56 protein-coding genes and 2 pseudogenes (1 of these 58 only partly in view) are annotated in these 55,811 nt (G+C 63.5%); 36 read left to right on the plus strand and 22 right to left on the minus strand.

Going from position 1 to position 55,811, the window contains the following annotated elements:
- Positions 1–2 precede the first annotated feature (2 nt).
- A complete protein-coding gene (locus tag FJ940_RS15995) occupies positions 3–215 on the minus strand; it encodes a cold-shock protein (RefSeq protein WP_010910991.1) in 213 nt (70 codons plus the stop codon).
- Between the two features lie 275 nt (positions 216–490).
- Between FJ940_RS15995 and FJ940_RS16000 the strand changes: the two genes are divergently transcribed.
- Entirely contained in the window at positions 491–820 is a 330-nt protein-coding gene (locus FJ940_RS16000) for a hypothetical protein (RefSeq protein WP_140495945.1), read from the plus strand.
- A 28-nt stretch (positions 821–848) separates the two neighbouring features.
- Here the strand turns inward: FJ940_RS16000 and FJ940_RS16005 are convergent, their stop codons facing one another.
- Positions 849–1,418: a methylated-DNA--[protein]-cysteine S-methyltransferase gene (locus tag FJ940_RS16005; protein ID WP_140524866.1), complete on the minus strand. Its 570-nt coding sequence runs from the start codon at positions 1,416–1,418 to the stop codon at positions 849–851.
- Between the two features lie 180 nt (positions 1,419–1,598).
- On the opposite strand from FJ940_RS16005, the gene FJ940_RS16010 reads away from it, so the two are divergent.
- From FJ940_RS16010 to FJ940_RS16060, 10 genes and pseudogenes are all read left to right on the plus strand, one after another.
- A complete protein-coding gene (locus tag FJ940_RS16010; RefSeq protein WP_140657111.1) occupies positions 1,599–2,510 on the plus strand; it encodes a lytic transglycosylase domain-containing protein in 912 nt (303 codons plus the stop codon).
- Positions 2,511–2,515: 5 nt separating this feature from the next.
- Positions 2,516–3,004: a GNAT family N-acetyltransferase gene (locus tag FJ940_RS16015; RefSeq protein WP_140516793.1), complete on the plus strand. Its 489-nt coding sequence runs from the start codon at positions 2,516–2,518 to the stop codon at positions 3,002–3,004.
- Positions 3,005–3,151: 147 nt separating this feature from the next.
- The gene (locus tag FJ940_RS16020) at positions 3,152–4,420 is read left to right on the plus strand and encodes an ABC transporter substrate-binding protein (protein ID WP_140631929.1); all 1,269 of its coding nucleotides are present in this window, start codon (positions 3,152–3,154) and stop codon (positions 4,418–4,420) included.
- Positions 4,421–4,518: 98 nt separating this feature from the next.
- Positions 4,519–5,433, plus strand: coding sequence for a sugar ABC transporter permease (locus FJ940_RS16025; RefSeq protein WP_181171778.1), 915 nt, complete (start codon positions 4,519–4,521; stop codon positions 5,431–5,433).
- 1 nt (position 5,434) lies between these two features.
- Complete coding sequence (locus FJ940_RS16030) at positions 5,435–6,259, plus strand: carbohydrate ABC transporter permease (protein WP_140582062.1); 825 nt, start codon at positions 5,435–5,437, stop codon at positions 6,257–6,259.
- 92 nt (positions 6,260–6,351) lie between these two features.
- Positions 6,352–7,095 (plus strand): DUF899 family protein, encoded by a 744-nt coding sequence (locus tag FJ940_RS16035; RefSeq protein ID WP_140657113.1) that lies wholly within the window; start codon positions 6,352–6,354, stop codon positions 7,093–7,095.
- 78 nt (positions 7,096–7,173) lie between these two features.
- Positions 7,174–7,725: a DUF4142 domain-containing protein gene (locus FJ940_RS16040; RefSeq protein ID WP_140495937.1), complete on the plus strand. Its 552-nt coding sequence runs from the start codon at positions 7,174–7,176 to the stop codon at positions 7,723–7,725.
- A 293-nt stretch (positions 7,726–8,018) separates the two neighbouring features.
- Positions 8,019–8,483 carry a cupin domain-containing protein gene (locus tag FJ940_RS16050; RefSeq protein ID WP_140547156.1) on the plus strand — a complete coding sequence of 155 codons (465 nt, stop codon included), beginning with the start codon at positions 8,019–8,021 and terminating at the stop codon, positions 8,481–8,483.
- Positions 8,484–8,557: 74 nt separating this feature from the next.
- Positions 8,558–8,949, plus strand: a pseudogene (locus FJ940_RS16055) (RidA family protein).
- Positions 8,950–9,146: 197 nt separating this feature from the next.
- On the plus strand, positions 9,147–11,714 hold the full coding sequence (locus tag FJ940_RS16060) for an SIR2 family protein (RefSeq protein WP_140657115.1): 2,568 nt from the start codon (positions 9,147–9,149) through the stop codon (positions 11,712–11,714).
- Here the strand turns inward: FJ940_RS16060 and carB are convergent, their stop codons facing one another.
- From carB to FJ940_RS16080, 4 genes are all read right to left on the minus strand, one after another.
- Positions 11,715–15,206 (minus strand): carbamoyl-phosphate synthase large subunit, encoded by a 3,492-nt coding sequence (carB, locus tag FJ940_RS16065; RefSeq protein ID WP_140657117.1) that lies wholly within the window; start codon positions 15,204–15,206, stop codon positions 11,715–11,717.
- 235 nt (positions 15,207–15,441) lie between these two features.
- Complete coding sequence (locus FJ940_RS16070; protein ID WP_246671074.1) at positions 15,442–16,260, minus strand: SH3 domain-containing protein; 819 nt, start codon at positions 16,258–16,260, stop codon at positions 15,442–15,444.
- 271 nt (positions 16,261–16,531) lie between these two features.
- Positions 16,532–17,290 carry a metallophosphoesterase family protein gene (locus tag FJ940_RS16075; RefSeq protein WP_140582048.1) on the minus strand — a complete coding sequence of 253 codons (759 nt, stop codon included), beginning with the start codon at positions 17,288–17,290 and terminating at the stop codon, positions 16,532–16,534.
- Positions 17,291–17,361: 71 nt separating this feature from the next.
- Positions 17,362–17,718, minus strand: coding sequence for a helix-turn-helix transcriptional regulator (locus FJ940_RS16080; protein WP_140495932.1), 357 nt, complete (start codon positions 17,716–17,718; stop codon positions 17,362–17,364).
- A gap of 194 nt (positions 17,719–17,912) precedes the next feature.
- On the opposite strand from FJ940_RS16080, the gene FJ940_RS16085 reads away from it, so the two are divergent.
- Positions 17,913–19,091 carry an MFS transporter gene (locus FJ940_RS16085; RefSeq protein WP_140516769.1) on the plus strand — a complete coding sequence of 393 codons (1,179 nt, stop codon included), beginning with the start codon at positions 17,913–17,915 and terminating at the stop codon, positions 19,089–19,091.
- A 41-nt stretch (positions 19,092–19,132) separates the two neighbouring features.
- Here the strand turns inward: FJ940_RS16085 and FJ940_RS16090 are convergent, their stop codons facing one another.
- Positions 19,133–19,597, minus strand: a complete 465-nt coding sequence (locus tag FJ940_RS16090) for a MarR family winged helix-turn-helix transcriptional regulator (RefSeq protein WP_140657119.1) — start codon at positions 19,595–19,597, stop codon at positions 19,133–19,135.
- 191 nt (positions 19,598–19,788) lie between these two features.
- Between FJ940_RS16090 and FJ940_RS16095 the strand changes: the two genes are divergently transcribed.
- Positions 19,789–20,583: an SDR family oxidoreductase gene (locus tag FJ940_RS16095; RefSeq protein WP_140657121.1), complete on the plus strand. Its 795-nt coding sequence runs from the start codon at positions 19,789–19,791 to the stop codon at positions 20,581–20,583.
- Positions 20,584–20,645: 62 nt separating this feature from the next.
- Here FJ940_RS16095 and FJ940_RS16100 read toward each other — a convergent pair whose 3' ends face one another.
- The gene (locus FJ940_RS16100; RefSeq protein ID WP_140495928.1) at positions 20,646–21,245 is read right to left on the minus strand and encodes a LysE family translocator; all 600 of its coding nucleotides are present in this window, start codon (positions 21,243–21,245) and stop codon (positions 20,646–20,648) included.
- Between the two features lie 96 nt (positions 21,246–21,341).
- Between FJ940_RS16100 and FJ940_RS16105 the strand changes: the two genes are divergently transcribed.
- Entirely contained in the window at positions 21,342–22,211 is an 870-nt protein-coding gene (locus tag FJ940_RS16105) for a LysR substrate-binding domain-containing protein (protein WP_140657170.1), read from the plus strand.
- Between the two features lie 60 nt (positions 22,212–22,271).
- Here the strand turns inward: FJ940_RS16105 and FJ940_RS16110 are convergent, their stop codons facing one another.
- The 3 genes from FJ940_RS16110 to FJ940_RS16120 form a co-directional block, all read right to left on the minus strand.
- The gene (locus tag FJ940_RS16110; protein WP_140657123.1) at positions 22,272–22,922 is read right to left on the minus strand and encodes a dihydrofolate reductase family protein; all 651 of its coding nucleotides are present in this window, start codon (positions 22,920–22,922) and stop codon (positions 22,272–22,274) included.
- A 102-nt stretch (positions 22,923–23,024) separates the two neighbouring features.
- Positions 23,025–23,867, minus strand: coding sequence for a protein-L-isoaspartate O-methyltransferase (locus tag FJ940_RS16115; protein WP_181171774.1), 843 nt, complete (start codon positions 23,865–23,867; stop codon positions 23,025–23,027).
- Positions 23,868–23,913: 46 nt separating this feature from the next.
- Positions 23,914–25,278: an Nramp family divalent metal transporter gene (locus FJ940_RS16120; RefSeq protein WP_140657125.1), complete on the minus strand. Its 1,365-nt coding sequence runs from the start codon at positions 25,276–25,278 to the stop codon at positions 23,914–23,916.
- A gap of 232 nt (positions 25,279–25,510) precedes the next feature.
- Here FJ940_RS16120 and mntR point away from each other — a divergent pair, with 232 nt between their 5' ends.
- From mntR to FJ940_RS16135, 3 genes are all read left to right on the plus strand, one after another.
- Positions 25,511–25,960, plus strand: coding sequence for a manganese-binding transcriptional regulator MntR (mntR, locus tag FJ940_RS16125; protein ID WP_181165236.1), 450 nt, complete (start codon positions 25,511–25,513; stop codon positions 25,958–25,960).
- Positions 25,961–26,164: 204 nt separating this feature from the next.
- Complete coding sequence (locus tag FJ940_RS16130; protein ID WP_140582029.1) at positions 26,165–27,097, plus strand: neutral zinc metallopeptidase; 933 nt, start codon at positions 26,165–26,167, stop codon at positions 27,095–27,097.
- Between the two features lie 121 nt (positions 27,098–27,218).
- Positions 27,219–28,520, plus strand: coding sequence for a TCR/Tet family MFS transporter (locus FJ940_RS16135; RefSeq protein WP_281405889.1), 1,302 nt, complete (start codon positions 27,219–27,221; stop codon positions 28,518–28,520).
- 13 nt (positions 28,521–28,533) lie between these two features.
- Here the strand turns inward: FJ940_RS16135 and carA are convergent, their stop codons facing one another.
- Positions 28,534–29,745 carry a glutamine-hydrolyzing carbamoyl-phosphate synthase small subunit gene (gene carA, locus FJ940_RS16140; RefSeq protein WP_140582026.1) on the minus strand — a complete coding sequence of 404 codons (1,212 nt, stop codon included), beginning with the start codon at positions 29,743–29,745 and terminating at the stop codon, positions 28,534–28,536.
- Between the two features lie 278 nt (positions 29,746–30,023).
- Between carA and FJ940_RS16145 the strand changes: the two genes are divergently transcribed.
- Positions 30,024–30,473, plus strand: coding sequence for a GatB/YqeY domain-containing protein (locus tag FJ940_RS16145; protein ID WP_140524847.1), 450 nt, complete (start codon positions 30,024–30,026; stop codon positions 30,471–30,473).
- Between the two features lie 36 nt (positions 30,474–30,509).
- Here FJ940_RS16145 and FJ940_RS16150 read toward each other — a convergent pair whose 3' ends face one another.
- Positions 30,510–31,436, minus strand: a complete 927-nt coding sequence (locus FJ940_RS16150; RefSeq protein ID WP_140560658.1) for a LysR family transcriptional regulator — start codon at positions 31,434–31,436, stop codon at positions 30,510–30,512.
- A 100-nt stretch (positions 31,437–31,536) separates the two neighbouring features.
- Between FJ940_RS16150 and pcaD the strand changes: the two genes are divergently transcribed.
- Positions 31,537–32,328, plus strand: a complete 792-nt coding sequence (gene pcaD / locus FJ940_RS16155; RefSeq protein ID WP_140582023.1) for a 3-oxoadipate enol-lactonase — start codon at positions 31,537–31,539, stop codon at positions 32,326–32,328.
- Positions 32,329–32,374: 46 nt separating this feature from the next.
- On the opposite strand, the gene FJ940_RS16160 is transcribed toward pcaD, so the two are convergent.
- Positions 32,375–33,364 carry a hypothetical protein gene (locus FJ940_RS16160; RefSeq protein WP_140582264.1) on the minus strand — a complete coding sequence of 330 codons (990 nt, stop codon included), beginning with the start codon at positions 33,362–33,364 and terminating at the stop codon, positions 32,375–32,377.
- Positions 33,365–33,654: 290 nt separating this feature from the next.
- On the opposite strand from FJ940_RS16160, the gene FJ940_RS16165 reads away from it, so the two are divergent.
- Positions 33,655–34,359 (plus strand): DNA helicase, encoded by a 705-nt coding sequence (locus tag FJ940_RS16165; RefSeq protein ID WP_140582020.1) that lies wholly within the window; start codon positions 33,655–33,657, stop codon positions 34,357–34,359.
- A gap of 52 nt (positions 34,360–34,411) precedes the next feature.
- The gene (locus FJ940_RS16170) at positions 34,412–34,969 is read left to right on the plus strand and encodes a GNAT family N-acetyltransferase (RefSeq protein ID WP_140657129.1); all 558 of its coding nucleotides are present in this window, start codon (positions 34,412–34,414) and stop codon (positions 34,967–34,969) included.
- A 114-nt stretch (positions 34,970–35,083) separates the two neighbouring features.
- On the opposite strand, the gene FJ940_RS16175 is transcribed toward FJ940_RS16170, so the two are convergent.
- The 3 genes from FJ940_RS16175 to FJ940_RS16185 form a co-directional block, all read right to left on the minus strand.
- Positions 35,084–36,268: an MFS transporter gene (locus FJ940_RS16175; protein WP_140582014.1), complete on the minus strand. Its 1,185-nt coding sequence runs from the start codon at positions 36,266–36,268 to the stop codon at positions 35,084–35,086.
- A gap of 122 nt (positions 36,269–36,390) precedes the next feature.
- Positions 36,391–36,600, minus strand: coding sequence for a DUF2061 domain-containing protein (locus FJ940_RS16180; protein WP_140495915.1), 210 nt, complete (start codon positions 36,598–36,600; stop codon positions 36,391–36,393).
- 219 nt (positions 36,601–36,819) lie between these two features.
- The gene (locus tag FJ940_RS16185; protein ID WP_140495914.1) at positions 36,820–38,481 is read right to left on the minus strand and encodes a Na/Pi cotransporter family protein; all 1,662 of its coding nucleotides are present in this window, start codon (positions 38,479–38,481) and stop codon (positions 36,820–36,822) included.
- Between the two features lie 390 nt (positions 38,482–38,871).
- Here FJ940_RS16185 and FJ940_RS16190 point away from each other — a divergent pair, with 390 nt between their 5' ends.
- The 8 genes from FJ940_RS16190 (at position 38,872) to FJ940_RS16225 (ending at position 46,407) form a co-directional block, all read left to right on the plus strand.
- Complete coding sequence (locus FJ940_RS16190) at positions 38,872–39,267, plus strand: RcnB family protein (RefSeq protein ID WP_140495913.1); 396 nt, start codon at positions 38,872–38,874, stop codon at positions 39,265–39,267.
- A 141-nt stretch (positions 39,268–39,408) separates the two neighbouring features.
- Entirely contained in the window at positions 39,409–41,343 is a 1,935-nt protein-coding gene (dnaG, locus tag FJ940_RS16195) for a DNA primase (RefSeq protein ID WP_140582011.1), read from the plus strand.
- Positions 41,344–41,864: 521 nt separating this feature from the next.
- A complete protein-coding gene (rpoD, locus tag FJ940_RS16200) occupies positions 41,865–43,889 on the plus strand; it encodes an RNA polymerase sigma factor RpoD (RefSeq protein ID WP_140495911.1) in 2,025 nt (674 codons plus the stop codon).
- 209 nt (positions 43,890–44,098) lie between these two features.
- Positions 44,099–44,392, plus strand: a complete 294-nt coding sequence (locus FJ940_RS16205) for a GYD domain-containing protein (RefSeq protein WP_140495910.1) — start codon at positions 44,099–44,101, stop codon at positions 44,390–44,392.
- Between the two features lie 106 nt (positions 44,393–44,498).
- A complete protein-coding gene (locus tag FJ940_RS16210; RefSeq protein ID WP_140495909.1) occupies positions 44,499–44,768 on the plus strand; it encodes a DUF333 domain-containing protein in 270 nt (89 codons plus the stop codon).
- A 20-nt stretch (positions 44,769–44,788) separates the two neighbouring features.
- Positions 44,789–45,157 carry a DCC1-like thiol-disulfide oxidoreductase family protein gene (locus tag FJ940_RS16215; RefSeq protein WP_140657174.1) on the plus strand — a complete coding sequence of 123 codons (369 nt, stop codon included), beginning with the start codon at positions 44,789–44,791 and terminating at the stop codon, positions 45,155–45,157.
- A gap of 168 nt (positions 45,158–45,325) precedes the next feature.
- A complete protein-coding gene (locus tag FJ940_RS16220) occupies positions 45,326–46,000 on the plus strand; it encodes a PadR family transcriptional regulator (protein ID WP_140582008.1) in 675 nt (224 codons plus the stop codon).
- 113 nt (positions 46,001–46,113) lie between these two features.
- The gene (locus FJ940_RS16225; protein ID WP_140495907.1) at positions 46,114–46,407 is read left to right on the plus strand and encodes an HlyU family transcriptional regulator; all 294 of its coding nucleotides are present in this window, start codon (positions 46,114–46,116) and stop codon (positions 46,405–46,407) included.
- Positions 46,408–46,484: 77 nt separating this feature from the next.
- On the opposite strand, the gene FJ940_RS16230 is transcribed toward FJ940_RS16225, so the two are convergent.
- Positions 46,485–47,684, minus strand: a complete 1,200-nt coding sequence (locus FJ940_RS16230; RefSeq protein WP_140657131.1) for an MFS transporter — start codon at positions 47,682–47,684, stop codon at positions 46,485–46,487.
- 147 nt (positions 47,685–47,831) lie between these two features.
- Positions 47,832–48,290 (minus strand): Lrp/AsnC family transcriptional regulator, encoded by a 459-nt coding sequence (locus FJ940_RS16235; RefSeq protein ID WP_140524836.1) that lies wholly within the window; start codon positions 48,288–48,290, stop codon positions 47,832–47,834.
- Between the two features lie 171 nt (positions 48,291–48,461).
- Between FJ940_RS16235 and FJ940_RS16240 the strand changes: the two genes are divergently transcribed.
- Together FJ940_RS16240 and FJ940_RS16245 are read left to right on the plus strand one after the other, a co-directional pair.
- Positions 48,462–49,199 (plus strand): AzlC family ABC transporter permease, encoded by a 738-nt coding sequence (locus FJ940_RS16240; protein ID WP_140657133.1) that lies wholly within the window; start codon positions 48,462–48,464, stop codon positions 49,197–49,199.
- Entirely contained in the window at positions 49,196–49,495 is a 300-nt protein-coding gene (locus tag FJ940_RS16245; protein ID WP_140495903.1) for an AzlD family protein, read from the plus strand. Before FJ940_RS16240 ends, FJ940_RS16245 begins: the two co-directional genes overlap by 4 nt.
- Positions 49,496–49,550: 55 nt before the next feature.
- On the opposite strand, the gene FJ940_RS16250 is transcribed toward FJ940_RS16245, so the two are convergent.
- Positions 49,551–50,186 (minus strand): FMN-dependent NADH-azoreductase, encoded by a 636-nt coding sequence (locus FJ940_RS16250; RefSeq protein WP_140495902.1) that lies wholly within the window; start codon positions 50,184–50,186, stop codon positions 49,551–49,553.
- Between the two features lie 108 nt (positions 50,187–50,294).
- On the opposite strand from FJ940_RS16250, the gene FJ940_RS16255 reads away from it, so the two are divergent.
- Entirely contained in the window at positions 50,295–51,248 is a 954-nt protein-coding gene (locus FJ940_RS16255; protein WP_140581999.1) for a LysR family transcriptional regulator, read from the plus strand.
- Between the two features lie 42 nt (positions 51,249–51,290).
- On the opposite strand, the gene FJ940_RS16260 is transcribed toward FJ940_RS16255, so the two are convergent.
- Positions 51,291–51,884 carry a TetR/AcrR family transcriptional regulator gene (locus FJ940_RS16260; protein WP_140555972.1) on the minus strand — a complete coding sequence of 198 codons (594 nt, stop codon included), beginning with the start codon at positions 51,882–51,884 and terminating at the stop codon, positions 51,291–51,293.
- 66 nt (positions 51,885–51,950) lie between these two features.
- On the opposite strand from FJ940_RS16260, the pseudogene FJ940_RS16265 reads away from it, so the two are divergent.
- Positions 51,951–52,377 (plus strand): annotated as a pseudogene (locus FJ940_RS16265) (VOC family protein).
- 10 nt (positions 52,378–52,387) lie between these two features.
- On the opposite strand, the gene FJ940_RS16270 reads toward FJ940_RS16265, so the two are convergent.
- Positions 52,388–53,338 carry a trypsin-like peptidase domain-containing protein gene (locus FJ940_RS16270; RefSeq protein WP_140581996.1) on the minus strand — a complete coding sequence of 317 codons (951 nt, stop codon included), beginning with the start codon at positions 53,336–53,338 and terminating at the stop codon, positions 52,388–52,390.
- 168 nt (positions 53,339–53,506) lie between these two features.
- Here FJ940_RS16270 and FJ940_RS16275 point away from each other — a divergent pair, with 168 nt between their 5' ends.
- From FJ940_RS16275 to FJ940_RS16285, 3 genes are all read left to right on the plus strand, one after another.
- On the plus strand, positions 53,507–54,379 hold the full coding sequence (locus tag FJ940_RS16275) for a S1C family serine protease (protein WP_140555967.1): 873 nt from the start codon (positions 53,507–53,509) through the stop codon (positions 54,377–54,379).
- A gap of 8 nt (positions 54,380–54,387) precedes the next feature.
- On the plus strand, positions 54,388–55,068 hold the full coding sequence (locus FJ940_RS16280) for a helix-turn-helix transcriptional regulator (protein ID WP_140581993.1): 681 nt from the start codon (positions 54,388–54,390) through the stop codon (positions 55,066–55,068).
- Between the two features lie 186 nt (positions 55,069–55,254).
- A protein-coding gene (locus FJ940_RS16285; RefSeq protein WP_140495895.1) for an NAD(P)-dependent oxidoreductase crosses the window boundary here: on the plus strand, positions 55,255–55,811 show its 5' portion. 310 nt of this gene lie beyond the right edge of the window; only the first 557 of its 867 coding nucleotides appear in the window; it begins with the start codon at positions 55,255–55,257; its stop codon lies beyond the right edge, outside the window.

Here is a 55,811-nt window from a genome sequence, read left to right on the forward strand (position 1 = left end):
AATCAGGCTGCCTTGCTCAGAGATCCAGCGGACGACTTGCCAGTGCGGCGGTCCTGCTCGATCTCGAAGTTGATCTTCTGGCCTTCGACCAGGGTCGACAGTCCAGCGCGCTCGACAGCGGAGATGTGGACGAAAACGTCCGCGCCGCCCGCGTCAGGCTGGATGAAGCCGAAGCCCTTGGTGGCGTTGAACCACTTGACCGTTCCAGTTGCCATAAAAATAGTCCTTCACATTTGCTTTGGTTTGACTGAACCGAGGTCCAGCCGGTGTGCATCGAGATTTTGGAGATAGACGTCAGCAAACGCGAAGATCGCGAGGCCCGGATCGATCGGCCGAAATATCAATGGGGCTGATATAGGCTGCTTTCGCACGAAATACAAGACTGCGTGAGAAAGCCGTGATCGAGGGACCGCCCAATGGCCGCCCCAATCCGGTGAAACCGTTGCGTCAGATGGCGCTGTCCGTGAGCCGCGCATCAGGGGAGAGGACCATGAAGACCATTCTGCTGGCAGCATGCCTGACGCTGATTGCCGCCGAGGCGCAGGCGATCTCGCGCTACGATCCGACGCGGATGGAGTGTGGCCGCGTACAGGCGACGATCGCGCGGCAGGGCGCCGTCATCCTGCGTTACCAGTCGAGGCGGGTACCGGGACTGCCACTCTACGACCGCTACGTGCAGAGCCAGCAATTCTGCACCATGGGCGAGGTGAGGACACGCGCCTATGTGCCGAGCGCCGATACGAAATCCTGCCCGGTCTACAATTGCAAGCGACCGGACAACGACCGGCGTTTCCGCCGGCGGTTTTTTCATAACGACTAGGCCATAGCCTGGCGCGGCTGTTATCGCGTCAAAATCCGAACGAGACCTGCGCTGGCGGCGGCGGGCCGACGCGCACGCCTTCCATGGCCAGCATCTTTTCCTTGGTGGTCGAGCCGCCGGGCGCGGAGAAGCCGCCGATCTTGCCGCCGGCGGCGACGATGCGGTGACACGGAATGACCAGAGGCACCGGATTGGCGCCAAGCGCGGCACCCGTTTCGCGCGGCAGGCCGGCATGGCCGGCGCGCTTGGCCAGTTCGCCATAGGTGGTGGTTTCACCATAGGCTAGCTTTCGCGCCGCGCCATAGATGGCGAGGCGGAAATCGTCGATGCCGTCGAGATCGACCGGCACGGAGGAGAAATCGACGTCCTCGCCTGCCGCATAGGCCTTGATCGAGGCGATCAGTTCGACCACCCACGGCGGCTGCACGGTAGCGGCCGAAACGCCGGCATGGCGCAGCAGCCGCCGTTCCACTGCCTCGCGGCTGCGTTCGGGCAGGCAGAGCCGGATCAGGCCCTTTTCGCTCCAGGCAATCCCCATGAAGCCGATCACTGTTTCTAACACTGCGTGGCCGGCTGTGATCTGCGACGGCGTTTGCATGGCGTGCTCCTTTCGCAAAATGGCCAGAAACCGGCATTCATGCCGGTACATATCAGGAACAATATGGCATTTCGGCCCGAGTCTCGCCACCCGAAAACCACCTGAGCGCCCCGATTGCTCGCCAGGAATCGCTGGTGTAAGGGATTTCTTAACATCCGACGAACCGGACCCGAACGCGGCTTGCCAGCAAAACAAACCCTTATCGCGCTCGGCGTGATCGCGGCCATGGCCTGCGTCAGCGGTTGCACGTCGACATCGCAGATGAAATCCGCGTCTTCCCTCACCGAAACAGCGACCGTCGCCGGCACCGATGCCGGCTTCACCATGCCGTTGCCGGAGACGGTTTCGGTGCTGCCGGAATCGTCGGGGATTACGCCCGTTCAAACCGCTGAGTTGTCCGCCGGCCCGACCACACAGGCGGCCGCGGCAACCGCGGCCTTTGCCGGAGCGACCCCAACCGCACCGGCCGTGCCGGCGGTGATGACCGCCAATGCCTGGCAGGCGCCGCCGCCGGCTGGCGCCGGCGCACCAATCAAGGCGGCAGCCACCTACGCCACCGCCGGGCTCATCGTGCCGGCGATCGCCAGGAACGATCAGAAAGCCATGCCCGGCGTGCAGCAGGCGGCCTATGTTGTGCCGCAGAATCCGGCTGCCCTCGTCCAGTTTCCTGCCGCTCCGGTGCAGGAAGAGCATGCGACCGGCGTGCGCGGCGATATCGACCGGCTGATCGTAAAATACGCCGCGTTTTATCAGGTGCCGGTCGACCTTGTGCGCCATGTCGTCAACCGCGAAAGCACCTTCAATCCCAAAGCCTACAACAACGGCCATTGGGGGCTGATGCAGATCAATCACGCGACGGCGCGCGGCATGGGCTATGACGGACCGGCCAGGGGCCTGTTCGATGCCGAAACCAACCTGAAATACGCCGTCAAATACCTGCGTGGCGCCTGGCTGGTGTCGGACGGCAACGCCAAGCGCGCCGACTGGCTCTACCAGACCGGCTACTATTTCGACGCCAAGCGCAAGGGCCTGCTCGAGGCGACCGGCCTCGGCGTCGACCGCAAGCGGCGCCGCCTGCTGCCCGACGCCTGAGCGAAATGCCCGAACCGCGCCCGCCGGCTCCGAACGACATCCGGCTGCGCAAGATCCTCGACGAGACGCTGGTTCCCGCGCACTGGTCGGATGGCTTTGTCATGCGCACCCTCGAGCCCGGCGATGCGCCGGCCTTGCATGCGCTGCTGACCGAAGTGTTCGACGATGGCGCCGACGGCCCGTTCGACGAATGGTGGCCACGCATCTCAGGCGACCCCGAATTCGATTCTGCGCTCTGTTTCCTCGTCATCGACGCCAAGGGCCTGCTGGTGGCGGCGGCGCTGTGCTGGACGAGCGCCTTCGTCAGGGATCTCGCCGTGCATCCGCAGGCGCGCGGCAGGGGCATCGGCGAGGCGCTGATGTGGCACGCCTTCGCCGTCTTTCGCGAACGCGGCGCAGACCATGTCGACCTCAAGACCAACACGGTGGAAAACGCCGCCGCTGTCAGGCTCTATCAGCGGCTTGGGATGAGCCCTGTCGCCTGGGAAGGCTGAAGCCGCGGCCCGGCCCACCGCCGCTCGCGGGCATCGCTCGGGAACCCAGAGCGCCGCTCCGCATTCAAAGAATGGTGGAGGGGTCCGACGAGCTTCCGGAGCCTCGAAGGCTTGCGTCGCCGTTCCGAAAGGAGATCCTCCGCCGCCATGAGGCTCTTTCACGCATTTGCCACGTTGGTCGCTGCCGCGATGATTGCGGCTGTGCCTGCGCGAGCCGTCGAATTGTCGATCGTATCGGGCGACACAGGAATCGGCATCAAGGTGCTGCGTGAAATCCTCGACCGCTATGAGAAGGACAGCGGCAACAAGGTCAGCATCGTCGTCATGCCGGCATCCGGGACCGACCAGTTCGGCCAGTACAGGCTGTGGCTTGCCGCCGGCAATAGCGATATCGACGTCTACCAGACCGATGTGATCTGGGCGCCGCAGCTCGCCAGCCAGCTCGTCGACCTGACCGCGGCGACCAAGGATGTCGTCGGCGCCCATTTCCCCTCGATCATCCAGTCGCAGACCGTCAACGGGAGGCTGGTGGCGCTGCCGATCTTCACCGATGCGCCGGCGCTCTACTACCGCAAGGACCTGCTCGACAAATACGGCGCCAAGGTGCCTGCCACCTGGAAGGAGCTGGCCGACACCGCCAGGCTGGTCATGGACAAGGAACGGGCTGCCGGCAACAAGGACATCTGGGGCTTCGTCTTCCAGGGCAATGCCTATGAGGGGCTGACCTGCGACGCGCTGGAATGGGTGATGTCGAACGGCGGCGGCCAGATCATCGAGCCGGACGGCACCATCTCGATCAACAATCCAAAAGCGGCGGCAGCGCTCGACACGGCCAAAGGCTGGGTCGGAACCATCGCGCCACCCGGCGTGCTGGCCTATCAGGAAGAGGAATCGCGCGGCGTGTGGCAGACCGGCAATGCGGTCTTCATGCGCAACTGGCCCTACGCCTATGCACTAGGCAATTCCGAAGGCTCGCCGATCAAGGGCAAGTTCGACGTAGCGCCGCTGCCGGCCGGCACCGGCGAAGGCGCGCGTCCGGCGGCGGTGCTGGGTGGCTGGAATCTTGCCGTGTCCAAATATTCCAGGCACCCGGACGCTGCGATCGGGCTCGTCAAATTCATCGCCTCGCCCGCGATGCAGAAATACCGCGCGCTGAGGAACTCCAGCCTGCCGACCATCCAGGCGCTCTATGACGATACCGACATCGCCAGACAACAGCCGATCGTTCCGCGCTGGAAGCAGATCTTCCTCAATGCGGTGCCGCGTCCCTCGGCCGCGGCCAGGATCAAGTACAACGAGGCGTCGAGCCAATTCTGGAACGCCGTCCACAAGACGCTGTCGGGCGATGGCACCGCGGGCGACAATCTGGCCGACCTCGAAGCCATGCTGACCAGGCTGAAGGGGCGTGGCTGGTGACGCCACAACGCGCCTCCATGTCCCGCCCGGCGCGAGGGATGACAGAAGCGGAGCCGAGGACTGAAGCCGTCGCGACCCACCGCCCGCGCTCGCGGCTGATGCGCCAGCGCGTGCGTTCGGCCTGGCTGTTCCTGGCGCCGATGCTCCTGGTGCTCGCCGCCGCTGCCGGCTGGCCGCTCGCCCGCACGGTCTATTTCAGTTTCACCGACGCTTCGCTGGCCGATCTTGACGCCCGCCAGTGGGCAGGCTTCGCCAATTACTTCTCGGTGCTGCGCATGCCGAGCGGCCGGGTGCTCTACGATGGCGTGCTGGCCGACCCGGTGTGGTGGAGCGCCGTCTGGAACACGGTGCGTTTCGCGGCCCTTTCGGTTACCTGCGAGACGATCCTCGGCATGGTCGTCGCGCTGGTGCTCAATGCCGAATTCCCGGGCCGCGGCATCGTCAGGGCGGCGATCCTCATCCCCTGGGCGATCCCGACCATCGTCTCGGCCAAGATGTGGCAGTGGATGCTCAACGACCAGTTCGGCATCATCAATGTGGTTCTGCTCAATCTCGGCCTGATCGACACCAAGATCGCCTGGACGGCCAACGCGGACACGGCGATGGCCGCCGTGCTGGTCGTCGACATCTGGAAGACGACGCCGTTCATGGCGCTGCTCATCCTTGCCGCGCTGCAGATGCTGCCGCGCGAGATCATCGAGGTCGCCAGGCTCGACGGCGCCAATCCGTGGCAGATCTTCTGGCGGGTGACCTTGCCGCTGATCCGGCCTGCGGTGATGGTGGCGGTGATCTTCCGCGCGCTCGATGCGCTGCGCATCTTCGACCTGATCTATGTGCTGACGCCCAACAACGTGCACACCAAGTCGATGTCGGTGTTCGCGCGCGAGAACCTGTTCGAGTTCGACAAATTCGCCTACGGCTCGGCCGCTTCGACGCTGCTGTTCCTCATTCTTGCGCTTCTCACCATGGCCTATATCCGGATCGGCGGGGTCAGCCTCGAGGGCGGGCGCTGAGATGTGGATCCTGAAGCGGACGGCTTTCTACCTGCTGGTCGCGGCCATCGTGCTGGTCGCGGTATTCCCCTTCTATTACGCCATCGTCACCAGCCTGAAATCGGGCACCGAACTGTTCCAGGCCGACCTCTGGCCGAAGACGTTCAGCCTCGGCAATTATCGCAACGTGCTGACCGAAGGCGCCTTCGCACGCAACCTGATCAACTCACTGGTGGTCTCCGGCGCGGTCGTCGCGCTCTCGCTGTTCCTCGGCGTCACCGCGGCCTACGCGCTGGCGCGCATCCGTTTTCGCGGCCGCTCAGCGCTACTATTCGCCATCCTGTCGGTATCGATGTTCCCGCAGGTGGCGGTGCTGGCCGGACTGTTCGAACTGGTGCGGATGTTCGGCCTCTACAATTCGCTTCTCGCGCTGATCTTCTCCTACATGATCTTCACCTTGCCGTTCACCGTCTGGGTGCTCACCGCCTTCGTGCGCGACCTGCCGGTCGAGGTCGAGGAGGCGGCGATCCTTGACGGCGCGACGCCGTGGATCATCATCACGCGCATCTTCCTGCCGCTGATGTGGCCGGCGCTGGCGACCACCGGGCTGCTCGCCTTTATCGGCGCGTGGAACGAGTTCCTGTTTGCGCTGACATTCACCTCCAACAACGCCCAGCGGACCGTGCCGGTGGCGATCGCGCTGCTTTCGGGCAATTCGCAGTTCGAGATCCCGTGGGGCAACATCATGGCCGCATCGGTGATCGTCACCGTGCCGCTGGTGCTGCTGGTGCTGATCTTCCAGCGCAAGATCGTCTCCGGCCTCACCGCCGGCGGCGTGAAGGGGTGAGGAGAAAATGTCGGAACCGGCCGCAGCGGCGCGTCCTTAGGTCTTAGAGCAACCGCGCCGGGACGCCGGCGCTGTGACCCAAGGAGCCGATCATGATCACCTTCCCCAACGAATCCGCCAGATACCGCGCCGCCCGCGAAAAGCTGCTGAAGAAGGAAATCGCGCTGCGCCGCGCCATGGAGGATGTGGCCGTGGCGCGCCGCGCGTTGCCGCCGGGCGGGCTGGTGCCACAGGATTACGTGTTCGAGGGGCTGGATGCCGAGGGCAGGGCGGCCGAGATAAAGCTGTCGGAACTGTTCGCACCCGGCAAGGACACGCTGATCCTCTACCAGATGATGTTCCCGCGCCATCCGCAGGAGACGCGCGACGTGGCAATAACGGGCGGCACGGCGAAGCTGGCGCGGCCGGACCAGCCATGCCCGTCCTGCACGGCGCTGCTCGACCAGTTCGACGGCGCCGTCGGCCATCTCCAGGCGGCCGGCTTCAACTTTGCCGTGGTGGCGAAAACCGCGCTCGAAAACCTCGTCACGCTCGGCCGCGACCGTGGTTGGCAGAACATGCGGCTGGTGTCGTCGGCCAACAACAGCTTCAAGCGCGACTACAATGCCGAGGATGCCGACGGCGCGCAGATCCCGCTGCTCTCGGTGTTCCACCGCGACGCTGACGGCATCAGGCATTTCTGGTCGTCCGAACTCGGCTTCGCGCCGCCCGAACCCGGCCAGGACCCGCGCGCCATCGGCACCTGCGAGATCCTGTGGAACCTGATGGATTTCACCCCGGAGGGCCGGCCGAACTGGCACGAGCAGCTGCAATATGGCGAGGCATGCTGCCATTGACGGCAAGGCGCCCGGCGCAACTTCCGTGCATCTGCGGCGTTGGAATCCCGAGGGAACCATTCCGACCGGAGATTGCAGATGAAAACGCTTCTGACCATGACCGCCGCGGCCTTGCTCGCCGCCGCGCCCGCCGCGCTTGCCCAATCCACCGCCCAAACGACGCCGCTGGCGGCCGACAGCAAGGTCGACACGCAGACCTTCATCAAGACGGTGCCCGGCGCCAACGAGTTCGAGATCCAGTCGAGCAAGCTCGCCGAGCAGAAATCGGCGTCGGCCGACGTCAAGGCCTTCGCCAAACAGATGATCAAGGACCACACCAAGGCCGGCGAGGACTTCAAGGCGGCGCTCGCGCAGGGCCAGACCACCGCCTCGACCAAGCCGGCCGGCCCGGCGCTTCAGCCGAAAGAACAGGGCCAGCTCGACGAACTCAAGGCCGCCAGCGGCAAGGACTTCGACACCAAATACATCATGATGCAGACAGCAGCTCACAAGGACGCCGTCGCGCTCTTCAGCACCTACGCCCAATCGGGCGACGATCCGGCGATGAAGGAATTCGCCAAGAAGACGCTGCCGACGCTGAAGATGCACGAGAAGCACGTGAAGGAACTGGGGGCCGCGCATCAGGGGTGAGGGCGGTCGAGAGGGAGCTGAACCGCAGACGACAGCACTCTACGGCGCCCCCTCTGTCCTGCCGGACATCTCCCCCACAGGTGGGGAGATTGGCTGTCGCGAATGCTTTCGCTAATCTTCAGCGCTGGAAGAAAGAGCGCCGTCGCCGAAGCTGCCAATCTCCCCCCTCGTGGGGGAGATGTCCGGCAGGACAGAGGGGGGCGCCGTAGGGCGCGACGGCTCACATCTCGCAACAGGGTTCTTCCCATGCCTGCGTGGGACTACAGTGCCGCACCACCACCCTGAGAGCACCCATGCCCAAACTCGACCTCGCATCCCTGCCCCTCCGCAAGGGCTCGGGCTATCCCGCGCCCTTCGATGGCCCTTGCGCCGGCCGCACGCGCCGCCGGCTTGGCGATGCCGGCGGGCTCACCGATTTCGGCGTCAACCTGATGACGCTGCCGCCCGGCGGCTGGTCAAGCCAGCGTCACTGGCACAGCCATGAGGACGAGTTCGTCTATGTGCTGGAAGGCGAGCTAACGCTGGTCGAGGATGGCGGTGAGACGCTGCTGAGCGCCGGCGACTGCGCCACCTTCGCCAAGAACAGCGGCAACGGCCACCATCTCATCAACCGCTCGTCCACGACGGCGCTCTACCTCGAGGTCGGCTCGCGCAACCCGGACGATGTCATCACCTGCTCCGACATCGACATGATGAGCCCGAGTTCGGACGGCCGGTTCCTGCACAAGGACGGCACGCCTTATCCGGGGCAAGGGTGAAGGCTGGACAACGCGTCGGCGCTGGCGTTCCCCGGCCGGCACTATAAGCTCCCCCAAACCCAGGGAGCATCACCATGAAAAAAGAAATCATCGAAGTGCCCGTCATGTCGGACAAGGTGCGGGCGCTCGGCCTGCCCTGTTCGACGGCGGTGAAGGCCAACGGATTCGTGTTCATCTCGGCGACGCCGCCGGTGGACATGGTGACCGGCGAGATGGTGCGCGGCGACATCGAGGTGCAGACCGAGGCATCGCTGAAGGCGCTGAAACACTGCCTGGAAGCGGCCGGCACCTCGCTGGAAACGTGGTGATGGTGCGCATCTACGCCGTCAATTCGGGATTCTACAACGCGATCAACCGGGTCTATGCGAAGTATTTCAGCGTGAACCCGCCGGCGCGGAGTTTCGTGCCTGTGGCGTCCTGGCCGATGGAGTTTGATATTGAGATTGAGTGTGTGGCGGTGGCGTGAAGAACTCTTGCAAAAGCCAGTCTTGAGCACACCTTCTCCCTCAACCATGCAACTTCTCAACATTTGCGCATAGAAACTGGAAACCCCACCCCATTCCATTGGTCCGAAAACTGCCAAGCGCACCTAGCACCGTCTTGAGTTGGGGCATTGATTGAGTCACGAAAAAAAGCAATATCGAATAAACTTCAGGGGGATCCATGGAACTCGATTCTGGCGATGAAGCCTTTCTAATAAAAACCATTATGCAGGGGGATGCCCTTCTAATTATTGGCGCCGGTGCATCGGCTTCAAGTAAAAATTCCTACGGCCATCCCGTTAAAACGGGAGGAGCTCTGGCCAAGCTGTTCGCCGAACGTGCTGGTCTTCCCTATGATTCTGAAACTTTAACAGAAGTGATGTCCGCAGTGCGCGGTCAATATCTGAGCGATGTTCAGATCAATTCAATTCTTATTAGAGAGTATAAAGGCGTATCTCCATCCGATGAAATCGTATCACTTTTACAAGTATGTTGGAAGAGAATATATACGTTCAACTACGATGACTCTATTGAAAATATTCAGAAAAGAACTGCGCAGGTCCGCCGGTACTACAACGGAATGATTGACTCTGCGGCTGAATTTGAGGGTCCTCGTTTTCTCCATGTTATTCACCTTCATGGAGATATAAGCAAGCCAGAGCACGGATTTGTACTTTCAGATACGGAGTACGCGAGGCATATTCTAAGTAATAAAAACTATTGGTACGAAAGATGCGGTCAGGATTACATCTCTTCATGTCCAATATTTATTGGTACGTCGATAGATGAGCCCATCTTATTAGCAGAAATCGAAAGGGCTAAAATCAACGGAAAACTCTCTTCCGGGCGCGGCTATGTGATCACGCCGGATAGGTTGTCTCCTATTAAAAAAGAAGGGTTAAAGTCAAAGGGATTGGTGCACGTTGAGGGCACTCTCAAAGATTTTGCGGCTTGGGTCAAATCCGCATTTCCAAGCGGAAATGACGCCCGCGAGGTAGTGGCTAAAGCTAACGAGTTTGGTGCTGCGGCGCTTAACTTGGTTACAGCCTCTGACATAGATGTTGCCCACTCCCTTTACCCTATTTCATTTAAAGTGCTCGCTGAGCGCCTGAAACGGATGCGCCCGAGTGAAGAAGCGCTAATGGGACGGCAGTTTCTTCAAGGCTTTCCTCCGAGTTGGACCCTTGCGGCATCCAAGATCCCTGTTCGACTTGAGGCGTTTGAAAGTTTAAAAAAAGAGCTCTTTGAGTCGATTGGACGAGGTGATCGGCTTTTCGTCACCACAGGGCAGGCCGGCAGTGGTAAGACAACTGCTACAATGATGGCAATGCTTGACTACGCCAAAGATAACCCGGAAGTACCCATTTATGAAATGAGCAGAGACGTGGTGTCGCCTATGAAGGCACTTTCTTTGCTAAGTAGATTGCATGGAGATCGGTGCATAGTTTTTGCCGGAGATCTTTTTATTTTGGGTGACGGATTCTCTGACTCTCTTCTCTCAATAAAGGCAGGTAATATAACAGTCGTCTCTTCATCTCGCACTGGTGAGTGGAACGAGCACCTTTCTCGATATCTAGGTGAATTTGCGCGTCCGGCATCGTTCGAGCGATTTGTCAGGCGGGATTATGATCCTTTGATCGATCGTCTTGTTGAATACGTACCTGCGCCTCGCTTCCGAAAGATGACTCGGTTGCAGCAGCATGCAGAGCTAGCGAAATCGAAAAGCCAACTACTAATCGCCCTTCGAGAAGCTACAGATTCGGAAAATTTTGATAACATTATTACCAATGAGTTTGAGAAACTCCCGGACGCAGACACAAGGCGTCTTTTGTTAATCGTTGGCGTTGCAACCTTGGCCAGAATTGGTGTGAGCGCTGATGTGGCCCGAGAGGCTTATTCTAAACTGAAGCCTACGAGGACGTTTGATAAAGCGTTGGAAGCTCTTGACGGCATAGTGTCATACACGGAAAGCAAAAGGCTAATCGCCAGGCATGACTTATATGTAAGGCATATATTTGATGAGGTTGCGGCCTTCGAGGATATACGTGACGCCCTGAGAGAGATTCTTAGAACTTATGTGAAATACAATATGCCTATCGTTAGGCATGTTCACAGGCAAGATGCGCAGTTGTTCAGATTCTTGCTAAATCACACATTTATTAGTGAGATTTCTCGGCGCAAGGGCCGACATGAGGATGGCTCTGTTGTTTATGCTGATTTTGAGACTGACTTTCAACTTGATGGACATTATTGGCTTCAATATGGTCTTTATTTAGCTGAGCAAGGTAATCTTCCGGAGGCTGTATCTATGATGCAGCGATCGATAAGCGCTTATTCCGGCAACCCGTACGCAGTCCACGCGCTTGCTGATCTGCAGTTGCGCTCCGCGCGACAACGAACTCAATACGACGCGGTAACGCGGGATCTCATTGATGTTGCTGTTAAAACTCTTAGAGTGATGGATTCGCAGCAATCTCTGAAAATTGATCAATATCCGATTGTCACACTATCACTGGGGCATGTTGGAGCGTTAGTGAAGCACTCGCAGGCGGATGCGGCTAAGAGTTTCGCAAAAGAGTATTACGAGCGGATAAAATTCTTATCGAGAAATATTCACTCTGCGATGCTTGACAGGGCAGAGGAGAGACTTTTCCGATACATAACGCTAGGTGATTGGGGAGAAGCGCAGAGCGCGGCGAAATCTAAGCACGGACCACGTCGGGCAAGGTATCGACGTCAGTCCAAGTAATTAGCCAAAATACTCCTGCAGCGGCCTCACTTCCAGGCTCCCCGCCTTCAGCGCCGCGATCGCCTCCGCCACAGCCGCCGCGCCTGACAGCGTCGTATAATACGGCACCTTCTGCATCAGGGTCGCGCGGCGCAGCGACTTGGAGTCCGACACCGCTTTCTGGCCATCCGTCGTGTTGAAGACGATCTGCACCTGGCGGTTGCGGATGGCGTCTTCGATGTGGGGGCGACCCTCCAGGACCTTGTTGATCTTCTCGGCGACGACGCCGTTTTCGGCGAGGAAGCGGGCGGTGCCTGAGGTGGCCATCACCTTGAAGCCGAGGCCGGCGAGGCGCTTGACCGCCGGTAGGATGCCTTTCTTGTCCTCGTCGCGCACCGAGACGAACAGCGTGCCGGAGCGGGGCAGATCAACACCCGCCCCGAGCTGGCTCTTGGCGAAGGCCAGGGCAAAATCACGGTCGAGGCCCATGACCTCGCCGGTCGAGCGCATTTCCGGACCGAGCAGGATGTCGACTCCGGGGAAGCGGGCGAAGGGGAAGACGGCTTCCTTGACCGCGATGTGGCCAGGATTGCGCGGGTCGGGCATGGCGCCATAATGGGCGAAGGCGTCTTCCAGGCTCTCGCCGGCCATGATGCGGGCGGCGATTTTCGCTATGGGACGTCCGATGGTCTTGGCGACGAAGGGCACGGTGCGCGACGCGCGCGGGTTGACCTCCAGCACATAGACCGTGCCGTCCTTGATCGCGTATTGCACGTTCATCAGACCGCCGACATTGAGCGCGCTGGCAAGGGCCGCCGTCTGCCGCTCCAACTCGTCGACCAGCTCCGAAGGCAGCGAGTGAACGGGGAGCGAACAGGCCGAGTCGCCCGAATGGATGCCGGCCTCCTCGATATGCTCGAGAATGCCAGAGACAAAGGTCGCCTTGCCGTCGCAGAGGCAGTCGACATCGACCTCGATGGCGCCACTGAGATAGGTGTCGAACAGCAGCGGGTTCTTGCCCAGCAGCGTGTTGATCTGGCCGGTCTTGTCGTTGGGGTATTTCTGCTTGATGTCCTCCGGCACCAGGCCGGGCACGGTGTCGAGCAGATAGGATTGCAGCATGCCCTCGTCATGGATGATCTGCATGGCGCGGCCGCCCAGCACATAGGAGGGGCGCACCACCAGGGGGAAGCCGAGCTCGCCGGCGACGAGGCGGGCCTGCTCGACCGAATAGGCGATGCCGTTCTTCGGCTGGCTGAGGTTGAGCTTGTGCAGCAGCTTCTGAAAGCGGTCGCGGTCCTCCGCCAGGTCGATCATGTCGGGCGAGGTGCCGAGGATCGGGATGCCGGCCTTCTCCAGTGCGTCGGCGAGCTTCAGCGGCGTCTGGCCGCCGAACTGGACGATGACGCCGACCAGCTCGCCCGACGCCTGCTCGGCGCGCAGGATCTCCAGCACGTCCTCCGCCGTCAGCGGATCGAAATAGAGCCGGTCCGAGGTGTCGTAGTCGGTCGACACGGTCTCGGGGTTGCAGTTGATCATGATCGCTTCATAGCCGGCGTCGCGCAGCGCAAAGGCCGCGTGGCAGCAGCAGTAGTCGAATTCGATGCCTTGGCCGATGCGGTTCGGGCCGCCGCCGAGGATGACCACCTTCTTGCGCGACGACACCTGCGCCTCGTTGGCGAGCGCGCCGGCGAAGGGCACTTCATAAGTGGAGTACATGTAGGCGGTCGGCGACGCGAACTCGGCCGCGCAGGTGTCGATGCGCTTATAAACCGGATGAACGTCGAGCTTTTCACGAATCTTCTGAACGACTTCCACGTCGCTCTTCGTCAATGAGGCGAGGCGGGCGTCCGAAAAACCCATGGCCTTCAGCATGCGCAGATTGGCGGCGTCCTCAGGCAGGCCGTGCTCCCGGATGCGGGCTTCCATGGCGAGGATCCCGGCGATCTGCTCGAGGAACCACGGATCGATCTTGCACATAGCGTGCACGTCTTCCAGCGAGGTGCCCATGCGGATCGCCTGCGCCACCATGCGCAGCCGGTCGGGCGTCGGCGTGCCCAAGGCGGCGCGGATCGCGTTGCGGTCGTCGGCGCTGTTGGCGGAGCCAAGGCCGGGGATCTCGATCTCGTCGAGACCGGTGAGGCCGGTCTCCAATCCACGCAAAGCCTTCTGCAGGGATTCCTGGAAGGTGCGGCCGATGGCCATCACTTCGCCCACCGACTTCATCGCGGTGGTCAGCACCGGCTCGGCGCCGGGGAATTTTTCGAAGGCAAAGCGCGGGATTTTCGTCACCACGTAATCGATGCTCGGTTCGAACGAGGCGGGTGTCGCGCCGCCGGTGATGTCATTCTCCAACTCGTCCAGCGTGTAGCCGACGGCTAGCTTGGCCGCGATCTTGGCGATGGGGAAGCCGGTCGCCTTGGAGGCCAGCGCCGAGGAGCGGGAGACGCGCGGGTTCATCTCGATGACGACGAGACGGCCATCGGCCGGATTGACGGCGAACTGCACGTTGGAGCCGCCGGTCTCGACGCCGATCTCGCGCAGCACCGCGATCGAGGCGTTGCGCATCATCTGGTATTCCTTGTCGGTCAAGGTCAGCGCCGGCGCGACGGTGATCGAATCGCCCGTGTGCACGCCCATCGGATCGATGTTCTCGATGGAGCAGACGATGATGCAATTGTCCGCTCTGTCGCGGACGACCTCCATCTCGTATTCCTTCCAGCCGAGCACGCTCTCCTCGATCAGCACTTCGGTGGTCGGCGAGGCGTCGAGGCCGGACTGGACGATGTCGAAGAATTCGGCCCTGTTGTAGGCGATGCCGCCGCCGGTGCCGCCCATGGTAAAGGAGGGGCGGATGATGGCGGGCAGGCCGACATGGTCGAGCGCCTGGGCGGCGATCGCCATGGCGTGGCTGATGTAGCGCTGCTTGCGGTCGCCTTCGCCCAGGTTCCAGCTTGTTTCCAGCGCATCGAGCGCGGCGTCGAGATTGTCGGGCTTTTCGGCCTTCAGCGCCGCGCGCTCGGCCTCATGCGTCTTGCGGTCGGCATTCTTGACGTCGGTGGCGTTGGCCAGCATCGACTTCGGCGTTTCCAGGCCGATCTTCTTCATCGCCTCGCGGAACAGCGCCCGGTCCTCGGCCTTGTCGATGGCCGTGGCGTCGGCGCCGATCATCTCGACATTATAGCGCTCCAGCACGCCCATGCGGCGCAGCGACAGCGCGGTGTTGAGCGCGGTCTGGCCGCCCATGGTCGGCAGCAGCGCGTCGGGCCGCTCCTTGGCGATGATCTTGGCCACGACTTCGGGGGTGATCGGCTCGATATAGGTGGCGTCGGCCAGTTCCGGGTCGGTCATGATGGTGGCCGGGTTGGAATTGACCAGGATGACGCGGAAACCCTCTTCCTTCAGCGCCTTGCAGGCCTGCGTGCCGGAATAGTCGAACTCGCAGGCCTGGCCGATGACGATGGGGCCGGCCCCGATGATCAGGATCGACTTGATGTCGGTGCGTCTTGGCATCTTTATGAATTCCGTTCGGCGAGCGGCTTGCACGAAAAACCGGGACGGGAGACCCGGCCGGTTGTGCTTGCGATTCTGGTATCAGGCTAGGAGGGCCTTATAGGGAAGAGTTTTGCCTGATGTAACCCCGAAAATGAGGGCAGTAGGGGCAGTAGGGGCAGTAGGGGCAGTAGGGCAGTCACTCCAGGCACTTCACATATTGCCTTACTGCCCTACTGCCCTGTTGCCTTCCAAACTAATGCCCAAACGCCACCGCGTCCGTAATCTCGAATCGCTCCGAGACGCCGACGCGGATCATGCTGAGGCCGCCTTCGCGGGTGAAGCGGAAATCGCTGTCGCCATCGGAGCCGGCGGGCAGTCCGCCGTAGAAGGAGATGACGCGGCTGCCGCCGTCGGGCCAGGTCACGGTGACGTCGGCCTTGTCGCTGCCCTTGTGCTCGACGCTTGCCGCGCAAAGGGTCATCGGCTGGCCGACATTGCGCGCGCAGGGAATTTCAATGGCTGCACCTCCGGCGGTGGCCTCCGCCTGAGGCGGATTCTCCCCAGTGGGCAGCGGTTCATTCGCCACCAGCGCCAGGCCGTAAGCATCCTGCATGGCAACTGCCGCCGCGGATTTCGGCGTGGTTGCAGCCGCGTTGTCGGCTCCGCCCAGCCTCGCCGTCAGGTCGGGCGGCAACGCGGGCGGCGGAGCGGCCGTCGGGCCGGCCGTTGCGTCGAGCGCCTGGCCTCCATCCGCCTGATCCGGATTGGGCAGGGATGCCGGATTGACGGGGTTGAGGTAACGCGCGGGGGTCCAGCCGCTGATTTTCGGGTTCTCGGCCTCGACCTTGCACCATTGGCGGCCATCGACATCGATGCAGCCGAGATTGTTCACGCTGGCGCCGTTGGCCAGACGCGCCTCGGTCTTGCCGATCGGCGATGGCTGGGCGCGGACGTTGAGGAGATCGTCGGGCGCGAGGCCGGTGACGATGGAGATGAACGGCCCATCCTCGGCATGGGCCACCGTCAGAAGCAAAGGAGCGGCGATCAGCGCGAAGAGCGTCGTTCGGAGCATAGACCGGCGCTTCATCGCTTCGCCGTGGCCGATAGATTGCATTACCAAAGGCACCGCCAGATACGAAAACGCCGCCACACGCGAAGCCGATTTTATAGGCGACGACGCTGCGCCATGTCCAGAAGCGAGATTTTCTTCCGGCAGGGACGGAGCTGCGTGAGGGCGATGATCGGAGAGCGGGGAGAGAGCTCAGCCGGGCGGCATGAATGCAAGCGCATTCAGCCGGGAATGCAAAGAGCATTCAGCCTGGCGGCATGAATGCAAAAAGCATTCAGCCGGGCATGAAGCCGGTTCGCAGCGCATGGGCCCATTCGGGCCGTCCCGCCTGTTCGGCTTGGCTGGCGGCCGCCTCGTGATCGTAGTCGACGGCGATGGCCTCGAAACGGTCGGGCCGGCCGGGCTCGCCTGAAGTGACGATGCCATAGCGCGCATGCGGCGCGCCCTGCTCGGAGGAATGCGCCGGCGGCGTCGAGTCTTCATAGGCGGGACAGCCGACGCTGCCCGGGTTGAAGATCACCGGACCGCCGGGCAAGCGGATCAGTTCGGCCCGGTGGCTATGGCCGCACAGGGCCAGGCGGCAGGCCGGATCGAGCGCCTTCAACCGCCGCCGGATCGCCGCCAGCGGCGCACGCACCAGCCGGCCATCGGTGATCGCATCGAGCAGGTATTTCTCGTCATGATCGGGCCTGGCATGGAAAGCGATCACGCCGGGCGCGATCTCCAGCGTCAGAGGCTGGGCGAACAGCACCTCGCGCTGCGCCCCGGTCAGCCGTTCCCGCGCGTAGATGTCGGAGGCCCACATGGTCTCATCGGCCGGATCGGCGGCGACGCGGCGGTCATGATTGCCGCGCACGGTCCGCAGGTCCAGCGCTTCCAGCCGCGCAAACGTCTCGCGCGGCCAGAGCGGACCCGAAACGCTGTCGCCGAGATTGACCGTGATATCCGCGCCGCCGCGCCGCTCGAGGTCGGCGAGCACGGCGTCAAGCGCCAGCACATTGCCATGGATATCGGCGAGGACAGCGATGCGCATGGGGAGCTCCGGTTGTGAGGCAGCGTTTCCTCTCCCCACTTCCGTGGGGGCGAGAACCCAGATCCCGCGAGTCAGGCCGTCACTTCGATATCATGGCCGCCGACCGCCGGCAGCGCCGGATCGTCGCCTGCGGCGGCAATAATGCTGTCGAGCAGGCCGGGGAAGCGGGCATCGAGATCGGCGCGGCGCAGCGTGATCATGCGGTTGGTGCCGGCCACTTCTGCGCGAGTCACGCCGGCCTCGCGCAGCTTTGCCAGGTGGTAGCTCAGATTGGTCTTCGAGGCGAGATCGAGGAATTTGCTGCAGTTCAGCGGCACGCCTTCCTTGCTGGCGAGATAACGCACGATCGCCAGCCGCGTCGGGTCGCCGAGCACGGCGAGCACGATCGGCAGGCTGATCTGGTCCGTATTGGGATGTGGCAGGCTCATGGCTGCAACCTAAGCACAGTTCCGGCCGATTTCAACGCACCCGCTCCGCGTCTGCCGTGCACCCCGCTCTCCCTTTCACGACCGTGCTGACACAGGGCTGTCAGGATGGTTGTGCTATTTTTCCCTGGCTTCATTGACATCCTGCCGGGCTATGTCCAATTGTTCAATAACTTTTGAACTAAGGACACATCGCCATGGACAAGCGGATTTTCTGGCTTGCGCTCGGATCGTTTGCGATCTCGACCGAAGGCTTCGTCATCTCCAGCCTTCTGCCCGACATCGCCAGGGATGCCGGCATCTCCGTTCCGCTCGCCGGCACGCTGATCACCGCCTTCGCGCTCGCCTATGCGGTCGGCACGCCGATCCTGGCGACGCTGACCGGCGAATGGGACCGGCGCCGCGTCATCCTGTGGACGCTGGTGTTCTTCGTCATTGGCAACGTTGCCGCGGCCTTGAGCTCCTCCTTCGAAGTGCTGCTCGCCGCGCGCATCATCATGGCGCTGTCGTCTGGCCTGTTCGCGGCGACCGCGCAAGGCACGGCGGTGGCGCTGGTCGATGACCATCACCGGGCCCGCGCCATTGCCGTCGTCGTCGGCGGCACCACGGTGGCGGTAGCGGTGGGCGCCCCGCTCGGCGCGCTGGTCGCGGCGATAGCCGGCTGGCGCGGCACGTTCTATGCCATTGCAGGCCTCGGCGCGCTCGCCGGCGCCATCCTCTGGTATCGGCTGCCGCGCGGCATCATCGGCACCAAGCTGCCGCTGAAGCGCCGGCTGGCGGCGGCAATGCGTCCCGGCGTGATGCCGATCCTGGTGACGACCACACTTGCCCTCATCGGCGCCTTCACCGTGTTCAGCTTCATCGCGCCGCTGGCCATCGAAGCCAGCGGGCTCTCCCCGATAGCGCTGCCCGGCATGCTGCTCGCCTTCGGCGTCGGCGCCGTCATCGGCAACATCGCCGGCGGCCAGGCCGCAGACCGCTTCGGCGCTACGCGCACCGTCGGCTGGTCGCTGGCGCTGAGCGCTGCCATGCTCGTCACCTTCTCGCTGATCCCGGCCTTTCTGCCGCATCATCTCGCCGGGCCGGCGCTGATGGGCATGATGGTGCCATGGGGCATCGTCGGCTGGGCCTTCCCGCCGGCGCAGGCGAGCCGCATCATCAAGCTCGCCCCGGACGCTGCCCCGATCGTGCTGTCGCTCAACGCCTCCGCGCTCTATCTCGGCGTGGCGCTCGGCGCGGTGGTTGGCGGCGCCGTGCTGCGCTATGGCGGGCCGGCCGATCTCGGCCTCATCGCGGCCGTCTTCCCCGTCGTCGGGCTCGGCATCGTGCTGGCCGGCCGGATGCTGGCGCGGCCGGTCGCCATGCCGGCGGAGTAGAGGGCGCCGAGCTTTTCGTCACTGGTTCTTTCGCGGCCGCTTCAGCTGGAGGGAGCGGCCGCCCGCGTTTCGAGGTCCAGAGAGGCCACAGCATCCAGCGTCGCACGCAGCTTCGCGGCTTGCTCCGCGCCGATCATCTCCTCGAAGCGCTGCTGTGCGACACTCCACAGCTTGATCGCCTCTTCGAGCTTGGCCTGGCCGTGCGGCGTCAGCCGGACGCGCTTGACGCGGCGATCGTCCTTGTCGGGGAAGGTTTCGACATAGCCGTCGCGGACCAGCGGCTTCAGCGTATGGCCGAGCGCCGAGAGATCCATGATCAGCGCCTCGGCAACGGTCCCCATCGCCGGTTCGCTGCTGGCACTGATCTGAAAGAGCAGGCCAAATTGCGTGCCTTTCAGCCCGGAAGGCGCAAGCGCGTCGTCGTAGAAGCGGCCGAGCCTGCGCGCGGTGCGCCGCAAGGTGGCATTGTTGCACCGGCTGAATCCCGGTTGCTGAAGATCGGTCATGTCAACTCCTCGCTGGCAAAGCCTGTGCCAGCCTGCCGCAGAAATAGTTTTCGCGGCCGCCGTTGACAAGATAGTGGCATATACCTACTTCGCCGAAAGTGGCATATGCCACCAATTGACGATCGAGAAGCTCGGCAGCCGGCGCATCCGTCGAAGCCGACTAGAGCGAAGAGCGCGAAAGGAACAGGACAATGAACAAGAATGAGAACAAGGGCACCGCCGTCATCACCGGCGCTTCCTCCGGCATCGGCGCTGTCTATGCCGACCGGCTGGCGGGGCAGGGCTATGACCTGGTGCTGGTGGCGCGCCGCGCGGACCGGCTCGAGGAATTGGCTGAAAGGCTGCGCTATGCCTATAGCCGCAAGGTCAGCGTGATCAGTGCCGATCTGGCCGACGACGATGATGTGCGGCGGGTGGAGCGGGCGGTATCGACGGATGACAGCGTCACGCTGTTGGTCAACAATGCCGGGCTTGGCGGTGCGCAGGTGGTTGCGACGGCGGACGCCGATGCGGCTGAACGCATGATCAAGGTCAATGTGATCGCCCTGACGCGGTTGACGCGTGCTGTGCTGCCGGGATTTCTCGCGCGCAACCGCGGCGCTATCGTCAACATCGCCTCGGTGCTGGCCTTCGACACCTCGTTCGGCGGCATCTACAGCGGCACCAAGGCCTATGTCGTCAACTTCACCGAAGCCCTGCAGCGCGAGGTCGCCGGCACCGACGTCCAGGCGCAGGTGGTGCTGCCGGGGGCGACCCGGACCGATTTCTGGGAAGTCGCGGGAAGCGATATCGACCAGCTTCCGAAGGAAATCATCATGACCGCCGACGATATGGTCGATGCTGCCCTTGTCGGCCTGGCCAGGGGCGAAGCCGTCACCGTGCCCGCGCTTGCCGATACGGCCAAGCTGGACGCCTTCCTTGGCGCCCGGCAGACCTTCTACGGCAGCCTGCACGCCGACAAGCCAGCCGCACGCTACGCGGCTTGACAGGATTCGGGTTCCTCGCCTCGCCTTGCGGGGGCGAGGAACCCAGGTTCTGCAGGCCCATCTTACGCCTGCCGCCACATCGGAATGATCGATGCCGCCAGCACCAGGCCGAGCAGGATATTGAGCGCGCGCCATTGCTGCTCGGTCTTCAGCAGCCGGGCGAGCAGCATGCCGGCCACACACCATAGCGACAGCGAGAAGGCGGCGGTGAGGCCGAAGGTGGAGCCGAGCAGCAGGGCCAGCCGCGCCGGCCCGTCGGCGAGTGCGGCGAAGGATGCCGCGGCTCCAAGCCCCATCGCCCAGCCCTTGGGGTTCAGCCACTGAATGCCGGCACCGCCGAGAAAACTGTTCGGTTTGATCATCGTCACATCGAGCTTGGGCGCCCCCGCACGGCCGATCTTGAGCGCCAGCCAGACGAGGTAGAGCGAGCCGGCGATCTTCATGGCAAGCTGCAAGGACGGCATGGCGAGAAGCAGGCCGGCCAGCCCGGCGGCCGCCGCCCCGGTGACTGTGGCTAGGCCGGCCGCGCTGCCGACCACCAGCGGGATGGAGCGGCGAAAGCCGAACTGCGCGCCCGACGCCGTCGACAAGGTGGTGGCGATGCCGGGCGTGCTGGTCGCCACCAGGGCGAACAGGATCAGCGGGATGACGGGTTGGAGCATGCGGCGTCCTCTGTCGAAGGCCCCATGTTAAATGCAGCCGCATATCAGTAAATGCAATGTTTACGATGACAGGCATTAGTATCTATAATGCAGGACATGATCCGCAACCTCGATACGACGCTCATGCGCACCTTCGTCACCGTCGCCGACAAGGCCAGCATGACGGCGGCGGCCAATGCGCTGCACCTGACGCAAGGCGCCGTCAGCCAGCAAGTCCGGCGGCTGGAGGAGGCGCTCGGCCGCAGCCTGTTCGAGCGCGACCGGCGCGGCTTGCGGCTGACCTCTTCCGGCGAGCGGCTGTTCGGCAAGGCAAAGCGGCTGCTCAGCCTCAACGACGAGATCTGGGCCGAAATGGCTGCCAATGTCGTGGCCGGCCAGGTGCGGTTCGGCGTGCCTTACGACCTCGTCGGCACGACGCTGGCGCCGGTGCTGAAAGGCTATGCGCAAACCTATCCGCAGGTCGAGATATCGCTGGTCTGCGCCTCCTCGCCGGAACTGGCCGCGGCGCTCGCGGCCGGCACCATCGACCTGGCGGTCATCGAGGAACGGGTGGGGGCATCGGATGGCGAGTGCCTCGCCATCGATCGGCTGGTGTGGGTCGGCGCCAAGGGCGGTGTCGCGCGCGCCAAGCGCCCCCTACCGGTCTCGATGGTCGCCGACAGCTGCGCCTTCCGGCCGGTTGTGCTTTCGGCGCTCCACGAGCATGGGCTGGAATGGCGCACCGTGTTCGAGAACGGCAATATCGACGCGACGACCGCGACGGTGCGCTCCGACCTGGCCGTCACCATTTGGCTGGCCTCCACGGTGCCGGCCGATCTCGACATATTGCCGTCCGGGTCCGGCCTGCCGCCGCTGCCGAATTTCTCGATCAACCTGCATCTGCCGAGGCACGGCGTCGGCCCGGCGGCGCAAGCGTTCGCACGGCACATACGCGACGGGCTGGCGCGCCGGCCGCAGGCGGCTTGAGGGACTTCTCAGAACCTGGTTTCTCTCCTCCACGTTCGTGGAGGAGAGGAAAAGAAGCGTTTACTTCCAGGTCCTGCGCCGCTCGAGCTCGGCGTCGGATGGCTCCCCCGTGACAAAGGAACCGGTCCTGATTTCGCCGGCGCGCTCGTAGATCGCCATGATGACGCCGGTGCTGGAAGTCTGCGAGCGGGTCAGCTTGAAGGCAGCCGGCATCGCGTCATCGCCGAACAGCCGCTTGCCCTTGCCCAGCAACAGCGGGAAGATCATCAGCCGAATCTCGTCGATCAGCCCGTTGGCGAGCAAGGTCTGGATCAGATTGGCCGATCCCTGGATGAGCAGGTCAGGTCCATCTTCCTGTTTGAGGCGGCGCAACGCCGGGACGATATCAGGCCCAAGCGATTGCGTGTTCTGCCAGGTGAGCGAATCCGGACGATGCGTCGCCACATATTTGTTCGCAGGGTTGAAGGCATCCGCGATCGGATCTTTCTGATACGGCCAGTACGCGGCGAATATGTCGTAGGTTCTGCGGCCGAGCAAGAGGGCGAAGGGCTTGGAGAATAGTTCATCCATCGCCGCGCCCGCCACTTCGTCAAAATAGTGGAACGTCCAGCCGCCGAACTTGAAGCCGCCGACGGGATCCTCCTCCGGGCCGCCCGGCGCCTGCATGACGCCGTCGAGGCTGACGAATGTCGCCGCTATGATCTTTCTCATGGGATGCTCCTCCTGTTTCGATCCATGCCGTCAGGGCCGGACTTCAGTCCAAGGACGGATGACTGGCTGGCCGTCCGACAGGCCCTGCCGAATTTCGGTTCGTCAGCCCCGAGGCCGCGCATCGAGGCTGCGTGACGAAAACCAGACATGCTCAAAGATCGCGGTGGCGGTGCGGTCCGGCAACTTGTCCGCCGTCAGCCAGATCGAGCGGCTGCGCGCGGCCTGGTCGCGCGTCGGGATTTTTGCCGCGGGGCTTGCAATCGACGCGCCGGAGCAAGGGATGAACCAGGAGCGCATGAAAGGGTCGCAGGCAAAACCTTTTTCGGTGCGGGTCACCAGAACGGCCAGGGGAACGCGCTCGGCCGGGCGCCACGGGAAGATCATGCGGCCGTCCGGCTTCAGCGCCTTGAGCCAGCCGGGCGGAGGTGCCGCGACGCCGGCATTGACATAGATGGCCTCCGATGGCGGCAAGTCCGATGTGACGGCATCGCCAGGAATGACAGTGACATTCTCGTAGGCCGCAAGGTTTGCCTTTGCCCGCGAGGCAAGATCGGCGTCCAGTTCGAAGGCGGCAACGGTGCCACCAGGTGAAACCAACTTGGCCAGCAAAGCGGTGTAGTAGCCGGTGCCGGCGCCGATGTGAGTGACAGCCTCGCCGGGCCTGGGCGCGAGTTTCCCGATCCACATGGCGTGCAGGAACGGCTCGCCATTGTTGATGCCCTTGTCGGCATCGAGCACCACCAGCACGTTCTGGTAGATGAAGCGCGGGTCGGCGCTCGGCGTCTCGATAACGCCTTTGCCGGCGACGATCGTCCATGGGCCGGGACCGAGAAACGCCTCGCGCGGCACGGCCGCGAACACCTCTTCAAGACGCGGATCGGCGGAATGCGCCTGGGCAGCCATCAGCTTGGCATAGAAGCTTCGGGATTGGGCTATCGTCGTCATGACAGACCGAAAAATAGCGCGGGTCGCGTCTTTGTCGCGGCCGATCTCAGCCGATCCCGAATAGCGTGTCGTAGAGCAGCTTGAAGTTGAGCAGCAGGATGATGGCGGCGACCACCCAGGCGAGCGCCGCAACGGCGCGCGGAATGGCGAGATTGCCCATCGTCTTCCTGTCGGAGACGAACTGCACCAGCGGGATCACCGCGAAGGGCAGCTGCATCGACAGGATCACCTGGCTGAACACCAGCAACTGGCCAGTGCCCTTTTCACCATAGAGCGCGGTGACGACCACGACGGGGATGATGGCGAGGCCGCGCGTCAGCAGGCGCCGCGCCCATTGCGGGATGCGCAGGCGCAGGAAGCCTTCCATGACGATCTGGCCGGCAAGCGTGGCGGTCACCGTCGAGTTCAGGCCGGAGGCGAGCAGCGCCACGGCAAACAGGATCGAGGCGATGCTCAGGCCGAGCAGCGGCGACAGCAGTTCGAAAGCCTGGCCGATCTCGGCGACGTCCTGATGGCCGGTGTTGTGGAAGGCGACCGCCGACACGATCAGGATCGAGGCGTTGACGAACAGGGCCAGCATCAGGGCGATGGTCGAGTCCGTCGTTGCCCATTTGATGGCGTCGCGCTTGCCCTCGTCGGTGCGTTCATAGGCGCGGGTCTGCACGATTGAGGAGTGCAGATAGAGATTGTGCGGCATGACGGTGGCGCCGATGATGCCGATGGCGATGTAGAGCATCGCCGGATTGGTGACGATTTCGGATGACGGCACGAACATCGAATGCAGGATCGTGCCGGCCGGCGGCGCGGCGACGAAGATCTGGATGGCAAAGCAGCTGAAGATGATGATCAGAAGCGCGATGACGAAGGCTTCGAGATAGCGGAAGCCCTTGTTCATCAACAAAAGCACCAGGAAGGCGTCGAGCGCGGTGAGCATGGCGCCGCCGATCAGCGGAATGCCGAACAGGAGCTGCAGCGCGATCGCGGTGCCGATCACTTCGGCGAGGTCGCAGGCGATGATGGCGAGCTCGCAGGCGATCCACAGCACGAAGTTCACCGGACGCGGGTAGTAGGCGCGGCAGGCCTGGGCGAGGTCGCGGTCAGTGGCGATGCCGAGACGCGCGGCCAGCGCCTGCAGCAGGATCGCCATCAGGTTGGACAGCATGATGATGAACAGCAGCGTGTAGCCGAACTGGGCGCCGCCGGCGAGGTCTGTCGCCCAGTTGCCCGGGTCCATATAGCCGACCGAGACCATGTAGCCCGGCCCCATGAAGGCAAACAGGCGACGGAACCAGACGCCCGAATTCGGCACGGCGATCGAGGAATTGACCTCGCGCAGACTCGGCTGCTCGTCGCCTGGCCTGTCGAACCGCCACGCGGGTCTGGCTATGGCGGTGGCGTCGGTCTCGGACATGGCGAATTCCGCTTGATGCAATGGATGATGTCTCCTATCTATGTCGCGGCTCAACATTATGCAATATGCTATATTTCATTGATCATGCTTTTGTGATGTGATCGATCGTGCTCCGACGCGGCGGCGATGCGGTTGCGCCTGGGCCCGAATGCAAATAAACGCCAGGATTGTGGGGGCCCGTGCTATGAATGCGGGCCGATTCAATCTTCGGGCAGCCAAGGAGGAGCGCATATTGGCGCTGAAGAACAGACCGGTCCCGCGTGAGCCGCTGCCCGATGCCGATGTCCATTCGGAAGGGTTCCGGCAGACGCGCGAAGCGCGCCGCAGCGCGCTGGTCGAGGACTATGTCGAGTTGATCGCCGACCTGATCGAGGACGGCAACGAGGCTCGCCAGGTCGACATCGCGGCCAGGCTGGGGGTCGCCCAACCGACAGTGGCCAAGATGCTGACCAGGCTGTGTGCCGACGGGCTGGTCTCCAGAAAGCCTTATCGCGGCGTGTTCTTGACCGAAGCAGGTCGCAAGGTCGCGGAAGAGAGCCGCATTCGCCACCAGACGGTGGAGGCTTTTTTGCGTTCGCTCGGCGTCAGCGCCGAGACGGCGCGCATCGATGCCGAGGGCATAGAGCACCATGTCAGTGCCGAGACACTGGAAGCGTTCCGCAAGGCGATGACGGCGGGCTAGGGACTTTGCCAAGCCGTTGGCTCGTTTCGCCGGCGATGCCATAGACATTCCACAGTCGCGGCCAGAGCAGCGGAGCCAACATGCCAGCACGGCCACGGCTGCGAAAAATGCTGTGACTTGGCGCAACCATTGAGATAATTGTTTATGAGGTGGAGCCGGCCTCACGCCGGATCGATCAATAAATTCGCAGCGCGGGGAGTTGCCATGCTCTGGAGAGGCCGTCGTCAGAGTGACAATGTCGAGGACCAGCGCAGCAGCGGCGGCGGCGGATTTGGTGGCGGCGGACCCGGCCAGTTCCGCATTCCGATCGGCGGCAGCAGCGGCCGCGGCATGTCGCTCTCAACCATCATCATCCTCGTCGTGCTCTATTTCGGCCTGAAAGCCTTCGGCATCGATCCGATCCAGGTGCTGAGCGGCGGCGGTGGAGGCCTGCTGCCTGGCGGCGGCGAGATAACCGACAACAGCGGCAGCCAGGACGGCGGCGCCGGCGCGCCGGCTTCCGACGAGATGAAGCAGTTCGTGGCAACCGTGCTGGCCGAGACCGAGGACACATGGACCGGCATTTTCAAGGCCAATGGACTGACCTATGAGGACCCCAAGCTGGTGCTGTTCAGCGGGCAGATCCGCTCGGCCTGCGGCTTCGCCTCGTCGGCGGCCGGACCGTTCTATTGTCCCGGCGACCACAAGGTCTATCTCGACATGACATTCTTCCAGCAGCTGGACCAGCAGTTCGGCGCCTCGGGCGAGTTCGCGCGGGCCTATGTGATCGCGCATGAGGTCGGCCATCACGTGCAGAATCTGACCGGCATCATGTCCAAATTCAACCAGATGCGGCAAAGCATGGGCGAGGCCGAAGCCAATCAAATGTCGGTGCGCGTCGAGCTTCAGGCCGACTGCTTCGCCGGCGTCTGGGCGCATTACACGGCGCAGAAGGGCATATTGGAGCAAGGCGATATGGAAAGCGCGCTCAATGCCGCCAGGCAGATCGGCGACGATACGCTGCAGAAGAAGATGCAGGGCTACGTAGTGCCGGAAAGCTTCAACCACGGCACGTCGGCGCAGCGGCAGACCTGGCTGGCGCGCGGCTACAAGAGCGGCAAGCTTTCCGACTGCGATACGTTCAACAACCCGATCTGAGCATCCGGTTCTTTCACGGGTGACCTGACGGCAAGGATGTCGTCAGGGGGTGTCAGGATGCGAACGTCCTGCTTGTTCCCTCATTGTTCCTGACGGCCTGCTCGCCTATAAGTGCCTCCGCCTGCGCGCCAGGCGCCGGGAAGGAGCAGACGAAACCATGATCGATCCCAAAACCGCCAAGCGGGGGCTTGCGCTCGTCTTCACGACGCTGCTCCTCGACATCATCGGATTCGGCATCATCATGCCGGTGCTGCCGGCCTACCTGCAAGAATTGACCGGCGTCGGCGTCTCGGAGGCGGCGATCGAGGGCGGATGGCTGTTCTTCGTCTATGCGGCCATGCAGTTCTTCTTCGCGCCCGTCATGGGCGGGTTGAGCGACCGGTTCGGCCGGCGGCCGATCCTTCTCGCCTCCGTGCTGACGTTTTCCATCGACAATCTGATCTGCGCCATAGCCTGGTCCTACCCGATGCTGTTCATCGGGCGCGTGCTGGCCGGCATTTCGGGCGCCAGCTATTCGACCACATCAGCCTTCATCGCCGACATCTCGAACGATGAGAACCGGGCCAAGAATTTCGGCCTGCTCGGCATCGCCTTCGGCGTCGGCTTCGTCATCGGGCCCGTCCTTGGCGGACTGCTCGGCACCTTCGGGCCGCGCGTGCCGTTCTATTTCGCCGCCGGACTTGCCTTGGTGAACTTCCTGATCGCGCTGTTCCTGCTGCCCGAAACGCTCGATGAAAAGCACCGCCGCCGCTTCGAGTGGAAGCGCGCCAACCCAGTCGGCACGCTTCTGCAGATGCGCCAATATCAAGGCATTGGCTGGATCGGGCTCGTCTTCTTCCTGATGACGCTCGGCCACATGATGTATCCGGCGGTCTGGTCGTTCGTCTCCAACTATCGCTATGGCTGGAACGAGCAGCAGATCGGTTTTTCGCTCGGCGCTTTCGGCCTGTGCGGAGCCATCGTCATGGCAACGGTGCTGCCACGCATCATTCCCAGGCTTGGCGAGTGGAGGACGGCGGTGATCGGTCTGGCGTTCACGGCGCTCAGTGCTTTCGGCTACGCCTTCGCGACGCAGGGTTGGATGATTTATGCGGTGATCGTCGTCGGCTGCCTGGAAGCGCTGGCCGACCCGCCGCTCAGGAGCCTCGCCGCCGCCAAGGTGCCGCGTTCGGCGCAGGGTGAACTACAAGGCGCGATGACGTCGATCTTCTCGATCACATCGATCGTCACGCCGCTGCTCTATACCGCGATCTTTTCCTGGTTCACCGGGCCAAGCGCGCCAGTGACCTTCGGCGGTGCGCCTTACCTGGTTGGCGCGGTTTTCCTAGTGCTGGCGCTCGTTGTCTTCGTTACGAAAGTGGCGAGGCCTGCGGCACTCGGAACCGTCACCAAAGGCGTCGCGGAAGATGGGGCACGAATATGAGGATCTGTCGGAACTAAGCCCGTTCGGCCAGCAGTTCCTCGCCGCGCTTTTCGCGGATCAGGTTGACGAAGCGGCGGAACAGATAATGCGAATCCTGCGGGCCGGGCGAGGCCTCGGGGTGGTGCTGGACCGAGAATACCGGCCGGCCTGTCAGCGCGATGCCGCAATTCGAGCCGTCGAACAGCGAGACATGGGTTTCCTCGACGCCTGACGGCAGCGAGTCGGCGTCGACGGCAAAGCCGTGGTTCATCGAGACGATCTCGACCTTGCCTGTAGTGTGGTCCTTGACCGGATGGTTGGCGCCGTGATGGCCCTGATGCATCTTGGCGGTCTTGCCGCCCAGCGCCAGCGCCAGCATCTGGTGGCCGAGGCAGATACCGAACACCGGAATCTCGGTCCTGAGCAGGTCCTGGATGACCGGCACGGCGTAGGCGCCGGTGGCTTCAGGGTCGCCGGGGCCGTTGGACAGGAAGATGCCGTCCGGCTGCATGGCGAGGATTTCCTCGGCGCCGGTCTTGGCCGGAACCACGGTCACCTTGGCACCAAGCCCCGCAAGCAGGCGCAGGATGTTGCGCTTGACGCCATAGTCGATGGCGACGACATGCATGGAGGGCTCGTCCTGTTCGCCAAAGCCCTCGTCCCACACCCAAGGCGTCTCGCGCCACACCGAGGACTGGCCTGACGTGACCTCCTTGGCGAGGTCGAGGCCGATCAGGCCGGACCACGCGGCGGCGCGGCGTTTCAGGTCGTCAAGATCGAAGACGCCGTCGGGCGCATGCGCGATAACGGCGTTGGGCATGCCCTTTTCGCGGATCAACGCGGTCAACGCGCGGGTGTCGATGCCCGAGAGGGCGACGATGCCGCGCTTCTTCAGCCATTGATCGAGATGGCCGGCAGCGCGGTAGTTGGAGGGATTGGTGACATCGGCCTTGAACACGGCGCCGACGGCACCGGCGCGAGCAGCCGGATTGAGGTCCTCGATGTCTTCGCCGTTGGTGCCGATATTACCGACATGCGGGAAGGTGAAGGTGACGATCTGGCCGGCATAGGACGGATCGGTCAGGATCTCCTGATAGCCGGTAAGCGCGGTGTTGAAGCAGACCTCGGCGACCGCCGAACCCGTTGCGCCGAGACCGCGACCCTCAATGATGGTGCCGTCGGCCAGCACCAGCAATGCCGTCGGTTTCTCGGTGGCCCAAGCGGGGGTGGACGCGGTGTCGGCCATGGCGGCACTCCTATCAGGCCGCGCGCTTCAAACAGGCCCGGCGGGCTATTTGCGCGGCAAACGGCGCGGAGCGGCGAATTCGCTGCCTCCACGCACTCAAGCTTCAGTTCATGCAAGGCCCAGTACATAGGGGAAGGGGGCAGGTCGGTCAATGATGATGGGAAATGCCGCTACGATTTATTTCATTGAGCAATATCATAGGCTTGCCTCGACATATCAGGGTTTGCGTTGGTCCGCACCGGGCGCTATTGTCCGCGCCGACCGAAGGAGAGAGCACGATGCGCGCAAAAATCGCCGAATCCCTGAAGAGCGCGATGAAGGCGCAGGACAAGCACCGGCTGCCGACATTGCGGCTGATCCAAGCCGCCATCCACGATCGCGATATCGCCAATCGCGGTGCCGGCAAGGAACCGGCCAGCGACGAGGCGATCCTGCAGATCCTGGCCAAGATGGTGAAGCAGCGCGAAGAATCGGCCAAGGCCTTCGAAGACGGCAAGCGTCCGGAACTGGCCGCGCAGGAGCGCAGCGAGATGGAGATCATCCGCGATTTCCTGCCGACGCAGCTCGACGATGCCGCCATCACCGCCGCGGCGCGCGAGGCGATCGCGGCGACCGGTGCCGCCAGCCAGAAGGACATGGGCAAGGTGATCGCGGCACTGAAGCAGAAATATGCCGGCCAGATGGATTTCGGCAAGGCAAGCGGCATCATCAAGGGGCTTTTGCAATAGTCGGCGCGTCGAGCGCGAGCGCCAGCGCTCGCCTGCCTATAAAACAACCTTCTGGGGCTCCAACGCGTGGCGCAATGCTGGCGCCTCCTGCTGGATATGATCCCACAAACGGTTGGCGACCGGCCCGTGGGGACGGTCGCGGCGACGCGCAACCACCAGTTCGTCGGTGCGGCCCGGCATATGAGGGCCGGCGATGGACCGCAGGCGTCCATCACGCAGCTCCTCCTCGATCAGGAAGCGTGGCAGGTGGCCCCAGCCGAGGCCCTGCAGGATGATCTCCTTCTTCATGCCCTGGTCGGCGACCAGGCATTGCGGCGCGCCTTCGACCATGAAGTAGTCTTGTTGCGGTGAATGGCGGGCAGTGTCGCGCATCACGCATTGGGTGAGCGCCTGCATCTGGTCGGGTGTGATCGGCGGCTCGATGCGCTCCGGCAGAAAGCCCGGTGCCACCACGGGAATGAACGGCACCTTGCACAAATCGATCCATTCCACCCGCGCATCGCCCTTGTCGATCCAGTGCAGGACCAGATCGGCCTCGTCGTCGAAAAGGCGTTCCCAAGGGCCGCCGACGGCCTCGAAGTGCAGGTGCAGACGCGTGCCGGGACATTGCGCGAAGAACCGCCCGAGCAGGCCCAGCACCTGCGGTCGTGGGCATAGGTCGCCGATCACCACATGGATTTCGCTTTCTTCGCCCATCGAGAGCTGGGCGGCATGCACGCGCAGGCCTTCCAGTTCGCGCAGCAGCGATTGCGCCCGGCGGTGGAACGACAGCCCGGCCTCGGTCGGGCGCACGCGATAGCCGCTGCGGTCCAGGAGAACGAGGTCGAGCTGCCGTTCCAGCTTGGCGACAGCGGCGAATACAGCCGGGTGTGAACGATGCAACAGGGCCGCCGCCGGCTGAAAGCCGCCGGTGCGGATCACGGCGTCGAAGCACTGCAGGTCGTGCAAGGTGAATTCAGCCATGTCAGCTTTGATTACAGAGATTGTCCTGACTTTGTAATATCAACAAACCAACGATCTGACTACGCTCTGTCATTCAACCCTTCCAGAAGGATCTTTCATCATGAGTGAGCTGAATTTTGTGACTGTTGGCGACGGCACGCGCATCGCCTACCGTTTCGACGGCGATGCGCGAAAGCCGGTTCTGATGCTGTCGAACTCCATCGGCACCACGCTGCATATGTGGGATGGACAGGTCGGCGAGTTGTCCAGGCATTTCCATCTTCTGCGCTATGATTTTCGCGGCCATGGCGGATCGAGCGTGCCGGCCGGCGCCTATTCGCTCGATCGGCTCGGCGGCGACGTGATCGAACTGCTCGACGCGCTCGGCCTTGGCCGCGTGCATTTCCTCGGCCTGTCGCTGGGCGGCTTCGTCGGGCAATGGCTCGGCATCCACGCGCCGGAGCGGATCGACCGGCTGATCCTGAGCAACACCTCGTCGCATCTCGGACCGGCAAGCTATTTCGACGAGCGCATTGCCGCCGTCCGGCAGGCGCCCGACATGGCCGAAACCGCCGAAACGTTCCTCAACAATTGGTTCCCGGCAAAAATGGTGGCGGCCAACGAGCCCGTCATCGAGGAATTTCGCGCCATGCTGCTCGCCATCGACCGGCAAGGCCTGGCGGGCCTCTTTGCGGCGGTGCGCGACGCCGACCTTCGCCGCACCGTGGCGCTGATCTCGCGGCCGACGCTGGTGATCGCCGGCGAGCACGACACGGTGACGGCGGCCAGCCACAGCGAACTGATCGCCGCGGCGGTGCCCGGCGCGAAACTGGTCGTCCTGCCGGCGGTTCACCTGTCGAATGTCGAATATCCATCCGGTTTCATGCAGGCGGTGTTCGATTTTCTGCGCTGAGGGATGCGATCCCGTAGACCCCGCATCCCCGGAGCCGGGACGGACCTCACGGCTCCTTGCAGATCGGCACCGGCTGCGGCGGCGGTGCCGGGTGGTCCTTCCTGTATTGGGCAATGATCGGCTCGAGCGTCTTTCGCGGCCAGAATTTCGGCGTGCCGATTTCCTTCAGGCAGGATGCGTTCCAATAGGGGCCAGCGTCCGACAGCGAACGGCCCGCCGCCACGATTTGCGCAACGGCGGCGATGTCGCGCGATTCAGGGTAGATGTAGAGCGTCGTCGGATTGTCCTTCACCATCGGGATGATCTGCTGCGCATCCGCCGCCGACCAACTGGTGCAGCCATTGCTGCGGCCGCCGGCATAATCCACCAGCTTGCCGAACGGCACGTAGCCGTCATGGTCGGCATGCGAACTGGCCGGATCTTTGCGAAGACACATTCCCTTCAGCACTTCCGCCGGATGCCCGCCGATCACGCGCTGCCTGGCGTTCGCGGCCTCGCCCTCGCCATCGAACTGCACGAAGGTACGCATGAAAGCCACGTCTTGCTTCGCTGCGGTGCGATGATAGCCCTTGAACGAGGTTATCGCCTCGCCGGTCATATAGGCGCCGCCGGCGGTTAGTGACGAATCCAGCGCATTGCCGAAGTTCTTCGCGCAGCGCTTGCCATTGGCGAAATCTGCGACGCCCTTCAGATTCCGGCCGCTGCCGTGGCCCGCCGAAACGGCGCGAAACGCCTGGCTGGCCTCGCAGATGATGTAATAACGGTGACCCAGTTTGTTGTTGCCCAGATCGCTAGGGCGCGTCGCATCCATGGCGAAGTAGCAGGGATTGTTAACGGCTCCTGCGCCGACTTTCTTCAGGTAAAGCGCTCGGGCCCGCTCCAGGACCACAGCTGAGATCTGGCCATCACCTTCGCCGACATGGGCCTGCAGCCAGGCCGGAATGGCCGAGGGCGCGGCAAAGGACCGTGCCGTCAAAGCGACGACAACGAGGAAGAGGCTGGCGACGACACCCAGCGGGATAGATCTCAACCGCACCAGACCCGTTCTCCTGTCGAAGCGTTTGTGTTTTGGCGGTGAATCACCCCCGGCACGATCATAAATCGGCTTATGCCGGCCGGCGAAACACATCTTGTTCAGCATTCCCGGCACGTATGCGCGTTTTCGACCGGTCAGCATTGGGGTATTGTCTGATTCCGGCGCGCCCACGCCTCCTCCCTCCGTCGGGAAAGCATCATTCATGCGGGGCAATCCGATCATCGAACCGACTGTTCGAGCACCAAGCATAAGGAGGGGTTGCGAAGACTGCTCGCACCAGGAGGTTTGCGATGATTGCGCCCATTTACCATCTGAAGCGTCAAGCCAGGCTGTTGTCCCGCAAGGAGAAGATTCCGCTCCATCAGGCGCTTGACCGTGTTGCAGCCCGCGAAGGTTCTGCGAGTTGGAGTCTGCTTGCGGCCAAGGCAGCCGAGACGACGGCCGCCGGCAGGCTGTTCTCGCGGCTGATGCCCGGCGACCTGGTTCTGGTCGGTGCGCGACCAGGCCACGGCAAGACGCTGATGAGCCTCGAGCTCGCGGTCGAAGCCATGGAGCGTGGCCATCGCAGCGTGTTCTTCTCGTTGGAATACACGCATCGCGATGTGCTGGACCGGTTTCGCGCCATCGGGGCGGACCCCGCCCAGTTCGACCGATTGTTCGCGTCCGACACTTCCGAAGCCATCAGCGCCGACTACATCGTCGAGGTGTTGGGATCGGTGGCGCGCGGGACGCTCGCGGTCATCGACTATCTGCAACTGCTCGACCAGAAGCGGGAAAATCCGGAGCTGATGGACCAGGTCCGGACATTGAAGGCTTTTGCGCGTGACAGGGGCGTGATCCTGGTCTTCATCTCGCAGATCGACCGCTCCTACGATCCGTCAACGAAGCCGTTTCCCGATATCAGCGACGTTCGGCTACCGAACCCGCTGGATCTGTCGCTGTTCAGCAAAGCGTGTTTCCTCAACAAGGGCGCGATCCGCTTCCAGCCCGCTTGAGCGTTCCAGTGGCCATCGCTATGCCTGCTTGGCCTGCGAGGGAGCATGGATCATGATCGAAATCGTCAAGCCCGGGCTCAAGCATCTGGCGTCCTACAAGGCTGCGCTCGAGCGCGGCTGGTCGCCCGACAATGTACGGCTCATGGAGGCAGCTCGCGAGCAGCTTGCCGCAATCGAGGAGGATCCGGCGGCGTTCCTGGCCAGCCTCGATGATCCCGAGGCCAAGGGGCCGCCGATCACCTTGCCTGACGGCAGACAGGTCCCGCGCCTGCCGGGCTTCGGGCGCTGGATGTGGGACGGCGAGACGTCAGGCTCGATCGGCCTGCGCTGGCAGAAGGGCACGTCGGCGCTGCCGCCGCACGTGCTTGGCCATATCGGCTACGCCGTGGTGCCGTGGAAACAGCGACGCGGCTACGCGACGGAAGCGCTGCGGCTTATGCTGGATGAGGCGAGGGCGGTCGGCCTGGCTCATGTCGACATCACCGCAAAACCTGGCAATCCGGCCTCGCACAAAGTGATCCTGGCCAACGGCGGCAGACTGGTCGAACGTTTCCTCGAAGATGCCGCCTATGGCGGAGCGGAGAGCCTGCGGTTCCGCATCGATCTGTAATGCGTTGGAGCTGCGCAGCTGCCGGGCGAGACATGACTGTTCATCGCGTCGTGCTTGCGCCGGTGCACGCCCGGATCAGGCATGATCGGTGGTGGATGTCCTGACGCGGATAATCTACTCAGCCGCTGCCGTCAGCGGTGGCGTGGCGTTGCTGCGCCACTCCCAGATGTGCGAGGCGAGCGCCACCGCGACTGCGACGAGCATCGCCACAGCGCCAAGCAGCGGCAGGCTGCGATAACCGTAACCGCCATTGAGCATGGCGGCACCGAGCGATGCCGCGAGCGCTATACCGACATTGAAGCCGGATGGGATCAGCGAGGAGGCCAGGTTCGAGGCATCCGCAGTCCAGGACAGGATGCGGGTCTGGATCGGCGTACCGATGGCAAAGTTGAGGCCGCCCCAGATGACGATCGCCACGACCATCGGCACGGGATAGGGGCTGACGGCATAGATCACCGCAAGCGTCACCGCCTGCAGGGCCAGCATGGTGATCAGCGAGGGCATCAGCTTCCAGTCGGCTAGCCTGCCGCCGAGGAAGACGCCAAGCGTGGCGCCGACGCCGTTGAGCAAGAGCACCCAGGGCACCAGGTTCTCGTCGAGGCCGGTGATCTCGATCAATGTCGGGGTGATGTAGGTGAACAGGCCGAACTGGCCGATCATCAGCATCAGCATCAGGATCAGCGAGGTCCAGACCTGCTGGCGGGCAAGCACGCGGACCTCGCGGGCGAGGCCGGCGGGTTTGGCCTGATAACCTGTGGTGCGCGGCAAAAGGGCTGCCATGGCAAGCGTGGCCGCCACGCCCAATGCGCACATAACCCAGAAGGTCGCGCGCCAGCCCCAGATGTTGCCGATGGCAGTGCCCGCCGGCACGCCGATCACGTTGGAGACGGTGAGGCCCGACAGGATGACGGCCACCGCCATGCCGCGCTGGTCCTCGCGCACCAGCCCGACCGCCACCACCATGGCGACGCCGAAATAAGCGCCATGCGCGACTGCGACGGCAATGCGCAGAAGCAGCATCGAGGTGAAGTCGGGCGCCAGCGCGCAGGCCGCCTGACCGATGGTGAAGGCGACCGCGAGGCCGAGCAGCAAGGTTTTGCGCGGCAAGGACTTGGTGGCAAGTGCCAGAAGCGGACCGCCGATGGCAATGCCGCAGGCATAGCCGGAGACGAGATAGCCCGATGTCGGAACCGAAACGCCAAGCCCTTGCGCCACCTGCGGCAGCACGCCGGCGATGACGAATTCGGTGGTGCCGAAAGCGAAGGCAGCGATGAACAGGGCGATGAGCGGAAGCGACATGGCGGGAATTAAATCCTCGAATGCAGGCCTCAAACCACGGATGCGCGCTGCCGGCAATCCAGAAATTTTTGTCGCCGCTTTAGCTTTTCTTGATCTCCGGGTTCAAAATCTTGACCCCGGGTTCAGAACGGGGTCTTGCGTCCATAAGGAACCTTCAGCCATGCCCGCTCATGAAAATAATAGAGCAGCGACTTGGTGAAGACTTCTGTCACGCCGATGGCGGCCGCCAGCTTGACGCTTCCGGTCACCACCAGCGAGATGATCATCGTATCGATGGTGCCGGTCACGCGCCACGAAAGCGCCTTGGCGAAACTGCGCGAATGGGTGTCCATCGATCTCCTCCGAAAGCTTTGGCTGATATGCCTAGCCCGAGCGATGGAAACGCGGCAATGGCAATTTTGCCGCCGAAGGACCGACGCCATGCAATTCTGCCGCAATACAATTTTTTCGGCAGAGTGCGGCGCTCTTCCTTCTGCCCTTGTTTGTTGGGAGGTGGCGTCGCAAAGCGAGGTGGGGATGAGGTGTCTCAAAGAAGGGAGAGATGTCGTTGATCAGCTCGCCTTCAACCTGGATCCGCCGAGGAGGCCGCGTTCTTCCAGCACGGGATAGGCCATCGATGCCAGCAGCGAGTTGATCTGTTTGAGATCGCGGATGGTGTCGAGGTGGATCGAACTGGTCTCGACGCTTTTGGCAGTGCCTTCGCGCAGCCGCAGGAAATGACTGGCGCTGGTCTCTTTTTCGGCGTCGCGCAGCCGTTCCTTCTCCAGCACCAATTGGCGAGCCGTCTCGGCATCGCGCGACACCAGCACGTTGAAGGCAAGCCGCGCATTGGCGAGCACCGAAGCGTGGAAGGCGCACAGCTCGCTCCAACCCTCGTCGGTGAATTCCAGTCCACGGTCGAACTTCTTCTTCACATGTACCAGCATGTTGCGCACGATGATGTCGCCGACCTGCTCCAGCTTGACGCAGGCGCCGATCAGTTCCTGGCAGCGCAACGCCTCGTCCTCGGTCAGCGGGTTCTTGGTGACCTTGGCGAGGTAGAGCTTGATCGCCGCGTGCTTGCGGTCGACGCGGTCGTCAAGGGCGGCCAGCGCCTTGATCTTGTCGGCATCGGCGCTCTCGTAGAGCTCGATGATGCGCTTGAGCATGATCTCGACCGTCTCGCAGACCCGCACCACCTCGCGGGTGGCATTGGCCAGCGCCTGGCTCGGCACGTCGAGCGCGCTTTCGTTGAGCGCCGAGAGTTCGACGACGTCGAGCGTGGCGGCTGGCGTCTTGGTGCCGAGCGCCACGATCTTCTCCGAGGCTCGGTAGACGAGACCCGCCAGCGGCAGGCCGGCGAGCAGGATCAGCACATTGAACAGGATGTGGGCATTGACGATCTGGTCCGCTGCCGTCGCGCCAAGGAACGCGAAATGCGGCCTGAAGATCATGACCAGGATCAGCATGACCAGCGAGCCAAGCCCGCGCATCAAGAGGTTGCCGATCGGCACGACGCGCACTTCGGGGCCGGAGGAGCGGGTCAGCATGGGCGCGATGATCGACGAACCGAGATTGACGCCCAGGATGAGGACGACGCCGAGTTCGGGCGTGATCAGGCCGCGGCCCGCCAGCGTCGCCATCAACAGGACCGCGGCGATGCTCGATTGGAACAGCCAGGTGATCAGCGCCGCCAGCAGATAGGCGGTGATGGAATCGCCGGAGAAGTAATTGATGATGACCGGCATCAACTGGCTGTTGCGCAGCGGCTCGGATGCCTGACCGATCATTTCCAGCGACAGGATCAAAAGGCCGATGCCGACCAGGATGCGACCGGTCTGGCGCCAGTCGCGCCGCTCGGTGGCCATGAACATGACCGTGCCGGTGATCAGGCAAAGCGGCACCAGCAGCGTGAGATCGAAGGTGAGCAGCTTGACCACCAGAGCCGAACCGATCTCGGCGCCGCGCACGGCCAGTTGCCCGGCCGCGCCCGAGACGATGCCGGAGCCCGCGAAGGAGCCGACCAGCAGCGTGACGGCGGTGGAGCTCTGCAGCGCTATAGCGAGGCCGGTGCCGGCCAGCACCGCCATGACAGGATTGCGCATGGTGGCGCGCAGCTTGTGGCGCAGCACGTCGCCATAGGCGCGCTCGACGCCGGTCTTCACCATGCGCGTGGCAAACAGCATCAGCGCCACGGCGCCGGCCAGATGCAGGAGAACCACGGAGCCGCTCATTGCGGCGCACCGATACGGGCAAGGCCGGCGACACGGGCAGCGCGGCGGTCGGGAGAAAGAGGAGGGGTGCGAATCATGATCATGACGTTGGCCGATAATAGCTCGAATATTTTAGCCGGATAATAAAAATTTGTCGATTTCAAGGGCTGCCGGCGCGCGACGGGGCGTGTCGGAGAATGGACGGATGCCGAAATGGTTGCATGAGCCTCGCCGCCTTGACGCGGCGGATCGGCCGGTGTTGCCGCCCGCCCTTCGCCCGGAATTTGCGAAGATGTTCAACCAATCGATCTAAAGCTTCGGATTTATTACGGAATTGTAATGCTCATGTTCAGTTTCGGTTCATTCTTCGACGGCTATTTCTGCGGCATCGACAACCAAGGAGATTCCTTCATGAAACGCATCGTTCTTTCCGGTCTTGCTTTCTCGATGCTGGCCGCCACGTCCCTGACGGGCCAGGCCGCGCCGCTCAATGCGCCGGTCGCGCCGCAGTCGAACTATACCAATGTCGACTGGCAGAAGCCCACCAACCGGGATGTCAGGAAGCGCGTCATCCAGAAGCGGGTCATCCAGAAGCGCATCATTCAAAAGAAGGTCGTCGTGAAGCGGAACAACTGGCGCAATGGCCAGAAATATTCCGGCTGGCGGCAGCATCAGCCGGTCCGCGATTATGGGCGCTACGGCCTGCATCGTCCGGGCCGTGGCCAGGAATGGATCCGCGTCGGCAATGACTATGTGCTGGTCGGCGCCCTCTCCGGCATCATCTTTGGCGCCATCGCCGCGCAGTAAAGTCCCGATAGTGCCAGACTGGAGGAAGGGCGGCCCGCAACGGCCGCCTTTCCTTTTGCCCTGTGGAAACCGGGCATCGTCAGCATTAGGGGTCGCCGGACTTCGCGGGCATGATTATATGGGGGATAAACGAGTTCCCCGATGCGCTTTCCGCCCGCCTTCCTCGACGAGATACGCGACCGCGTGCCGATTTCGCAGGTCATCGGCCAGCGCGTCGCCTGGGATCGCAAGAAGACCAATGCGTCACGCGGCGATTATTGGGCCTGCTGCCCGTTTCATGGCGAGAAGAGCCCATCCTTCCATTGCGAGGACAAGAAGGGCCGCTACCATTGTTTCGGCTGCTCGGTCTCGGGCGATCACTTCAAGTTCCTGACCGAACTTGACGGACTGAGCTTTCCCGAGGCGGTCGAGAAGATCGCAGACATGGCCGGCGTGCCGATGCCGGTTCGCGACGTGCAGGAGGAGCGGCGCGAGAAGGAACGCGCCAGCCTTACCGACGTCATGGAAATGGCGACTGCCTTTTTCCAGGAGCGGCTACAGGGCGCGGAGGGCGCCAAAGCCCGTGCGTATCTGCGCGACCGCGGACTGACGCCTGCGACGCAGCATGCGTTCCGGCTGGGCTATGCGCCCGACAGCCGCAATGCGCTGAAGGAGCATCTGGCCGCAAAGGGCGTGCCGAAGGCCGATATCGAGGCCTGTGGGCTGGTGCGCCATGGCGACGACATTCCGGTTTCCTATGACTGGTTCCGCGACCGCATCATGTTCCCGATTCCGGATTCGCGCGGCAAGATCATCGCTTTCGGCGGGCGAGCGCTGGCGCCGGATGCGCTCGCCAAATATATGAACTCGCCCGATACCGAGCTCTTCCACAAGGGCAACGTACTCTACAATTTCGCCCGCGCGCGAAAAGCGCTGGCCAAGGGCGGCACGGTCATCGCCGTCGAAGGCTATATGGATGTCATCGCATTGGCGCAGGCCGGCTTCGAGAATGTCGTGGCGCCACTCGGCACGGCGCTTACCGAAAACCAACTCGAACTGTTGTGGCGTATGGCCGCCGAGCCGGTGCTGTGCTTCGACGGCGACAAGGCCGGGCTGAAGGCGGCATGGCGGGCCGCCGACATGGTGCTGCCCGTAGTCCAGGCGGGGCGCACCGCACGCTTCGCGCTGCTGCCGGAAGGCAAGGATCCCGACGACCTGGTCAAGGCGGAGGGGCCGGATGCCTTCCGCGCCGTGCTGGCGGAAGCGCGTCCTCTTGCCGATCTGTTATGGATGCGCGAGACGGCGGGCGGCGTCTTCGACACGCCGGAGCGCCGGGCCGAACTGGAGAAGCGGCTGCGCGAACTGACCAGCCGCATCCGTGATGAAAGCCTGCGATATCACTACCAGCAGGAGATGCGCGAGCGCGTGCTGAGCTTCTTCGGTTCTCAGCGCGGAACGCGGCAAGGTCGTCCGGACTGGAAACCGGGGCAGGGCAAGGCGCCCGCTCCCGGCGGACAATTCGCCAAGGCCGGCGGTGGTCGCATCGCCATCACGGAAAGCCTCGGCCAGTCGGCACTGGTCAAGCGCGGCAGCGAAGGCATGTCGGTGCGCGAGGCGACGATCATCGTCGCACTGGTCAACCACCCGGCGCTGATCGACGAGAATTTCGCCCATGTCGAGTTCCTCGATCTCGCCAATTCCGAGCTGAAGCGGCTGCACGGCGCCATCCTCGACGCGATGGCACATGACATGGCCAATGACCGCCACGCCGTGGTGGCGACGATCGAACGCGCCGGCTGCGCCGAGATCTGGGAGCGTGCCGTCGGCCTGATCAGGCGAGCGCGGCAGTGGCCGGCGCTGGAGACGGCAGCGCTCGAGGACGCCCGCGACGCTCTGAACCAGGCGCTGCACTTGCAGCGTAGCGCGCGCACCTTACATAAGGAGCTGAAACAGGCGGAAGCGGCGATGGATGCGGATCCGTCGGACGAGAATTTCCGCCATCTGATCGAAATTCAAGCGCAATTTCGGGATGTACAAGCGACGGAAGCGCTGATCGAAGGTTTCGGTGTTTCGTCGGGCAGGGCTGGTCGGGCCTGAAGCATGGTTCCGAAAAGCGGGACCCGGTTTTCGGGAACGATCATACTCCAGCAGAAGAAAGGCGGAGCTCATTTCGGCCCGAGGGTTGGGACGGGCTCATGCCAGCAAGTGCAGGAATGACGGCGTTGTCATGGATCTTCTAGAGCCGGACCGCGCTAAGTCGGGTAATTGATTCGCTTTTTTCATGCGAATCATGCGAGAGGCGCTTGACCTTCCGGCAGAATGGCGGAATCAGGACGATTCGAAACGTTAACCCGCACCCGCGTCGACGGGAAAAGCAGCGATGTGAGGTCTTGGTCACTGGACAGGCAGCCAGCCTGCCACAGATATCAGGGTTAATCTGGACTTAATGCATGTCGCCCAAAAATGGAAACCGGTTTTGGGCGACGACAGGGCACCAACAAAGAGATGATGCAGTTATTGGCCCGGTGAAGCGCGTTGCAAAAGCGAGCCCAGCCGATTTGACCGGTCCGACAGCTTGCGCGGCCTCGATGTCGGGCCGCTAGGAGAAGATAAAGACTATGGCGACAAAGGAAAAGGAAGAGGTCGAGACCGAACGCGAAGGCGCCACCGATGGCCCTCTGCTCGACCTTTCCGATGATGCTGTCAAGAAGATGATCAAGGCCGCCAAGAAGCGCGGCTATGTCACCATGGACGAGCTGAATTCGGTGCTGCCCTCCGAGGAAGTGACCTCCGAGCAGATCGAGGACACGATGGCGATGCTGTCCGACATGGGCATCAACGTCGTCGAGGACGACGAGCAGGGCGAAGAGGCCGAGGCCGGCGACACCGCGGCGGATGCCGAGGAAGACGCCAACGAGCTGGCCGAGCAGACCGGCACCGCCGTCGCCGCCACAACCACGAAGAAAGAGCCGACCGACCGCACCGACGATCCGGTGCGCATGTACCTGCGCGAAATGGGTTCGGTCGAGTTGTTGTCGCGCGAGGGCGAAATCGCCATCGCCAAGCGCATCGAGGCCGGCCGCGAGACGATGATCGCGGGCCTGTGCGAAAGCCCGCTGACCTTCCAGGCCATCATCATCTGGCGCGACGAGCTCAACGAATCCAAGATCCTGCTGCGTGAGATCATCGACCTCGAAGCCACCTATGCCGGCCCCGAGGCCAAGCAGGCGCCGGTGGTGGAGCGCGTCGAGGAAGCGCCCAAGGTCGAGGAAAAGCCGCGCCGCGGACGCGACGATGAAGACGACATCACCAATGTCGGCGCCGACACGCGCGGCATCGGAGATGACGACGAGGAGGACGAGGACGAGGCCAGCCTGTCGCTGGCGGCAATGGAAGCCGAGCTGCGCCCGCAGGTCATGGAAACGCTCGACGTCATCGCCGACACCTACAAGAAGCTGCGCAAGCTGCAGGATCAGCAGGTCGAGAACCGGCTGGCCGCGGCCGGCACGCTGTCGCCCAGCCAGGACCGCCGCTTGAAGGAGCTGAAGGATCAGCTCATCAAGGCGGTGAAGTCGCTGTCGCTCAACACGGCGCGCATCGAGGCGCTGGTCGAGCAGCTCTACGACATCAACAAGCGCCTGGTGCAGAACGAGGGCAAGCTTCTGCGTCTCGCCGAAAGCTATGGCGTGCGCCGCGAGGAGTTCCTGAAGGAATATCAGGGCTCCGAGCTCGACCCGAACTGGACGCGCTCAATTGCCAATCTGACCTCGCGCGGCTGGAAGGAGTTCACCAAGAACGAGAAGGACGCGATCAGGGACCTGCGCGCCGAGATCCAGAATCTGGCCACGGAAACGGCCATCTCGATCCTGGAATTCCGCAAGATCGTCAACCAGGTGCAGAAGGGCGAGCGCGAAGCGGCTATCGCCAAGAAGGAAATGGTCGAGGCCAATCTGCGCCTCGTCATCTCCATCGCCAAGAAATACACCAATCGCGGCCTGCAGTTCCTCGACCTGATCCAGGAAGGCAATATCGGCCTGATGAAGGCCGTCGACAAATTCGAGTATCGCCGCGGCTACAAGTTCTCGACCTACGCGACATGGTGGATCAGGCAGGCGATCACGCGTTCGATCGCCGACCAGGCGCGCACCATCCGCATTCCGGTGCATATGATCGAGACGATCAACAAGATCGTGCGCACCTCGCGCCAGATGCTGCACGAGATCGGCCGCGAGCCGACGCCGGAGGAACTGGCCGAGAAGCTCGCAATGCCGCTCGAAAAAGTGCGCAAGGTGCTGAAGATCGCCAAGGAGCCGATCTCGCTCGAAACCCCGGTTGGCGACGAGGAGGATTCGCATCTGGGCGACTTCATCGAGGACAAGATGGCGATCCTGCCGATCGACGCGGCGATCCAGGCCAATCTGCGCGAGACCACCACGCGCGTTCTGGCCTCGCTGACGCCGCGCGAGGAGCGCGTGCTGCGCATGCGCTTCGGCATCGGCATGAACACCGACCATACGCTCGAGGAAGTCGGCCAGCAGTTCTCGGTCACCCGCGAGCGTATCCGCCAGATCGAAGCCAAGGCGTTGCGCAAGCTCAAGCACCCGAGCCGCTCGCGCAAGCTGAGAAGCTTCCTGGATAGCTGAGGCCTACCGATTGCGAAGAGATCAAGGGCGCCCATCGTGGCGCCCTTTTTCTTTGGCGCTCGCCATTGCGGCACGCGCCCTTAGGGAGGATAATTTCGTGTCGGATGCATTTTTCTGGGCGACAGCCCGGGAAGCCCGCCCCGGTCGAGGCCGTGTCGACATCGCCATGGCCTGAGCACCGTGCTCCGTGGCCCCGGAGGAGGCGTGCCATGACGACTTACATCATGCTGATGAACTGGACCGAGCAGGGCGCGAAGAACGTGCGCGAATCCCCCAAGCGCCTCGATGCCGCCAAGACGCAGCTGGGCGAGATGGGGGGATCGTTCAAGTCGTTCTACCTGACCATGGGCGAATTCGACATGGTGGCGGTGGTCGAAGCGCCCGACGATGCGGTGCTGGCGCGTTTCGCGCTGATGCTGGCCGCGGGCGGCAACGTCAAGTCACGGACCCTGAAGGCTTTCCCGGAGCTTGCTTACCGCGAGATCATCTCGTCGCTTGGATGATGCAAATCGGGACGTTCCGGAGCCGATGAGCAGGTGCCGGCTCGACGGCGCCTTGCGGCAAGACGGTGCGCTCCATCGTGATAGAGTGCAGCCAGCGGAGATCGCGATGAAGAAAGTTTCGATATTGGCTATCAGCCTTGCCGCGTGGTCGTCGATGCCGATCGATGCCCACACTGCCCCGCAAAAACCGGTCGGCATGTCCAATCCCGCATCGGTCCATTGCGGAGAGATCGGCGGGCGCCTGGTGATCAAGAAGGACAAGGCTGGCAATGAATATGGATTTTGCCGCTTGCCCAATCGGCGGCTGTGCGAAGAGTGGGAGCTGTTTCGCGACAACAAATGCGTCGGGCCGAAGACGGTGATGGGCCTGAAGTGATCGACAGCAGAACCAGGCCCTTGCTGACCGTCTGGTACAACACGCGCTGCCCGGTCTGTGATGCCGGAATTGCCAGGCAGAAGCGGCAGCTGATCGAGGCGATCAAGGCCGGGCGGATCGAATTTCGCGACATCAATCATGAACCGGAAGCCTTGGCCGGATTTGGCGCTTCGCTGGAAGACATCCGCCGCCGGCTGCACGCGACCGATGCTCAGGGCAGGCTGCTGGTCGGCGCCGATGTCGCCATCGCCGTGTGGGCGCTGACGCCGGGCGAGGGCTGGCTGGCAAAGCTGCTCGGCAACGCCCTTACGCTACCGCTCGCTCGCTTCGGCTACGACCGCTTCGCCGACCTGCTCTATGCCTGGAACCGGCGCAACGGCCGCTGGTAGCGCCGGCTACTCCAATCATGATGAACGCATGTTCGCGCGCGACCGACGGGTCGGCGTCCGACAGATGCTGTTCGCTTCCGGCCCGATACATCGTAAGATATATCTTGACTCCATGCTGGCGTGCGCCTAGTTGAGATATATCGTAAGATAGAACTCAAGGAGCAATCAATGCACAGCCACAATCATTTTGGCGATCGCGCCGAGCGCGTCTTCATGCACATGGCCGGCAAATTTGGCGGCAGAGGCGGGGGCGGCGGCTTTGGCCCGTTCGGCCATGGCAGGGGCGGCGGACGCGGCGGCCCGGGCGACATGTTCCGCGCCGGGCGCATGCTGGCCGACGGCGACCTCAAGCTGATCACGCTGTCGCTGCTGGCCGAGGCGCCACGCCATGGCTATGACATCATCAAGGCCTTGGAGGAGCGCACCAGCGGCATCTACAGCCCGAGCCCGGGCGTGGTCTACCCGACGCTGACCTTCCTGGAAGAGGCAGGCTATGCCGTGTCCTCGAGCGAAGGCAACAAGAAGGTGTTTTCGATCACCGAGGCCGGGCAGGCGCATCTTGCCGACAACCGTGAGATGATCGACGGCGTGCTAGACCATCTCGAGCGCTTCGGCCGCAAGATGGCCAAGGCGCGCGACTGGTTCGGCTGGAACGACGATAGCGAGGATCGGCGCGACGGCCGAGGCGGCCGTTCGGAAAAGCGCGACGAATTCCGTGCGCTGCGCCACCGGCTGCGCGCCGCGCTGAGCGACATCGTCGATGCGCCGGCGGACAAGCAGGCCGAGGCGATGAGCATCCTCGAAGACGCCGCCGCGGCGCTCGAAGCGCTGTCGCGCAAATAACCCGGCTTCGGTCCAACCGGCACGGCCCTTGCCCGTTCAGGCAAGGAGCGATAGTGAAATTCATCCCGCGCCACATTATGTGGTGCGGGATGAATGCTGTTGGAGGAAGTCCGATGTCTTTTCTGAAGCGTCTTTTCGGCGGTGGCGGTGATGAAGCGGCCGAGCCAAAGAGCGCCGCACCGGCCAAGCAGGTCGAGCACAAGGGTTTCACGATCAGCGCCACGCCCTACAAGGCCGATGGCCAGTACCAGACCTGCGGCGTCGTCTCCAAGGACGTCGACGGCGTCCTGAAGGAACACAGATTCATCCGCGCCGATCGCTTCGCCGGGTTGGACGACGCCGTCGACATCTCGATCAAGAAGGGCATCCAACTCGTCGACGAGCAGGGCGAGCGGATGTTCGGGTAGACCGCCGACGAACGGCTCAAGAATTCCAGAGATCCGAGGGCCGGTCCAGATATGGGCCGGCCCTTTCGTTTGCTCCGCTATGCCGGCTGCAACGCTCTGCGCGGCAGTGGCGGGAAGGCAATGGCGATGCCCGCCGCACCCAGCCCGATGAGGGCCGAACCGATGAACAGCCAATGGTAGTTGGCGTAGGCGTCGAACACCATGCCGCCGGCGAGCGGGCCAAGCGCCATGCCGAGGCTGGACAGCATGGTGGCGGCGCCGAACACGGTGCCCAGGATGCGCTGGCCGAAATATTCGCGCGCCAGCACTGCGTAGAGCGGCATGACGCCGCCATAGGTAGCGCCGAAGATGACGGCCAGCATGTAGAACTGGTCGAGCTGGCTGATCGAGAGATAGGCGGCGATCACCACGGCCTGGATCAACAAGCCGGCGATCAGCACCGGCTTGACGCCAAGCCTGTCGGCGAGCACGCCATAGAGCAGACGCCCGCCAAGCCCGGCAAGGCCCTCGACGCTGTAGATCGAGACGGCGGCCATGGGCGCCACGCCGCACAGCATGGCATAGCTGACCATGTGGAAAATCGGCCCCGAATGCGCCGCGCAGCAGGCGAAGAAGGTCAGCCCCAGCACGATGAATTGCGGCGAGCGCAGCGCTTGGCCGACGCTCAGGCCGGCGCCCTCGGCAACCGGCGAGGAGCCAGTGTCGGTCACGACAGGCTTCGGTGGCTGGCGCACCAGAAGCACCGCCGGCAGGAGCAGCACCCAAGCCATGATGCCGATGTCGAACATGGCGGTGCGCCATTCATAGGCCGAGATCAGCCAGCGGGCGAAGGGCGAGATCGTCATCGGCGCGACGCCCATGCCGGCCGAGACCAGCGACACGGCAAGGCCGCGATTGGTGTCGAACCAGCCTGTTGTAAGCGCGATCATCGGCGCGAAGAAGGCGCTGGCCGTGAGCCCGACGAGCACGCCAAAGGTGATCTGGAAGGTGACAAGCGAGCCCGCGCGGCTGGCCAGCACCAACGCCAGGCCGAGAAGCACCGCGATCGTGACGACGATGCGGGCGCCGAAGCGGTCCGACAGCGCGCCCCAGGCGAAGCCGCCAAGGCCCATGACCAGGAAATTGAGGGTCATCGCGCTCGATATGCCGGCGCGTGACCAACCGGTATCGAGCGCCATCGGTTCGAGGAAGATTGCCAGCGAAAACATCGTGCCGATGGCGACACAGGACATCAGCGCGCCGGCCGCGACAATGACCCAACGATAGGAAAGGTTCATGGTTTTCTCCCATGCCGTAAGGCATTTGTTGTGCGGCACGGCCTGACTTGGCCTGCCGCTTGCGTCCGAAGGACGCCGGCGCCGGCACCAATCCTACAATCCGGTTGCATTTTTTATCCAGTCCGGGATGGGGCCATTTCCCGGCGCCTAGATCGGCAGTTCCGATGTGTATTTGATGGTCTGGCTGGGAACGTCGGTCTTGACGTTCTGCACGCCCCTGATGCGGCTGAGATGTTCCGACTGGAAGCGGCGGTAGTCGTCGATGCCGGCCGCCACCACGCGCACCATGGCGTCGCAGTCGCCGAGCATCAGATAACATTCCATCACCTGCGGCAGCTTGGCCACTTCGGTGGCGAAATGCTCGATCGTGTCTTCGTCCTGCGCTTTCAGCCAGATGCGGGTGAAGAAGGTCAGGCCCTTGCCGATGCGGGCCGGATTGAGCACTGCGACGTAGCGGTCGATGACGCCGGCCTCCTCCAGGAGCTTGACGCGGCGCAGGCACGGCGACGGCGACAGGCCGACTTCAGCGGCGAGCTCATTGTTGGCCATGCGCCCATCGCGCTGCAGCGCCCGCAGGATGCGCCTGTCGATCTCGTCAAGTTTCATGGCTCTAAATTCCGTTTATCTGTTGATTCATGGCATAAGATGCCAAAATCTGGTAAAAGACAACAATCTTCGCAACCAAATTGCGAGGCCTGGCGGCTATGGTTGCCCTGACATCAGCGGCATCCAACGGAACCGGCAGAGGCGGCCGCGCGGCGCGGCCGGAGGAAGATCATGAGCATTGCAGAGACGAGATCGGCGGCGGGCGGCGGACTGAACTCCGAGTTCCGGCGCGGCGTGGCCTCCTGCGCGCCCGTGCTGTTCGGCACCATCCCTTATGCGCTGGTGCTTGGTGCACAGGCCACACAGAGAGGGCTCAGCACCGCAGAACTGTCGCTGCTAACGGGACTGAACTTCGCCGGCGGCTCGGAATTCGCGGCGATCCAGCTGTGGACGTCGCCGCCGCATGTCCTGCTCATCATCGCCATCACCTTCCTGGTCAACAGCCGCCATCTCCTGATGGGGGCGGCACTGGCGCCGTTCCTGCGCGACCTGCCGCGGCGCAAGGTGTTTTCCGCGCTGTTCTTCATGTGCGACGAAAGCTGGGCGCTCGGCCTGGCCGACGCCAGACGGCGCGCCGCCGACGGCGTCGCGCCAGCCTTCAGCCCGCGCTACTATATGGGCGCGGCAGTGGCGATGTACCTGACCTGGGTGGCCTTCACCACAATTGGCGCCTTGCTCGGGCCGGTGCTGGGCGAAGCCGAGACCTACGGCTTCGACATGGCGTTCGCGGCCGTCTTCCTGGTACTGCTGCGCGGCATGTGGAAGGATGTTGCCGCTGCGCGGCCGTGGCTGGTCAGTCTGATCATCGCGGCGCTGACCTACCTTTTCGTTCCCGGCGCCTGGTATGTAGCGGCGGGCGCGCTGGCGGGGCTGGTCTCGGCCTGGCTGTTGTGGAGGGATGAGGCATGATCGACGCGCAGACGCTTCTCACCATCGTGCTGATGGCCGGTGTCACGTACCTCAGCCGCGTCGGCGGCTATGTCGTGCTGCGCAATCGGGTGCTCAGCGCGCGGGCAACGGCCGTGATGGAGGCGGCGCCCGGCTGCGTGCTGATCTCGGTGATCGCGCCTGCCTTCGTCTCGAAAAACCCGGCCGATCTTCTGGCTCTGGCCGTCACGCTGATTGCCGCCACGCGATTTTCGATGCTGCCGACCGTGCTGATCGGGGTCGCTTCGGCGGGACTGCTGCGGCACATCATTGGATAGGCCAAAAAAGGCAGGCGCGGGCGCCTGCCTTCGATCTGGTTGGCAATCAGAGCTTTTACGCGGCTGCCGCGACATCCCGGCTGGCAGCCACCACGGCGTCGACCTTGGCGGTTGCCTTGGCGAGCGCTTCGCTGACTGCGTCAGGACCCTTGGCGACGCCTTCGATGCGGATGACGTCGACGTCGGTCATGCCGATGAAGCCGAGCACCGAGCGCAAATAAGGAACGGCGTGATCGAACTGCACAGCCGCGCCTTCCGAGTAGATGCCGCCGGATGCCAGCACGATATAGACCTTCTTGCCGGTGACGAGGCCTTTGGGGCCATTTTCGCCGTAAGCAAAGGTTTTGCCGGATCGGGCGACATGGTCGACCCAGGACTTCAGCGTCGAGGAGATGTTGAAGTTGATGAAGCCGGTGGCCAGGATCACCGTGTCGGCGGCAAACAGTTCGTCGAGCACGGCATCCGAGACCCCGACCACTTCGGCCTGACGCGGCGTGCGGGCTTCGGCAGGGGTGTATATGCCGGTCGCATAGTCGGTATCGATATGCGGCAGCGGGTTGGCGACGAGGTCGCGCACGACAAGCGTGTTCGACGGGTCGGCGGCGAGCAGCTTCTGAGCGAATTCGGTGGCGATACGGGTCGAGTGCGAGGCCGCGCCGCGCGGGCTCGACGTGACGAGAAGAATGGACATGGTGGGTCTCTCCAGTGGAATTGGATTGTCCCGCTACATATGGGCTTTCGATCCATCAGATAAACTGGTATATTTTCTATATGATCCATCCATTAATTAGATACAATAATGCAACCCAACCCGACACTCGACCAGCTTCAGATCCTCGTGGCCGTTGCCGACACCGGAAGTTTTTCCGCTGCCGGCCGCAAGCTTAACCGGGCGCAATCCGTCATCAGCTACGGCATCGCCAATCTCGAGGCGCAGCTTGGGCTGAAGCTGTTCGAGCGCGAGGGCACGCGAGAGCCGCAGCTGACGGAGATCGGTCGGGCGATGCTGGAAGACGCGCGGCGGATGATCGGCGTGCTGCACCGCATACGCTCACGCGTCGATGGTCACCATCGGGGGCTGGAGGCGGAAGTCGCGCTGTCGGTAGATGCGGCGCTGCCTTCGCCAGTGCTGGTGCGGGTGCTCAAGGCGTTTGAGGCGCAATTTCCGACCGTGATGCTGCGCCTGCACATCGGCACACTCGGCCTAATCCCCGACCACGTTGTCGGTGGCCAGGCCGATCTCGGTATTGGCGGCCTGCTGGGCGATGTCGACGTCCACCTGGTGGGTATAGGCTTCATGTCGATAGTGCTGGCAGCCGCGCCCAGCCACCCGCTGGCGCTGCTGCCCAAACCGGTAGCGATCGAGGACGCGCGCGAACACACACAACTCGTCGTCACCGACCAGTCCGAGCGTACCAAGGGGCGCGATTTTGGCGTCTTCGCCTACCGAACCTGGCGACTGACGGACCTGCGCACCAAACATATGTTGATGCGTGAGGGGCTGGGCTGGGGCGGGCTGCCGCGTTGGCTGATCGCTGACGATCTGGCTACCGGCCGTCTCGTGGAACTCGACCTCGAGCCTTTCAGGGAGGTGCGTTCGCCGCTCTATGCCATGCACCGCGCCGACCGCAGCCCGAAGCCGGCGGCGGCCTGGCTGATCGACCAGTTCAAGCGCCAACTTGGCTGCTTCAACGAGTTCGAGCCGGGCGAGGTGCCCGACGAAGAGCCGGAAATTTCCAGCGCACAGATTTGATTCCAACCTTTGCCCTGGATCTCATCGGCGGGAAGCCTCGGATCACGCGCGGGACAACCCATCGATCAGTGCCGTGAGAACGGTGCGGTAGTCTTCGGCCGAACCGCCCGCCTCAATGGCAAGTGCCGCGCGGTCGAAGGCGGCGGCGAGCAGGGCGGTCGTCGCTTCGGCCGGAAGCTTCTTTATGGTCCGCGCCCGCATCGCCGCGACCAGCCCTTCGCGCAGCGAGCGATTGCCATGGCGGTTGTCGATGGCGTCCATTTCGGCGCGGCCGAGCACGGCCGGGCCGTCGAGCAGCAGGAGCCGCGTGCGGCCGGGCGCGCGCATGGCGGCAAGATAGGCGTCGGAGCCGGCAATGAGCGCGTCGCGGGCATTGAGCGAAGGCGGCGCTGCGCCCTCGATCTCCCGCGCCACGGCCTCTGCCTCCTGCTCGACGACGGCGCCGAACAGCGCCTGCTTGTCGGAGAAGTGGTGGTAGAGCGCGCCGCGCGTCACGCCGGCCGCGGCGACGATCTCTGGTGTGCCGGTCTCGGCGTAGGATTTTTCGATGAACAGTTTTCGCGCCGCGGCGATCAGATCGGCGCGTGTCGCCTCGGTGCGGTCACGGTTGGAACGGCGCGCTGATCTCTGTTGCATACATGCAGCCTGTATGTTAATTCAATTTACATGCAGACTGTATGTTGCTTGACGGGAGAAGGAAAGTTGAAGACGACCAGCTATTATCCGGTGCTGATGACCGGGGACGTTGCCGGCACAGCGGCGTTCTATGTCGAACATTTCGCCTTCCGGCCGCTGTTTACGAGCGACTGGTACGTGCATCTGCAATCGGTGGAGAGCAAGCGCGTCAATCTCGGTATCGTGCAAGGCGACCATGAGACGATCCCGGAAGAGGGACGGGGTCGGAGCTCGGGCCTGCTGATCAACTTCGAAGTCCGTGATCCCGATGCGGTCTATGAGCGGATCACAGCCGCCGGCCTGCCCATCCTTCGGTCCCTGCGCGACGAGCCTTTTGGCCAGCGCCATTTCATCACCAGGGATCCCAACGGCGTCCTGATCGATGTCATCAAAGCCGATCCCGCCAAGCGAGGAATTCCTGGCACAGTATGCGCAGGGTGCAGTGAGCGCCTGAGTGGAAACCCTCAACCAGCCCTTGCCACTGGCGTCACTGTCACCTGGCTGACACCGGTGCGGCGCACCACCGTGCACCGCGTCTCGCGGCCGATCCGCTCGGCGTCGAGCAAACGCACCAGGTCGTCGACGCCGGTGACCGGTCGGCCGTCTATCGCGGCGACGATATCGCCTTCCCTGAGGCCGGCCTTGGCCGCAGGGCCCTCCTTCTCGACGCCGCGCAGCCGAACCGCGGTCTTGCTCGATACTTGTGACAGAAGGGCTGCGCGACGGGGCAGGTTGACGGTGTCGGCCGACACCCCGATGAAGGCGCGACGGACGCGGCCGAAACGGATGATCTCCGAAATGACGAAATTGGCGGTGTTGGAGGCGACGGCAAAGGCAATGCCTTGCGCACCATGGATCATGGCGGTGTTGACGCCGATCACCTCGCCCGCCGAGGATACCAACGGTCCGCCGGAATTGCCGGGGTTGAGCGCGGCGTCGGTCTGGATGACGTCGTCGATCAGCCGCCCGGTGGAAGCGCGCATCGAGCGGCCGAGCGCCGAGACGACGCCCGAGGTGACGGTCCATTCGAAGCCGAGCGGGTTGCCGATGGCTATGGCGATCTGGCCGCGCCGCAGGCGCTTGGAATCGCCCAGCGGCGCGACATCGGCAAAGCTGCCGTCGGCGCGCACCAGCGCGATGTCGGTGTCGGCGTCGCGGCCGAGCACGCGGCCTTCGCTGGAGGCGCCGTCGGGCATCGACACGCGCACCGTTCTGGCATCGCCGACGACGTGGAAGTTGGTGACGACGAGCCCATCATGCGCAATGACGAAGCCCGACCCATGCCCGCCCTGGCCACCGATGCGCTCGATGCGGCAGACAGCCGGGCCGATGCGGTCGACAGCATCGGCCACCGTCGTCGAGTAGGCGTCGAGCAGCGCGTCGTCGGATTGGAATTTGGCGGCAGCAACGGCCATTGGCAGGCTCCATGTTTTCAGGCGCAACGATGACTATATGTGCGGAGCGGCTTCATCCGCCGCGACCTGACCAGATGGCCAGTCGCCCGGCCGACTAGCCGTCAGGCGAGTATCTCCAAGCGCGCTGCCGCGCGATATCTGGGGCATGGATGAACCCAGGAGACTGCTATGAGCGAATTCAATCTAAGTGCCTTTTCGGAAGCCATTGCCGATCTGGCAGCCAAGGCGGCGCCGGCGACCGCGAGCTTCACCACCCACAATCATCGCACAGCGAGCGCTTTCCATTGGCGCGACGGCTACTTCGTTGCCGCCGAGGAAGCCGTCGAGGCCGGCGAGGAGATCGAGCTGACGCTGGCTTCGGGCGAGACGGTGAAGGCCGATCTTGTCGGCCGCGATCCCTCGACCGGCGTCGCCCTGCTCAAGCCGGCCGGTGCTACCAATGCCGAGCCGTTGGCCAGGGCGGATGCGGTGCGGCCCGGCAACATTGCCGTCGCCATCGGCAACAGCCGGGGTTCGGCGTTGGCAGTTTCAGGCTCGGTCGGCGAAGTCGGCCCGGCCTGGCGCTCAATGCGCGGCGGCACCATCGACCGGCGCATCAACCTGGCGGTGGGCGCCGGCGGCCGTTTCGAGGGCGGCCCGGTGCTCGATGCCAAGGGCGCGCTGATCGGCATGCTGTTGTTCGGGCCGCGCGGCCGCGCGCTGGTCATGCCTTACGAGACGATCGAGCGGGCGGTCGCGACGCTGCGAGAGAAAGGCCATGTCGCCCGCGGCTATCTCGGCGCCGGCTTGCATCCGATCCGCGACGGCGAGGCCCGCGGCGCCATCGTCATGAGCCTTGATGACAACGGTCCGGCCAAGGCCGCCGGCCTTTCCCTCGGCGACATCATCGTCGCCTGGAACGGCGAGGCGGTGAGCGGCCCGCGCGAGCTGATCCGCAGGCTCGGGCCCGACAGCGCCGGAGCTTCGGTTACGCTCGGTGTCGTGCGCGGCGGAGAACAGCGAGACGTGGCGCTGACGATCGGCGAAAAGCCGCTTAACTGAGAGGATTGATGGACGCGATCGCGACAGGCGAGATGACGCAAAGCGGCACCGGCGAGCGGCAGCTGGTCGTGCTGGTGGCGCTCGGTGATGCCGCGCGCGCCGAGCGGCTGTCCGTGTCGCTTGCCGCGACCGACGATCTGCTGCCGGTGACGCCGGGCAGCAGCGAAGCGGTTGATGTCGCCATCGTCGACGAGACCGCCGGCCCCACGGGTGCGGGAACAGGGAAGGGCGACGCCGTTCCCGCCGCGACCGCGCGGGTGCTGTTGTCTTCGCAGGCCGGCCTGGCACGGCCGCAGGGGCAGGTGTTCGCCGTGCTGCCGACGGCGGCGGATGCAATGCTGATTGCGGCCGCCGCCAGGCTGGCGGCGGCCGGCTACCGCGTCTTTGGCGACAGCGGATCCGTTCCTGGCCGCCGCGATGATTTCCAAGGCGGCGATATTGGCGGCGACGGCCTTTTCGACGAGGAGCATCCCGACGAGCATGCCGCCCGCCCGACGCTGTCGCCGCGAGAAGCGGAAGTGCTGGCGCTGCTGGCCGAAGGCGCGCCCAACAAGGTGATCGCGCGGCGGCTCGACATTTCCGTTCATACGGCGAAGTTCCATGTCGCCGCGATTCTGATCAAATTGGGCGCTGCCAACCGCACGGATGCCATCGCCATTGCGATGCGGCAGGGGCTGGTGCTGGTCTAGGGTGCCGTCTCAGCCAGGATTTGACGATCATCGTCAAAGTCAGCGCTGCCCCTATAGCTTCAGATCATTTACAGCGGCAAGGAACGGACCCTCCGCAGCGTCACCGTCAGCCGCTGCCGCAAGCTCTTGTATCCGGGGACCGCCACAGGCAAGGATCGCGCTACGAGACAAGCAAGCGGAGGAAAAATGTCGCTCAAGGGAAAGACGCTGTTCATCTCCGGCGGGTCGCGCGGCATCGGGCTGGCGATCGCTTTGCGCGCCGCGCGCGACGGCGCCAATGTGACGATCGCGGCCAAGACCGCTGAGCCACATCCGAAGCTGCCGGGCACGATCTACACCGCCGCTGAAGAGATCGAGCAAGCCGGCGGCAAGGCGCTGCCGGTCCTGTGCGACATTCGCGAGGAGGCGCAAGTGGCCGAAGCGGTGTCGAAGACGGTCGAAAAATTCGGCGGCATCGATATCTGTGTCAACAATGCCAGCGCTATCCAGCTCACCGGGACCCTGGAAACCGACATGAAGCGTTACGACCTGATGCACCAGATCAACACGCGCGGCACGTTTCTCGTTTCCAAAATGTGCATTCCGCACCTGAAGTTGGCCGGGAATCCTCATATCTTGAATCTGGCGCCGCCGCTCGACATGAAGGCCAAGTGGTTCAAGAACCATGTCGCCTACACCATGGCCAAGTTCGGCATGTCCATGTGCACGCTGGGCATGAGCGCGGAGTTCGCCAAGGACGGCAT

Origin of the sequence: Mesorhizobium sp. B2-3-7 (genome assembly GCF_006442695.1) — a bacterium.
In the GTDB taxonomy this organism is placed as follows: domain Bacteria; phylum Pseudomonadota; class Alphaproteobacteria; order Rhizobiales; family Rhizobiaceae; genus Mesorhizobium.

Bases quoted from the DNA above. Each gene is read 5' to 3' on its own strand.
- FJ940_RS16060 (WP_140657115.1), top strand. From the start codon at position 9,147: ATGGAACTCGATTCTGGCGATGAAGCCTTTCTAATAAAAACCATTATG.
- FJ940_RS16020 (WP_140631929.1), top strand. From the start codon at position 3,152: ATGAGGCTCTTTCACGCATTTGCCACGTTGGTCGCTGCCGCGATGATT.
- FJ940_RS16050 (WP_140547156.1), top strand. From the start codon at position 8,019: ATGCCCAAACTCGACCTCGCATCCCTGCCCCTCCGCAAGGGCTCGGGC.
- FJ940_RS16235 (WP_140524836.1), bottom strand. From the start codon at position 48,290: ATGAAACTTGACGAGATCGACAGGCGCATCCTGCGGGCGCTGCAGCGC.
- FJ940_RS16220 (WP_140582008.1), top strand. From the start codon at position 45,326: ATGCACAGCCACAATCATTTTGGCGATCGCGCCGAGCGCGTCTTCATG.
- FJ940_RS16085 (WP_140516769.1), top strand. From the start codon at position 17,913: ATGGACAAGCGGATTTTCTGGCTTGCGCTCGGATCGTTTGCGATCTCG.
- FJ940_RS16210 (WP_140495909.1), top strand. From the start codon at position 44,499: ATGAAGAAAGTTTCGATATTGGCTATCAGCCTTGCCGCGTGGTCGTCG.
- FJ940_RS16090 (WP_140657119.1), bottom strand. From the start codon at position 19,597: ATGACCGATCTTCAGCAACCGGGATTCAGCCGGTGCAACAATGCCACC.
- dnaG (WP_140582011.1), top strand. From the start codon at position 39,409: ATGCGCTTTCCGCCCGCCTTCCTCGACGAGATACGCGACCGCGTGCCG.
- FJ940_RS16280 (WP_140581993.1), top strand. From the start codon at position 54,388: ATGGACGCGATCGCGACAGGCGAGATGACGCAAAGCGGCACCGGCGAG.
- FJ940_RS16070 (WP_246671074.1), bottom strand. From the start codon at position 16,260: ATGCTCCGAACGACGCTCTTCGCGCTGATCGCCGCTCCTTTGCTTCTG.
- FJ940_RS16245 (WP_140495903.1), top strand. From the start codon at position 49,196: ATGATCGACGCGCAGACGCTTCTCACCATCGTGCTGATGGCCGGTGTC.
- FJ940_RS16185 (WP_140495914.1), bottom strand. From the start codon at position 38,481: ATGAGCGGCTCCGTGGTTCTCCTGCATCTGGCCGGCGCCGTGGCGCTG.
- rpoD (WP_140495911.1), top strand. From the start codon at position 41,865: ATGGCGACAAAGGAAAAGGAAGAGGTCGAGACCGAACGCGAAGGCGCC.
- FJ940_RS16075 (WP_140582048.1), bottom strand. From the start codon at position 17,290: ATGCGCATCGCTGTCCTCGCCGATATCCATGGCAATGTGCTGGCGCTT.
- FJ940_RS16030 (WP_140582062.1), top strand. From the start codon at position 5,435: ATGTGGATCCTGAAGCGGACGGCTTTCTACCTGCTGGTCGCGGCCATC.
- FJ940_RS16170 (WP_140657129.1), top strand. From the start codon at position 34,412: ATGATCGAAATCGTCAAGCCCGGGCTCAAGCATCTGGCGTCCTACAAG.
- FJ940_RS16040 (WP_140495937.1), top strand. From the start codon at position 7,174: ATGAAAACGCTTCTGACCATGACCGCCGCGGCCTTGCTCGCCGCCGCG.
- FJ940_RS16260 (WP_140555972.1), bottom strand. From the start codon at position 51,884: ATGCAACAGAGATCAGCGCGCCGTTCCAACCGTGACCGCACCGAGGCG.
- FJ940_RS16190 (WP_140495913.1), top strand. From the start codon at position 38,872: ATGAAACGCATCGTTCTTTCCGGTCTTGCTTTCTCGATGCTGGCCGCC.
- FJ940_RS16080 (WP_140495932.1), bottom strand. From the start codon at position 17,718: ATGAGCCTGCCACATCCCAATACGGACCAGATCAGCCTGCCGATCGTG.
- pcaD (WP_140582023.1), top strand. From the start codon at position 31,537: ATGAGTGAGCTGAATTTTGTGACTGTTGGCGACGGCACGCGCATCGCC.
- carB (WP_140657117.1), bottom strand. From the start codon at position 15,206: ATGCCAAGACGCACCGACATCAAGTCGATCCTGATCATCGGGGCCGGC.
- FJ940_RS16150 (WP_140560658.1), bottom strand. From the start codon at position 31,436: ATGGCTGAATTCACCTTGCACGACCTGCAGTGCTTCGACGCCGTGATC.
- FJ940_RS16180 (WP_140495915.1), bottom strand. From the start codon at position 36,600: ATGGACACCCATTCGCGCAGTTTCGCCAAGGCGCTTTCGTGGCGCGTG.
- FJ940_RS16130 (WP_140582029.1), top strand. From the start codon at position 26,165: ATGCTCTGGAGAGGCCGTCGTCAGAGTGACAATGTCGAGGACCAGCGC.
- FJ940_RS16255 (WP_140581999.1), top strand. From the start codon at position 50,295: ATGCAACCCAACCCGACACTCGACCAGCTTCAGATCCTCGTGGCCGTT.
- FJ940_RS16015 (WP_140516793.1), top strand. From the start codon at position 2,516: ATGCCCGAACCGCGCCCGCCGGCTCCGAACGACATCCGGCTGCGCAAG.
- FJ940_RS16240 (WP_140657133.1), top strand. From the start codon at position 48,462: ATGAGCATTGCAGAGACGAGATCGGCGGCGGGCGGCGGACTGAACTCC.
- FJ940_RS16145 (WP_140524847.1), top strand. From the start codon at position 30,024: ATGCGCGCAAAAATCGCCGAATCCCTGAAGAGCGCGATGAAGGCGCAG.
- FJ940_RS16095 (WP_140657121.1), top strand. From the start codon at position 19,789: ATGAACAAGAATGAGAACAAGGGCACCGCCGTCATCACCGGCGCTTCC.
- FJ940_RS16115 (WP_181171774.1), bottom strand. From the start codon at position 23,867: ATGACGACGATAGCCCAATCCCGAAGCTTCTATGCCAAGCTGATGGCT.
- FJ940_RS16110 (WP_140657123.1), bottom strand. From the start codon at position 22,922: ATGAGAAAGATCATAGCGGCGACATTCGTCAGCCTCGACGGCGTCATG.
- FJ940_RS16270 (WP_140581996.1), bottom strand. From the start codon at position 53,338: ATGGCCGTTGCTGCCGCCAAATTCCAATCCGACGACGCGCTGCTCGAC.
- FJ940_RS16100 (WP_140495928.1), bottom strand. From the start codon at position 21,245: ATGCTCCAACCCGTCATCCCGCTGATCCTGTTCGCCCTGGTGGCGACC.
- FJ940_RS16175 (WP_140582014.1), bottom strand. From the start codon at position 36,268: ATGTCGCTTCCGCTCATCGCCCTGTTCATCGCTGCCTTCGCTTTCGGC.
- FJ940_RS16230 (WP_140657131.1), bottom strand. From the start codon at position 47,684: ATGAACCTTTCCTATCGTTGGGTCATTGTCGCGGCCGGCGCGCTGATG.
- FJ940_RS16275 (WP_140555967.1), top strand. From the start codon at position 53,507: ATGAGCGAATTCAATCTAAGTGCCTTTTCGGAAGCCATTGCCGATCTG.
- FJ940_RS15995 (WP_010910991.1), bottom strand. From the start codon at position 215: ATGGCAACTGGAACGGTCAAGTGGTTCAACGCCACCAAGGGCTTCGGC.
- carA (WP_140582026.1), bottom strand. From the start codon at position 29,745: ATGGCCGACACCGCGTCCACCCCCGCTTGGGCCACCGAGAAACCGACG.
- FJ940_RS16225 (WP_140495907.1), top strand. From the start codon at position 46,114: ATGTCTTTTCTGAAGCGTCTTTTCGGCGGTGGCGGTGATGAAGCGGCC.
- FJ940_RS16205 (WP_140495910.1), top strand. From the start codon at position 44,099: ATGACGACTTACATCATGCTGATGAACTGGACCGAGCAGGGCGCGAAG.
- FJ940_RS16035 (WP_140657113.1), top strand. From the start codon at position 6,352: ATGATCACCTTCCCCAACGAATCCGCCAGATACCGCGCCGCCCGCGAA.
- FJ940_RS16005 (WP_140524866.1), bottom strand. From the start codon at position 1,418: ATGCAAACGCCGTCGCAGATCACAGCCGGCCACGCAGTGTTAGAAACA.
- FJ940_RS16025 (WP_181171778.1), top strand. From the start codon at position 4,519: ATGCGCCAGCGCGTGCGTTCGGCCTGGCTGTTCCTGGCGCCGATGCTC.
- FJ940_RS16000 (WP_140495945.1), top strand. From the start codon at position 491: ATGAAGACCATTCTGCTGGCAGCATGCCTGACGCTGATTGCCGCCGAG.
- FJ940_RS16105 (WP_140657170.1), top strand. From the start codon at position 21,342: ATGATCCGCAACCTCGATACGACGCTCATGCGCACCTTCGTCACCGTC.
- FJ940_RS16120 (WP_140657125.1), bottom strand. From the start codon at position 25,278: ATGTCCGAGACCGACGCCACCGCCATAGCCAGACCCGCGTGGCGGTTC.
- FJ940_RS16250 (WP_140495902.1), bottom strand. From the start codon at position 50,186: ATGTCCATTCTTCTCGTCACGTCGAGCCCGCGCGGCGCGGCCTCGCAC.
- FJ940_RS16165 (WP_140582020.1), top strand. From the start codon at position 33,655: ATGATTGCGCCCATTTACCATCTGAAGCGTCAAGCCAGGCTGTTGTCC.